This is a genomic window from Xanthomonas sp. NCPPB 2586 (genome assembly GCF_041475775.2).
GTDB lineage: Bacteria > Pseudomonadota > Gammaproteobacteria > Xanthomonadales > Xanthomonadaceae > Xanthomonas > Xanthomonas campestris.
Genome location: NZ_CM192981.1, coordinates 3906744 through 3962005 on the forward strand (window position 1 = coordinate 3906744; position 55262 = coordinate 3962005).

Here is a 55262-nt window from a genome sequence, read left to right on the forward strand (position 1 = left end):
GGGCTGGGCCGCGTTAGCAGGCGTCCATTCGAGGAAATCGATGGTCCAGCCGTCCTGCTGCACGGTGCGCGGCCGGCCGTGTTCGTCCAGGTCCACGCGCGCGGCGCTGGCGTCGGCGATGCGCAGGGCGCGCACCCAGTCGGGCATCTGATTGACCGGAATGGTCCAGCCGGTGGCCTCCAGCAACACCTGCTCCGCATCGGCGCCAGCGCGCGGCCCGCCGTCCAGGCCTTCCAGGCGACCTGCGCCCGTGGTGGTGTCGCCGGTCAGCACCCAGCTCTGCCGGGTCACCGGCGCACTCAATTGCACGTGGTAGCGCGGGCCATCCTGCTGCCAATCGAGACGGCCACTGCCGCCATCGCGGCCCTTGCTGATCGCCACCCGGCCCTGGAACGACCACGCCGGATGTGCCTGCAGCCACGCCTGGCGAGCGGTTTCAGCCTGCTGTGCGGATTCGCTTACCTGCCCGACCACCGCCGGCGCCGCACCGCCCTGCCCGCGCGGCACGCTGACGCACCCCGACAGGCCGGCCAGCGCCAGCCCGGTGAGGGCCAGCGTCCTGATCACCTGACTCATAGACCGAACTTCTCCACCGCACGCTGCAGCGCGCGGTTGTCCGGGTCGAGCCGGCGTGCTTCGTCGAAGTAGCGCCGCGCCTCGTCCTGCTTGCCGCTGACCCACAGCACTTCACCCACGTGCGCGGCGATTTCCGGATCCTTGACCAGGGCCCAGGCGCGACGCAGCTGCACCAGCGCTTCCTTGGTGCGGCCCATGCGGTAGAGCACCCAGCCGTAGCTGTCGACGATGGCCGGGTTGTCCGGCGCGGCCGTGCGCGCGCGATCGATCAGCGCCAGCGCTTCCTTGTAGCGGGTGGTGCGGTCGGCCAGGGTGTAGCCGAGCGCATTCAGGGCGGCGACGTTTTCCGGCTCGGCAACCAGGATCTTGCGCAGATCGGCCTCGGCACGCGGCACATCGTCACGGCGTTCCCAGGCCAGGCCACGCGCGTACAGCAACGCACCGTCGTCCGGATAGGCCGCCAGCCCGCGGGCAAAGGCGTCCAGTTCGCCCGGTGCATCGTCGGCGCGCTGGTGCAGCTCGGCCTCCAGCACGTAGGCGTCGCGACGGGCGTCGTCGTCGGCACTGGCATCGCTCTGCAAGGCACGGGCTTCCTTGAGCGCTTCGGGCTTGCGGCCAAGTTCGTACAAGGCGCTGGCCGCGCGCAGGCGCGCTTCGCTCAGCTGCGGGCCACCGGGAACGCCGCGGTACCACTCCACTGCCTCGTCGTAGCGCTTGAGGAATTCGGCGATCTTGCCCAGCAACAGGCGGCGGTCCGGATCGGGCTTGGTGGCGTTGCCCTTGAGCTCGTCGTACAGCGCGGCCAGCGCCGTGTTGTCCTTCTCTTTGGCCAGCATCGAGGCACGCAGCCCGTAGGTCTGGGTGTCTTGCGGGCCGGTGGACAGCACCCGTGCCGCCGCTTCGGTCTGGCCCATCGCGTCATAGGCGAACGCCAGCGCGCCGCGCAGCTCGGAGTCCTTCACCGCCTGCGGCTCGACATTCTTCAGCAGCGCCAGCGCGTCGTCGTTCTTGCCTTCCTGCTGCAACTGAGTGGCGTGCAGCAAGGCCACGCGCGGCTCTTCGGGGAAACGGCGCACCACTTCGTCGACGATGCGCTTGGCCAGCGCCGGGCGCTCCATCCGCAGCGCGAGCCGGCCGAACTCCTGCCAGGCCTCGATCTGATTGGGAATGGCGCCAGCCTTGACCAGGTCCTCGAGCACATCGGCCGAAGCGTCAGGCTCGCGTCCGCCGTTGGCCAGGGCGATCAGCGCGAAGCGCCAGCCGCGCGGGTCGGTTTCCTTGAGCAAGCCAAGCAAGTCGCGGCGTGCGGTGCGCAGATCGTTGCGGCGCAAGGCCAGCGAGGCTTCAGTGCTGCGCATTGCCAGCGACGACGGCGCACGGGCACGCCACAGGGCCAGGGCCTCGATGGCGCGTGCGTCATCGTTGGCCAGCATGGCGATGCGGGCGGCCCGCTCGGCCAGCCCGGCGTCGCCCGCTTCGGCCTTGGCGCCATCCAGGTAAGCGCGCGCTGCTTCGTCCAACTGCCCGGCCTGCAAGGCGAATTCGCCTGCCAGGACCGGCTCCAGCGAGGCGCTGCCGGCAGTGGCTGCCGGGGGGGCGGGCGGTGCTTTTTTCGGTGCTGCGATGGCGCTGGTCGACACTGTGGCCAGCAAAAGAACACTCAGGATGCGAATCGGTACAGGCATCGGGGGCAACCGGGCCGTAAAATGGGGCCCTGAATGGCCAGCAGCTTATCGCAAGCAACTGAACAATGACGTTGTGGGTGCTCGGACTGAATCACCAGACCGCACCCGTGGACCTGCGCGAACGCGCGGCGTTCGCGGGTGACGCGTTGCCGCGCGCGCTCGATTCGTTGCGCACCCTGCCTCAGGTGCGCGAGGCCGCGCTGCTGTCCACCTGCAACCGCACCGAGCTGTATGCGATGGCCGACGACCCGCAGACGCTGGTGGCCTGGCTGGACACGCACGCGCCCGGGCTGAGCGGCTATCTGTACCGGCACCACGACGCCGAGGCGGTGCGCCACCTGTTCCGCGTGGCCACCGGGCTGGACTCGATGGTGCTCGGCGAGCCGCAGATCCTGGGCCAGGTGAAGGACGCCTGGGCGGTGGCACGCGCGCACGGCGCGCTGGGCAGTGGCCTGGACCGGCTGTTCCAGCAGACTTTTTCGGTGGCCAAGCGCGCGCGCACCGACACCCGTGTGGGTGCCAACCCGGTGTCGGTGGCATCCACCGCGGTGCGGCTGGCGCAGGAATCGTTCGCACGCCTGAATGAATCGACGGTGCTGCTGGTGGGCGCCGGCGAGACCATCGAACTGGCGGCCAAGCATCTGAGCGAAGGCCGCGTGCGGCGGCTGCTGATCGCCAATCGCACCCTGGCCCACGCGCAGACGCTGGCGACCCAGCATGGCGGCGTGGCGCTGCCGCTGACCGAGCTGGATCGCCACCTGGCCGAGGCCGACGTGGTGTTTTCCGCCACCGCCGCGCGCGAGCCGGTGGTGACCCGGGTGCAGGTGGAACAGGCGCTGCGCACGCGCAAGCGCAAGCCGATGCTGCTGTTCGACCTGGCGGTGCCGCGCGACATCGAGGCCTCGGTGGCCGAGCTGAGCGACGCCTACCTGTACACGGTGGACGACCTGGAACGCGCGGTGGAAGACAACCGCCGCAGCCGCCGCGAGGCGGCCGACCAGGCCGAAGCCATCATCGACCTGCAGGTCGCGCGCTATGTGGAAACGCTGCAGGCCAATGAGCGCCAGGCGCCGCTGAAGCGGCTGCGTGCCTTCGGCGACAGTACCCGCGACGAACTGCTGGCCAAGGCGCGGCAGCAATTGAACAACGGCAAGCCGGCCGATGAAGTGCTGGAACAGTTGGCGCATGCGCTGACCAACCGCCTGCTGCATCCGCCAACCGCCGCACTGCGCGATGCCGCGCTCAACAACGACCTCGACCTGACCAGCGCGGCCGACCGGCTGTTTCCCGAGAAACCCGGTTACCGCCATCCCCCTGTAGCTACCCCGATCGTGAGGACTGATGACGCCGACCCTGCGCCGTAAGCTCGAAGCGCTGGCCGAGCGCCGCGAAGAACTGCAACACCTGCTCTCCGATCCGGAGGTGGTCAGCAACAACGACAAGTTCCGCAGCCTGTCGCGCGAACTGTCGCAGCTGGAACCGGTGGCGCTGGCCATGCAGGAAGAGGCGCGCGCCAAAGCCGATCTGAGCGCGGCAGAGGCGATGCGCAACGATCCGGAAATGCGCGAGTTGGCTGAGGAAGAAATCCTCGCCGCACAGGCACGCCTGGACGAACTGGACGCGCAACTGGCGCTGTTGCTGGTGCCGCGCGACCCGCGCGATGAAGGCAACCTGTTCCTGGAAGTGCGTGCCGGCACCGGCGGCGACGAAGCGGCGATCTTCGCCGGCGATCTGTTCCGCATGTACGCGCGCTACGCCGAGCGCCAGGGCTGGAAGGTGGAGATCGAATCCGACAGCCCCGGCGAGCACGGCGGCTACAAGGAAGTGGTGGCGCGGGTGGTCGGGCGCGGCGCGTATTCGCGGCTGAAATTCGAGTCTGGCACCCACCGCGTGCAACGCGTGCCGGCCACCGAATCGCAGGGCCGCATCCACACCTCGGCCGCGACCGTGGCGATCATCCCCGAAGCCGATGACGTGGAAGAGATCGTGATCAATCCGGCCGACCTGAAAGTGGATACGTTCCGCTCGTCCGGCGCCGGCGGGCAGCATGTCAACAAGACCGAATCGGCGATCCGCATCACCCACGTGCCCAGCGGCGTGGTGGTGGAATGCCAGACCGAACGCAGCCAGCACGCCAACCGCGACAAGGCCATGAAGCGCCTGAAGGCGCAATTGGTGGAAGCAGAACGCAGCAAGGCCGCCGCCGCCGAGGCGCAGACGCGCAAGTTGCAGGTAGGCAGCGGCGACCGCAGCCAACGCATCCGCACCTACAGCTTTCCGCAGGGCCGCATTACCGACCACCGCGTCGAAGGGCTGACCTTGTACGACCTGCCCAACATCATCGAAGGCGATCTGGATGCCTTGATCGCCCGCTTGCTGCACGAGCATCAGGCCGACGAACTGGCGCGACTGAGCGAGGGCACGTGACCGCCGACGGCCCGCGCGAGCTGTTGCAGCTGCGCGCGGCCGTGCGCCATCGCCCGCAGGACTTCGTGGCCTGGCTGATGCTGGCCGACGCGGAGCTGGGCATGGGCGACACAACTGCCGGCGAGATGGCGGTACAGCGCGGCCTCGCGCTGCACCCTGGCCATCCGGAGGCGGTGGCGCGGCTGGGCCGCGTACGCTGGACGCAACAGCGCCATGCCGAGGCCGCCGTCCTGCTGCAGCAAGCCTCCGATGCTGCTCCAGAACACCCCGGTATCGCGTTGTGGCTTGGGCATGCGCTGGAAGATGCCGGCCAGGCCGAAGCCGCTGCCGCCGCTTACACGCGTGCGCATCAGTTGTTGCCGGAGGAGCCGTACATCACCGCGCAACTGCTCAACTGGCGGCGCCGGCTGTGTGACTGGCGCGCGCTGGATGTGCTGTCCGCGCAGGTGCGCGCCGCCGTGGCGCAGGGCGTTGGCGCGGTGGAGCCGTTCGCGTTCCTCAGCGAAGATGCCAGCGCCGCCGAGCAACTGGCCTGTGCGCGCACGCGTGCGCAGGCGATCGCCGCCAGCGTGCGGCCGCTTGCGCCCACGCGCGTACGCAGCAAGGGCCCGCTGCGAGTGGGCTTCGTCTCCAATGGCTTTGGCGCGCATCCCACCGGCTTGCTGACCGTAGCCTTGTTCGAAGCGCTGCAGCGGCGCCAGCCGGACCTGCAGATGCATCTGTTTGCGACAAGCGGTGACGATGGCAGCACGCTGCGGACGCGGCTGGCGCAGGCCAGTACCTTGCACGACGTCACCGCACTCGGGCATCTGGCCACCGCGCAGCACATCCGCCACCACGGCATCGATCTGTTGTTCGACCTGCGTGGCTGGGGCGGCGGCGGGCGCCCGGAAGTGTTCGCGTTGCGCCCGGCACCGGTGCAGGTCAACTGGCTGGCGTATCCGGGCACCTCCGGCGCGCCGTGGATGGATTACGTGCTGGGCGATGCGTTCGCGCTGCCGCCGTCGCTGGAGCCGTTCTACAGCGAGCACGTGTTGCGCTTGCAAGGTGCATTTCAGCCGTCGGACACCTCGCGCGTAGTTGCCGAACCGCCTTCGCGTACGCAGTGCGGCTTGCCCGCGCAGGGCGTGGTGCTGTGCTGCTTCAACAACAGCTACAAACTCAACCCGCGCAGCATGGCGCGCATGCTGGCCGTGCTGCGCGCAGTGCCTGATAGCGTGCTGTGGCTGCTGTCCGGGCCGGGCGAGGCCGATGCGCGTCTGCGTGCATTCGCACACGCGCAAGGCGTTGACGCGCAGCGCCTGGTGTTCATGCCGAAGTTGCCGCATCCACAGTACCTGGCGCGCTACCGGCATGCGGATCTGTTCTTGGATACGCATCCGTACAACGCGCATACCACTGCATCGGACGCGCTATGGGTGGGTTGCCCGGTATTGACGACGCCTGGGGAGACGTTTGCCGCGCGGGTCGCTGGCAGCTTGAATCATCATCTTGGGTTGGATGAGATGAATGTGGTGGACGACGCCGCGTTTGTTGCCAAGGCGGTGGCGTTGGCGAGTGATCCGGCGGCGTTGATGGCGTTGCGTGCGCGGGTGGATATACTGCGCCGTGCGTCCGGGGTGTTTCATATGGACGGGTTTGCGGATGATTTTGGTGCGTTTTCGCAGGCACTCGCGCGACGTCATGGTTGGCTGGGAATCTAGCGCTGACTTTTTGCTTTCAGAATAGATGGCTGTCTTCCGCCGTACCCTCACCCCACCCCCGCTCCACACCCCGGCCCGCGCTTGCGGCGCGGGCGCTCCAAGCCACGCGCGCGCATGGCGCGCAAGCTGTGCCTCCTCGCCCCAACGGGAGAGGGGCTCCAGACAACTTCCTCACTATCGCGTTCAAACTCCTCGAAGTCACCGTAATGAAGTGCCGAGGCGGCAGCGTGGCCGGGGATTGGCGTAGAGCGGCACAGGGATGTGCCGCGGCGGCGAGTCAGACAGGATGTCTGACCGAGCCGAGGAGCCGATCCCCGGCCGCGCTGCCGCCCCCTCACCGAAGCTAGTACGGACAGGCATCTTGCTTCGCCGTACCCTCACCCCAGTCCCTCTTCCGGAGGGAGAGGGGCGTCCAACCTTGCGGCGAGGGCGCTCGGCGGCACGCACACCAGTGGCGCGCAAGCTGTGCCTTCTCCCCCCAAGGGAGAGCGGCTTATCGATTTGCCACGAGCTGTCAGTTGCTAATTGCCAGTATCAGCGGACCCTCGACTGCGACTGACGTTGTGCGGCTTCACGCCGTGGTGCTGTACCCGGCCGTCCAGGCTCGCTAGGCTGGCGTCATGCCTTCCAATCTCGACTTCATTCCCTTGCACCTGTGCGTACTGACGGTGTCCGACAGCCGCACCCTGGCCGATGACCGCTCCGGCGATTATCTGGTCGACGCGCTCACCCACGAGGGCCACGTGCTGCATGCGCGTGCGTTGTGCCCGGACGATCGCTATTGCATGCGTGCAATTGTCTCCGCCTGGATCGCCGATGCGCAGGTGGACGGCATCCTGGTGACCGGTGGCACCGGCTTCACCGGGCGCGATTCCACGCCCGAGGCGATCACCCCGCTGCTGGACAAGCTGATGCCGGGCTTTGGCGAGATGTTCCGCGCCATCAGCGTTGCGGAAATCGGCACCTCGTCGCTGCAGTCACGCGCGTTTGCCGGCCTGGCCAACCACAGCTTCGTGTTCTGCCTGCCCGGTTCCACTTCGGCCTGCCGCACCGCGTGGGAACAGATCGTGCGTGCGCAGCTGGATGCGCGCACCAAGCCCTGCAACCTGGCGACACTGCGTCCACGGCTGAGCGAATAGCCTGCGCGCTCCATCGCTGGCGGAACGCGCATGTCGCACCTCAAACGCAAGGCCTACAAGAAACTGCTGGAACCGCTGCAGCTGGAGCTGGTCGGCATGGCACGCTGGCTGCAGCACACCAACCAGCGCGCGCTGGTGCTGGTGGAAGGCCGCGACACCGCCGGCAAGGGTGGCGTGATTCAAACCATCGCCAGCCATCTCAATCCGCGCCAATGCCGCGTGGTGGCGTTGCCCAAGCCGAGCGATCGCGAAAGCACGCAGTGGTATTTCCAGCGTTACGTAACGCATTTGCCGGCGGCCGGCGAGTTGGTGCTGATGGATCGCAGCTGGTACAACCGCGCCGGCGTGGAGCGCGTGATGGGCTATTGCACCGACGCGCAGTACCAGGCGTTTCTGGAGCAGGCACCGCGCTTCGAACAATTGCTGGTCGACGACGGCATCCTGCTGTTCAAGTACTGGCTATGCGTGGATCAGGCCGAGCAGGAGGAACGCTTTGCCGAGCGCCACGCAGATCCGCTCAAGGGCTGGAAGCTGTCGCCGGTGGACCTGCAATCACGCGCCAAGTACGACGACTACACCGCCGCGCGCGAACGCATGCTGCAGGCCACCCACACTGCGCAAGCGCCGTGGACGCTGGTGGATTTCAATGACCAGAAGCGCGGGCGGCTGAGCCTGATCCGTGATCTGCTGGACCGGCTGCCGGATACCTCGGTGCCGCAGGAGCTGCTGCCGCTGCCGCCACTGGACGGCAAGCTGCACAAGGAGCACTACGGCGTGCTGACCCCGATCGACGATTACGCCGGCCAGTCCTGAGAGACTTCGTCGCTGGCGGCGGTGGCGCGCGGCAGCGGATGCACGCCCGCCTGGCCTTCGACCTGCTCGGCCTGCACCACCAACTGGCTCAGGCGCTGGGCGAACAACTGCATGAAGCCGCGGTGCAACGGGCGCATGGCCTCGATGTAGTCGACATCGTCGGTCTGCGGCCCGAGCGGGCTGCAGGACGCCAACAGCACTTCGTCCAGGCGCAGCGCGGTGTCGGGCAGGCGCACCGTGGCCGCGCGGCGTAGCCAGTCGCGCATGCCCTGGCGGTATTCGGCGGCCAGGATGTAGGCCACTTCCACCTGGTCCAGGTCCACATCCGGGTTCCAGGCGAGCACCTGGATCACCTGCGAGCGCTCGTCCAGCACGCGGCTTTCGGCGATCAGGGCATGCAACTGCTGCAACAGCTGCCATTGCGCGAGCGCACCGTCGCGCTGCGGCGATGGCATGGCCTCGATGGCCAGCACCAGGCGGCGGGCGAACAGGGCCGGTACGTCGGCCAGCACCAGCGGGCCGGCGTCGGCGCCCAACAACAGACGTTCGGTCCGCAGCGCGGCGGTGTCGGGCAGATAGCCGTCCTGCAGCGGGCGCATCACGCCGTGATCGAGCAGCGACAGCACCACATCCAGCCAATAACGGCGTTCCTGCTGCTGCGCGCGGTTGGCGCTGGCGTTTTGCCAGGCGGGGCGCAGTTCGTCCAGGCGCGCGATGCAGGCCTGGCTGTCCAGCGCATCCCACGGCGCGCGGGTGGCGTTGTTCGGATCGAAGGCGTCGACGTTTAGCATGCCGCCGCCAAAGCGGTGCCAGGCGGCGCCACGCAGCGCGTTCGCCGGATCAGGCTTGGCCGGGGCGAGTGGTGCTGCCGTGGCTGGCCGCAACAGCGCGGCGTAGGCATCGGCCCAGGAATCGGGAAGACGTGCAGACAACGGATAGCTGGCCGACGGCTCGCCCAGCCCGCGCCGCGCCAGGCGCAGGCTCCACAGCACCGCACCCAGCACGATGCCGGCGAAGACCCACGCCAGCAGCCAGCTGGCGGCGGCCTGCTCGGGGCGCAACACCCGCGTGGCTGGGTGCAGGAACAACAGCCAGCCGCTGCCCAGCAGCGCGCCCAGATACAGCCACGGCGCCAGCTGCGCCGATGCACTGCGAGGTTCGGGCAGGTCGCGCCCACTGTTCTGGTCTTGAGATGGAGCTGCCATACATTTCCCCTGCACGCCTGATCGCGTGGACATCCAGGTTATCGGCGAGGAAACGCAAGTCTGTTGCCCTGCTCAGGCAACTTTTGGCTAGCCGGTTACAAATGCTTCAGTCGTCGGAATCGCGCACGGCGTGCGCGTGACAGACGCGACCTTGCTCGCTGGCGAGCCCTGCCAGAGCCAGTGTTCGAGTGCCTCCAATGCTGCAGCGGAACCGGCGGCGACAACTTCCACGCTGCCGTCCGCCTGGTTGCGCGCATGTCCGCGCAGTTGCAGCGCCAGCGCCCGCTCGCGCGTGGAGGCGCGGAAGAACACGCCCTGCACGACGCCGGTGACGATGAAGCGTGCCGCCTGCATCAGCCGGCCTTGCCGGTAATGCCCACTGCGGTCTCGATGTCGCGCGCGGTGACCGGGCCGAGGAACTGCTTGGCCACCTTGCCATCGGGGCCGATCAGGTAGGTCATCGGCAGCCCGCGCGGGGTGGCGAAGTCCTGCGGCGGCTGGTACGGGTCCAGGATGGCCACCGGATACGACACCGGGTGATCCTTGAGGAAGGACTGCATGTCGGCGGTGGTGATGTCCTCGTAGGCCAGGCCGACCACTTCGATGGAGTCGCGCATGGTGTGCAGCGCCGACAGCTCGGGCATTTCCTTCAGGCACGGCGCACACCAGGTGGCCCAGAAGTTCACCACCACCCACTTGCCGCGGTGCGCGGCCAGGTCGTAGGTCTCGCCGGACACGGTGGGCAGCGACAGAGTCGGCATCTCGGCAGTTTTCTGCACCACCGAACTAGTGGTGGACGCAGCGGCCGGGTCAGTGCCGGCCGGCGGGGTCGCCGGCGCCTGGTCGGCGGGCGTGGGCGCCGGTGACGCCGTGGTCGATGCGCCCTCGCCGGTGGGCTTGCAGGCGGTGAGCAGGACCAACGGCAACAGCAGCGCGCAGGCGCCGCGCATCAACGAACGCAGGGTCATGGAGGGTCTCCCGGAAGGTGGGTATAGAGGTCGCCGACCGGCTGCGCCAGCACACTGCGCAGCGGTTGACGCAATTGTTCCAGCGCGGCGGCGGCGGCCTGGCCATAGGGGTCGTCGCGGCACGGCAAAGGGCGGTCTTCGACCGGCACCCGCAGCTGGCAGCTTTCGTACAGCTCGGCCAGCGGCACCACGTCCAGGTCGCGCGCCAGCAGCCAGTTGCCGCGCTCGTCACGGCGCAGCAGGCGGATACGTTTGAGCTCGCACAGCAGCTCCTGCATCAAGGTGTCGGTGAGCATGGGCTCCAGCGCCAGGATGCGGTCTTCGTCCAGCCCGTTGCCGTGCAGGCGGGCCTGGCGGAAGCGCCCGAGCAGGCGCAGCAGGCCGTAGATCTCGAATCCCGGCGGCAGCCGCATGGCTTCGGGCTGGTAGCGGAACGCCGACATCGACGACGCCAGCGACGCGCCCAGCAACACCGACACCCAGCTCAGGTAGATCCACAGCAGCAGGATCGGCAGCGCCGACAATGCGCCATAGATGCGCTGATAGGTCTGGAAATTGCCCAGGTAAAAGCCGAAGCCCCACTTGACGATTTCCATCAGGATCACCGCCAGCAGCGCGCCCGGCAGGGCATGCCGCAGCCGCACCGCATGCTGCGGCACCACGCGGTAGATCAGCACGATGCAGACGAACTCCACCGCCATCGGTGCCAGCCGCCAGGCGAATTCGGCCAGCCATTGGCCTTCGGTGGTGCGGAACAGCGGCAGCGCGAACACATACGCAGCCATGGCCATCGACGCGGCCGCCAGCATCGTGCCCAGCGTCAGCACCGTCCAATAGATCAGAAAGCGCGTCACCTTGGGCCGGGCCGCGGCCACGCGCCAGATGCTGTTGAAGGTCTGCTCGATGCTGTGCAGGGTGATCAGCAACGAGGCTACCAGCGCCACCATGCCGGCCACGGTGAACTTGCCCAGATCCTCGAGCGACCGGTTGAGGTAGTTCTGCACCGAGCGCGCCGCGCCCGGCACGAAGTTATTGAAGATGAAGTCGGTGAGCGCGTCCTTCCACTCGTTGAATGCCGGAAACGCCGACAACACGCCAAACACCACGATCGCCAGCGGCACCAGCGCAAACACCGTGGTGTAGGCCAGCGACGCGGCCGCCTGGAACAGCCGGTCGTCCAGGAAACGGCGCCACAGAAAACGCCCGAAGCTGGCCGTGCGTGCACGGTCCCGCAGGCGTTCCTTCCACTGATGCATGGTGTTCACACGCGACATCGGGCAAGGGTAACCGAAGCGTCGTCATCGCGGCCTTGCCGCACCTGCGGCGTGCAGCCAGGCCACGCCATCGCCGATACTGCGGCCACCTCACACAGGCGGCAGATGCGCGATGACGGAAATTCTGGTGCTGTACTACAGCCGTGGCGGTTCGGTGGCGCGGCTGGCGCGGCAGATCGCGCGCGGCATTGGCGAAGTGCCCGGCATGAGCGCGCGGCTGCGCACGGTCCCGCCGGTGGCGGCGGTCACCCAGACCAGCGCCCCGCCGGTGCCCGACGAAGGCGCCCCGTATGTGGACGCTGCGGATCTGGCCGAATGCGCCGGCGTGCTGCTGGGCAGCCCGACGCGTTTCGGCAACATGGCCGCGCCGATGAAGCACTTCCTCGACAGCCTGGGCGCCGAATGGGCCAACGGCACCCTGGCCGGCAAACCGGCGGCCGTGTTCACCTCCACCGCCTCGATGCACGGCGGCCAGGAATCCACGCTGTTGTCGATGCACCTGCCGCTGCTGCACCACGGCTGCCTGATCGTCGGCATCCCGTTTACCGAAACAGCCCTCAGCCACACCACCAGCGGCGGCACGCCGTATGGCGCCAGCCATGTCTCCGGTGCGGGTGGCGACCCGCAGCCCAGCGACGAGGAAGCCGTGCTGGCACGCGCCCTGGGCCGGCGCGTGGCCGATATCGCCCGGCGGCTGGCAACCCCGTGAGCCGGCGCGCCGCGCACTGGCTGCTCACCGCCGCCTTGCTGGCCCTGTCGGCGTTGTTCGTGGTGTGGTTTCACGATGACCGCCATCGCGTCGCCGCGTTGCTGGTGTTCGCGCTGCCGCCGCTGCTGATGGCCATGGGCGCCGTGCGCAGCGCGCGTGCGCGCTTCTGGGCCGGCGTGTTTGCGCTGGGCTGGTTCAGCCACGGCATCATGGCCGCCTGGAGCGCGCCCGGCGTGCGTGGGCTGGCCTGGCTGGAATTGCTGCTGGCCCTGCTGGTGGTGGCGCTGGTCAGCGGCCATGGCGTAGCCGCGCGGTTCGGCAAGCGCCGCGCTCCGCGCTAACGCGGGTTGCGCAGGCGGCCAGTGGGGCGGACGAACTGCCCGCTCCACTGGCCGTGGACTCACACCGTCACGGCGAGGTCATTGCCGTGGGCAGCGCACTCAATTGCCTGCCACCTTCACCGCAGCGCCCGCCTGCCTGCCTGTTACTGCCCCACCAGCGTGGCGATGCTCTGCGGGTCGATATACAGCGAGGTCTTGCCGCCGCTCACCGTGTACGCACCGGCATAGCCGGCGTTGAGGCTGGATGAGGTGGTGTATTTGACGAACTGCGTGGCAGCGCCGGCCGGCACGGTCAGATCCAGTCGCTGGTGGGCGGTGCCGGTGTTGACCGCCACCACCACGATCTTGTTGTCCGGCGTGCGGTACGCCGTGGTGGACACGTCCGCATACGGGTGCTCGGTGGCACCGATCCGGATCGAGCCTGGCCGCACAAACCGCGCGAACTGCGACATCACATACCCGCGCTTGCTGACCGAACCACCTTCGCTGATCAACCCGTAACTGCGGCGGATGTACCACCAGATGTAGGCGTTGTAGTTGGCGACCATGCTCTGATGCAGCTCGCTCGCAACGCCCAACGCCGACGGCCACGCATTGCCATCGCTGGTGTCGGTGTAGTGCTCGGTCATCCAGACCTGCTTGCCCTTGCTGCGCGCCAGTGCGTAATCCTTTGGCTGCGCGCCGTACAGATGCCCGGCGACGATGGACGTGGCCTGGCTGGCCTTGGCGTTGTTGAGCACCGGGTCGGTGATGGAAAAGGTGAAGCCAACCGATTCGCCCACGATCACCTTCAATGCGCCGAACTTCCCACCTTCCGCGTTGAGATAGTTGACGAAGTCGCTGCCATTCCAGTCTGCGGATTCATAGTCTGGATGCCAATCCGGCTCGTTCTGCAGCGAGATCGCGTACAGCGGCGCATTGCGCGCCGAGAGGTGGTTGGCGAAATCCAGCAGATGCGTGGTGTAGGCGGCGTACGAGGTGGACAACAACTGCCGCCCTTGACCAGGCTTTTGTTGGACTTCATGTACGCCGGCGGCGACCACGGCGTGGCGAACAATATGCCACCCAGCGCGCGCACGCGCGCGGCGGTGGGAACCTGCAGGCTCCAGCCACTGCTGGAGGGGTCGATGCGCATGCGCAGGATCGACAGGCCGATCTGTCCGTTGCCGCTGCCATAGGCAAGGTCCACCTGCGCGGGGGTCAGATCGTTGATCCATCCCGCACCATTCATCCCGCCGAATCCGCGCACCGTCTGGTACGCCTGGTTCGGGTTGACCGTGACAGTTTGCGCAGCGGCAGTGGCGGTAAGGCACAACCCTATCAACGGCACTACGGCACGCAGCAACACGGAAGGCTTCATGCGTCATCTCCCAAATTGAACGAAGGCGCCAACCCAACGCATCGACGACCGTGCGCGCACAGGCAGCCGTTGCACAGCGCGTTGGCATTGCTGCCTCGCACGGCCGCGCAACAAAGCGATCGCGACCAGTGAAACGGCGTGTGGAGTGTGCGCGTGGCCGATGACACTTGAATGGGCATGGCATCCCAGAACGCGGCGCTGTCATGCAGCGAACGGATGGCGCAGGAAGGAGTGCGTGCGGTGACGCACGCGCCCGCGTCACCGCTGCGGCAGTGCACCACACCTCACCCTGCGGCGTCATACATCGGAATGCGCCCTGCCCGGCCATCGCCTGCACCGCTGGCGCCAGCGCCGTATCATGGCGGCCCTCGCGCGGCCTTGCACCGCGCCGGCCCTACAGGACCTGCAGCAATGGAAGACCTCCTGATCGTCACCACCGGTGGCACGATCGACAAGATCTACTTCGACGACAAATCGGACTACCAGATCGGCGACCCGCAGATCGGCCAGATCCTCAAGGAACTGGGCGTGACCTTCCGCTTCACGGTCATCCCGATCATCCGCAAGGATTCGTTGCACATCACCCAGGAAGACCGCGAGCTGATCCGCGCCACCATCCAGGCGCAGCCCGCCCGGCAGGTGCTGATCACCCACGGCACCGATTCGATGGTGGAAACCGGCAAGGTGCTGCAGTCGATCGCCGACAAGACCATCGTGATGACCGGCGCACTCAATCCGGCGCGCTTTCGCGGCTCCGATGCCGAGTTCAACATCGGCTGCGCGGTCGGGGCCGTCCAGACGCTGCCGGCCGGCGTCTACATCGCCATGAACGGACGGATCTGGAACCCGGAAACGGTGCGCAAGAACGTGGCGGCCAACCGGTTCGAACCGGTCTAAACGATGAGCAAGGCCACCCGCGCAACCCGTGCACTGGATGCGGCCGGCGTGGCCTATGTGCTGCATCCTTATCCGTACCAGGCCGATGCCGATGCAAAGGGCCTGCAAGCCGCACAGGCGCTGCAACTGCCGCCGCACCAGGTGCTCAAGACCCTGATGACCTGGGTGGACGAGCACGCGATCTGCGTGGTGATCCCGTGCGACCGCCGGTTGTCGTTGAAGATCCTTGCCAGCGCCTGCGGTGGCAAGTCCGCGCGCATGATGGAGGTGGCCGATGCCGAACGCCGCACCGGCTACAAGGTGGGTGGCATCAGCCCGCTCGGGCAGCAGCGGCCAGCGCCGGTGCTGATCGAATCCAGCGTGCTCGACGCACCTGCGCTGTGGATCAACGCCGGCCAGCGCGGCTTGCTGTTGGAACTGGCCGGCGCCGAGATTGTGCACGTCCTCGGCGCGCGCGCTTACCCGCTCTGCGAGTGAGCCCGCCACGCCCGCAATAATGCAGGCAAGCCAGCCTTGCGTCCGCCATACATAGAAACGCGCTGGCACCTTGCCTGAGGCGCCAGCGCGTCACTGCCTAGCACGGCCAGGCGGCTGCCCTGCTGTCAGTAAGTCGCCACCAGGTTGACAGCGGAGAACGCCAGCGTGGCTTTCAGTCGCACGTAATACGTGCCTGCTGCAGGTGCGGTCAGTGTGCAGGTTTCGGTGTTGCCGACCAGCATGCTGCGGCAGCCAAAGGCGGCGTCGGTGGGCAGTGCATTGGCGCGCAGTGACAGGTCGGCATTGCCGCTGCCGCCGCTGAGCGTGACCTTGAGCGAGCGCGTGCCAGCCGGCACCTTGACCTGGTAATACAGCGAATCGCCGATCGCCGCGCTCAGGCCAGTGCGTGCTGCATTACTAGTCAGCAGCGTGGCATTGATCACCGCCGCCACCGCGCCATCGGCATTGACCAGGCCCGCACCGCAGCCGGGAGCGCACGCCACCGGCAACGGGCGTGCACTGCTCTTCAGCAGCGCCTCCACCGTTGCCGGCGTCAGCGGGTTGAGTGCCACCGACTGCATCAACGCCACCACGCCGGCCACATGCGGCGCTGCCATCGAGGTGCCGCTATACACCGCGTAGGCCGGATTGGCTGGAATCGTGGTGCCGCTATTGAGCGTGGAAATGATCGCCTGGCCGGGCGCGGCGATGTCCACGCCCTTGCCGAAGTTGGAGAAGCTGGCCTTGGCGCCGGCCGAGGTGGTTGCCGCCACCGCAATCACGTTCGCGCAATTGGCCGGCATGCTGGTGGCCACATCCATATTGCTGTTGCCGGCCGCCACTACCACGGCGGTGCCGCGCGTGACCGCGCCGGTGATGGCATTGCCGATGATCGTCGAGCAGCTGCCGTAGCCGCCGAGCGACAGGTTGATCACTGTGGCGGGATTCGGATTGGCCGGTACCCCGGTCACCTTGCCGCCAGACGCCCACACGATGGCATCGGCAATATCGGACATGTAGCCACCGCATTTGCCGAGCACGCGCAACGGCAACAGCTTGGCATTGAAGGCAGTGCCGACCACCCCGGCCGCGTTGTTGCCAACTGCGGCAACGATGCCGGCGACATGGGTGCCATGCCAGCTGGAATTGGACGCCGACGCGCCCGCACCGCAAGCGTTGGCCGCGGACCAATCGCCCTGATCGGCGGCATTGTTGTCACGCCCGTTGCCGTCGCCTGCGACGGTGGGGTCGGTGATGAAGTCGTAGCCGGGCAACACGTTGGCGGCCAGGTCCGGATGCGCGGTGATGCCGGTATCGATCACCGCCACAACGATGCCCTTGCCGGTGGTGCGGTCCCAGGCCGGGCGGACATTGAGGCTGGCGGTGGTGGTTCCCATCGCCCACTGCTGTGGCAGGCCGGGGTCGTTGGGCGCCAGCAGCGGCCGCATCAGCACGTCCACTTCCACCCGCTTGACGGTCGGGTCGGCGGCAAGCCGGCGCATCAGGCTTTCCGAGTCGACCCGGTCCAGGCGCCGATCGGCCACCAGCAGCATCGGGCCGGCACTGAGCCGACGCATGGCCGACAAGCCCAGCGCGCGCCCTTGCCGCCTGGGGACGGCGCGGGCGATCTCGCCCCACGGAGCCGACAGCCCGGTCGCGCGGGTGCTGCCCACGCGGTCCTTGTAGCTGACGATGAAACGCTGGTGGCTCGAGCCCGATGCCAGGCCCTGCAGGTTGACCTCGCCGGCCGATACCTGAAACACACATGCCATCGCACACACACACGCCGCGTAGCGCACTGCGCCAACCGTTGACTGCCTCATGAATCGCCCTCCCCAGGACATCGGTACTCGGATGACGCGCAGCGCAGGGACTGCAATGCCGCGTCGGATGCGCGGGCATTGCATGACGCCGTTCCCACGTGACGAGGCTATCGGCGAACCCGAATGCCGCTGAAGCCAGGCAGCATCAGTCCACTCGTGTTCGTTCAGCTACCCCTGGCGCACGTCCCGGCCCATGCAGCGCGCGCACAAAAAAGCCCCGCCTGGGCGGGGCACAAGAGAGAGAGACAGGCACCGACAGCCGCGTCGGGAGCGCTCTGACAGACGCCGGCACTGTGGCCGGCGTCCGCTGGGGAAATACGCGTTACGGCGTCGCGTTACGGCGTCTGGCTGACCGCGCCGGCTGCGTTGACGATGCCGGCACCGCAACCGCCCGAACAGGCGCCCGGCAACGGCCGTGCAGTGTTCTTCAACAGCGTTTCCACCGCCGCCGGGGTCAACGGACGCGATGCTGCCGACTGCACCAGCGCGACCACGCCGGCCACGTGCGGCGCCGCCATCGAGGTGCCATTGTAGGACGCATAGCTGGCGCTCCCCGGGGTGGTGGTGCCGCTGTTGAGCGTGGACAGGATCGCCGAGCCCGGGCCGGAGATATCGATGGTGGTGCCGAAGTTGGAGAAGTTCGAACGCGCGCCGGCCGAGGTGATCGAGGCCACCGAGATCACGTTGGCGCAGCTGGCCGGGGTGAAATTGGCCACGTTGGCATTGCTGTTACCTGCCGCCACCACCACCGTGGTGCCGCGCGACACCGCGCCGTTGATGGCGTTCTGGTAGGTATTCGAGCAGGCGCCGTTGCCGCCGAGCGACATATTGATCACTTCGGCCGGGTTGGCATTGGCCGGCACGCCGCTGACGGTGCCCCCGGAAGCCCACACAATCGCATCGGCGATGTCCGAGGAGGAGCCGCCGCACAGGCCCAACGCGCGGATCGGCACGATGCGCGCATTGAACGCGGTGCCGGCCACGCCGGTGCTGTTGTTGGTGACCGCGGCAATCGTGCCGGCCACGTGCGTGCCATGCCAGCTGGAATTGGCCGCTGCCACGCCGGTACCGCACTGGTTGGCCGTGCGCCAGTCGCCCTGGTCGGCCGCGTTGCTGTCACGGCCGTTGTTGTCGCGCGCACGCGCCGCATCGCTGATGAAGTCGTAGCCGGGCAGCACGTTGGCGTTGAGGTCCGGATGGCTGGTGATGCCGGTGTCGATCACCGCGACCACCACGCCGGTGCCGGTGGCGGTGTCCCAGGCCGGGCGCACGTTGATGCCCGATGCGGTGGTGCCGAAGCCCCACTGCTCGGACAGACGCGTGTCGTTCGGGGTCAGCGTCGGGTACATGATCTGGTCGATTTCCACATATTCCACGCTCGGGTCGGCGGCGATGCGGCGCATCAGCGTCTCGGCTTCGGCGCGGTCCAGACTGCGGTCGGTCTTGAGCACTTCGGAGCCCAGCGCGGTGCGACGCACGTGGTTCAGGCCCAGCGCGCGGCCGGCGCGTGCCGGCACCGCAGTGGCCACCGAATTGAGCGAGGCGCGCATCGAGGTCGGGCTCACCGACGCACTGCTGCCGTCGCGGTATTTGACGATGAAGCGATCCAGCGTCGGCTGCGAATCCAGCCCGGACAGATTCACCTGCCCGGCGAAGGCCGGCACCGCCAGCAGCGAGGTCAGCGCGGACACACCCAGGACTACCAGCGCGCGCGTAGGCGCACGACGTTGCGACACATTGGACATCGATCGTTCCTTTCAGTGATGAGGTGCCGCAGATGCGGCGTGATGGCCGGACCCCATCGCGCGCTGCGATGGCAGGTCTGGAAGTGCACAGGCAGGTGCCTGTCGAAACGACTGACCGGTGTCCGTCCCGGCCACGCGGCAACACATTCCCAGCGCCTGCCGAATCGGCAGGCGTGGAGTGGATTGCAGATGAGGAGCGCGCCCTGGCGCAGTGCCGGGGCGCGCGTGACGCGCGGTTAGTAGCTGGCGCGCAGGGTGACGCCGGAGAACGTGCTGTAGGCCTTCAGACGCACGTAATACGTTCCGGACGGTGCGGTGATGGTGCAGGTCTCGGCATTGCCGCTGCGGTATGGGCGGCAGGTGTAAGCCGAGTCGGTCGGTGCACTGCCGGCGCGCACATACAGGTCGGCATCGCCGCTGCCGCCGCTGGTGGTCACCGTCAAGGTGCCGCTGCCGGCCGGCACGGTGATGGTGTAGTTCAATTCCGCGCCAGTCGCCGCGCCCAGGCCGGTCACCGGAGTGCCGTTGGTCAAGGTGTTTCCACCACCGCCACCGCCGCCGCTCCCGCCATTGATGGCCGCAGTGACCGCGGCATCGGCGTTGACGATGCCGGCACCGCAGCCGCCCGAGCAGGCGCCCGGTAAAGCAAGCGCGGTGTTCTTCAACAAGGTTTCCACCGCTGCTGGCGTCAGCGCGGTCGGGGCGACCGACTGCACCAGCGCGACCACGCCGGCCACATGCGGCGACGCCATCGAGGTGCCGTTGTAGGAGGCATAGCTGGCGCTACCCGGCGTGGTGGTGCCGCTGTTGAGCGTGGACAGGATCGACGAGCCGGGCGCCGACACATCGATACCGGTGCCGAAGTTGGAATAGCTGGCCTTCGCGCCCGCCGAGGTGGTGGCGGCCACCGCAATCACGTTCGCGCAGTTGGCCGGCAGCGAACCGGACACATTGGACGCATCGTTGCCGGCCGCGACCACCACCGTGGTGCCGCGCGACACCGCACCGTTGATGGCGTTCTGCATGGTGGTCGAGCAGCTACCGCCGCCGCCGAGCGACATGTTGATCACCTCGGCCGGGTTAGCATTGGCCGGGATGCCGCTGACGGTGCCGCCGGAGGCCCAGACGATGGCGTCGGCGATATCCGACAGCGACCCACCGCACTTGCCGAGCACGCGCACCGGTACGACCTTGGCGCCGTAGGCGGTGCCGGCTACGCCGGTGGTGTTGTTGGTCACTGCCGCGACCGTGCCGGCCACATGGGTGCCGTGCCAGCTGGAGCTGGCGGCGGGAATGCCGGCGCCGCATTCGTTGGCGGCGTACCAGTCGCCTTCGTCGGCGGCGTTGCTGTCACGGCCGTTGCCATCGCGTGCGGTGGTCGCATCGCTGATGAAGTCGTAGCCCGCGAGGATGTTGGCGTTGAGGTCGGCATGACTGGTGATGCCGGTATCAATCACCGCCACGACCGTGCCGCTGCCGGTGGCCTTGTCCCAGGCCGGGCGGATGTTCAGGCCGGCGTTGGTGGTGCCGAACGCCCACTGCTCGGACAACCGGGTGTCGTTGGGGGTGAGCGTGGCATGCAGGATCTGGTCGACTTCAACGCTCTGCACGTTGGGATCAGCGGCCAATTGCCGCATCAGGGTTTCGGCCTCGGCGCGGTCCAGGGCGCGGTCTGCCCTTACCAGTTCCGGCCCCAACGCCAGGCGGCGCACCGAGTTCAGGCCCAGCGCCTTGCCGGCTTTGGCCGGCACCGCGCGCGCAGCAGTGCGCAGCGAGGTGGTCAACGCGGACGGGCTGGCCAGCGCGGTGCTGCCGTCCTTGTAGGTCACGATGAATTTCTGATGGGTCTGTGCGGTGGCCAGGCCATCCAGGTAGACCTCGCCGGCAAAGGCCGGCATCGCGAGCAGCAGCGAGGTCAGGGCGGACGCGCCCAGGATGGTGAGCGAGCCAGTACGCTTGCGGAGAGACGCAGTCGACATCGAATTCCCTTCCATATCAAGAGAACCGCCGGAGCGGTGTTATCCGGCGCCGCCTTCCGTAGGTCAGCGCCGAGGTCCCCGGATCGCCCCTGTTATCGATCCGTTCAGCGAACCTACCGCAATCAAACCGAACTGGACAATAAGAACTTCGCACTTTCAAAAAATTAAATATCAGATTTGTGACACCGTACGGCACCGTTCAGTCTCGCGATGACATGCGGCGACACCAAATGACACGCACTTGCTGCACTGCGCGCAAAAAAAAGCCCCTGCGCTGACGCGCAGGGGCCCTGATTTGGCTTGACGTGTTGGCTTAGGACAGACGCAGCAGCCAACCGTGGCGGTCCGGCACGCGCCCGTACTGGATGTCGGTCAGCTCCTGGCGCAGCGACATCGTCACCTCGCCCGCCGGTGCAGACAGGTCGCCGACCGCAAAGCCATCGCCCTTCAGCTCGCCGATCGGGGTAACCACAGCCGCCGTGCCGCAGGCGAACACCTCGCTGATCTCGCCGGAGGCCACGCCGTCCTTCCACTCGTCGATGGACACCTTGCGCTCCACCACCTGCATGCCGCGGTCACGGGCCAGCTGCAGGATGCTGTCGCGGGTGATGCCTTCCAGGATGCTGCCGGACAGCTCTGGGGTCACCAGCGTGCCGTCCTTGTAGACCAGGAACACGTTCATGCCGCCCAGTTCTTCAATGTATTTGCCTTCCACCGGGTCCAGGAACAGCACCTGCGAGCAGCCCTGCGCGTAGGCTTTCTGCTGCGGCAGCAGCGAAGCGGCGTAGTTGCCGCCGCACTTGGCCGCGCCGGTGCCGCCCTTGGCTGCACGTGCGTACTCGGTGGACAACCAGATCGACACCGGCGCCACGCCCTTGGCGAAATACGGACCGGCCGGGCTGGCGATCACGTAGTACGAGGCCTTGTGCGCCGCGCGCACGCCCAGGAACGCCTCGTCGGCGATCATGAACGGGCGGAAATACAGGCTGGTTTCCGGCGCCGACGGCACCCAGCCGGCATCCACGGCCACCAACTGGCGCAGCGACTCCACGAACAGGTCCACCGGCAGTTCCGGCAGCGCCAGGCGGCGCGCGGAGCGCTGCAGGCGCTCGCCATTGGCCTGCGGGCGGAAGGTCCAGATCGAGCCGTCCGCATGCCGGTAGGCCTTGATACCTTCGAAGATCTCCTGGCCGTAATGCAGCACCGAGGCGGCCGGATCCAGCTGCAGCGGGCCGTAGGCACGCACCTGCGCATCGTGCCAACCGAGCTCGTTGGTCCAGGAGATGGCGACCATGTGGTCGGTGAAATGCAGGCCGAACCCAGGCGCAGCCAGGATCACGGACAGTTCGTCGGCGCTGCGCGGCGACGGGGAGCGGGTGGAAGCGAAGGACACGGACACCGAGAGATTCCTGTAGAGCGGAAGGAAAGACGCGGCGCCACGTGCAAGACATGGCGCCTGATGGTCAGAGCATGCCGGTCTCGAGACGGGCCGCTTCGGACATCATATGCCGGCCCCAAGGCGGGTCGAAGACCAGCTCGACGTCGGCCTCGGCAATGGTCGGGATCATTTCCACCTTGCTGCGCACGTCGTCGACCAGGATCTCGCCCATGCCGCAACCGGGCGCGGTGAGGGTCATCTTGACGTCCACCCGGCGCTGGTTGTCTTCCTCACGATGGCTGACCACTGCCTCGTAGACCAGGCCCAGATCCACGATGTTGAACGGAATCTCCGGGTCGAAGCAGGTGCGCAGCTGCTGCCACACCAGCGCTTCCACTTCCTCGTCGCTGGCGTTCTCCGGCAGTTCCAGCCCCGGTGGGGCCTCCTTGCCGATCGCATCGCCGTCCTTGCCGGCAATACGGAACAGGTTGCCTTCGACGAAGACGGTATAGCTGCCACCCAACGCCTGGGTGATATAGCCGTAACTGCCTGCGGGCAGGGTCACCGAATCGCCCTGCGGCACCATGACGGCATCGCAATCGCGTTCGAACTGGACGGGTTCGCTGCTACGGGAATACATGGGCTGGATATGGGGCCGCGTCGGGAGCGCGCAAGTCGGCCATTCTAGCCGACCACGGCGGGCAGGCTGCCGATTGCGGCGTGCAGCACGGACGACGCTGCATTCCATCCGCCAGCGCTGCACACCGCAACGGCAGCACGCGCTCTATCATGTGCGCACTGTCAGGAGTTCCAATGCCGCCCACCTCTGCGCCCGCCAGAACCGCTCACTGGCTCTGGCCCCCGCTCCTGCTGCTGGGATGCGTCACCGCCCTCATCGCCTGGATCCTCGTCGCGCTGACCCTGGGCCATCAATCCGGCTGGATGGCGGTGCTGGTCGCGCTGGAAGTGGCGTGGATGCTGCGCCTGGGAACCTTGCCGGCTGGTCCGCTGCGCGTGGGCATCACCCTGGTGTCGACCGTGGCGCTCATCGTGGCGGCCAACTGGGGCATCGCGTCGGCACAGCTGGGCGGCGCACTTGGCCTGGATCCGTGGACCTCGTCGCTGAAGATGGGCGCCGGGCTTGCCTGGACCCTGCTGCAGCTGGCCAATACCGGGCTCGACCTGGCCTGCTATGTGGCCGCGCTGGGACTGGGCTGGTGGGCTAGCCGCTAGCTGCGGTTCCCCGTGCCCGCGTGCGGTGTGCTGGCAGTGTGAGCTGTGATACTCCGACCGGACCCGCCGGCGTTAGTGCCTACCGCTTGAACGGAGCGGTGGTCGTCTCTTCGGCTTGTTTGCGAAGCAGACAGATCAGGCCCCAGTTCGGCCAATTGTCTCCACCCTCGCCGCTGCTTGTTTCGGCGCGCCTAGCCCCGCCGCTGTGACACGCATAACAGGCCTCGGGCGCTTCGCGGCAGGCCTCCCGGCCCGCCGCGATTTTTGCCGACTTCCCGTGCCCCGCCTTGTTCGTGTCATCGCGTGTCAACCCGATGGCTGCCCGTGCGTTGACGGCATATCGTCTTCGCGGAAGCTACGCTGTGCTGGTGGGAACCCCTTTCGATCCGCAACCTGCTGCACCGGCAACGGCGGCGCCTGTCTCGCTGGACGCGTTCCTGTCCGGGATCGGGCCGCGCGCGTTCCGTTTTGCCGAGGCCGGCCTGCGCCATCGCGAGGACGCGCTGGACGCGGTGCAGGACGCCATGGTGCGGCTGCTCGGTTATCGCGATCGTCCTGCCGAAGAATGGACCCCGCTGTTCTGGAGCATCCTGCGTAGTCGCATCATCGATCTGCAGCGGCGGCGCAGCTTCCGGCTGAAGTTCTGGGCCCCGAACGAGCGTGCCGACGACGAAGGCAGCATCGACTGGCTCGATCCGGGCATCGGCCCGGCCGGCGAACAGCAGCAGCAAGAGGCGTATCAACGCCTGGTCGAAGCGCTACGCACATTGCCGGCACGCCAGCGCGAAGCCTTCACGCTGCGCGTGCTCGAAGACCTGGACGTGGCCACCACCGCCAAAGCGATGGGCTGCTCGGAAGGCTCGGTCAAAACCCATTTGTCGCGTGCGCGCGACGCATTGCAAAAACAGTTCGAGGATTTCCTGTGAACCGCTCCCACGACCCGGCCCAGTTCGATGCGCAGATGCGCCGGCTGCATGCCACCGCACTCACCACCTTGCCGCCGGACACACTGGCCCAGCTGCGCCAGGCACGCCATGCGGCCACCGCCCAGCGTTCGCGGCGCCTGCACTGGCTGCTGGCCACCGCGTGCTCGGCGCTGCTGGCGGTAGGCATCGGTGTGCAGTTGCGTCCCACCGAGCAAGCACCGGCAACCACGACCACGCAGGTGGCGACCACTACACCGGCCGCCACGAGCACCGACACCGATGACCTGCTGACCCAGAACCCGGACCTGTTCGTCTGGCTCGGCTCCGATACCGCCCTGGCCATGGAATGAGCATGATGACCCGCACCACGCGCCTGCTGTTGACCCTGTTGCTGTGCGTCTCGCCTTGCGCGGCGCTGTGGGCCCAGGACCGCCCACCCGGCCCGCCGCCGGGGCCGCCACCGCACGATGGGCCCGGCCCGCGCGGCGCCGAGACGCCCATGCCCGAATGGGACACGTTGAGCGCGCAACAACGCCAGGTCTTGATCGACGCCTTGCGCGAGCGCTGGAACGACGCGCCGGACGAGCGCCCACGCATGTTCCGGCACGCACGCCGCTGGCTGGACATGACCCCGGAACAACGCAAGCAGGCCAAGGCCGGGATGGACCGCTTCCGCAACATGAGCCCCGAGCAGCGCCGCGAGGCCAAAGCCCTGTTCGAGCGCATGCGCACGCTCAGCCCGCAACAGCGCAACGAACTGCAGCAGCGCTGGCAGAAAATGAGCCCGGCCGAGCGCAGCGCCTGGCTCCGCGCGCATCCGCCGGTCGATGATTGAGCGCATGCGCCGCGTTGGCGCGTGCGCGTAAGTATTCGCTGGGCTGGCGGTATCGGAACCCGGAGACGCTGCACCTGCACCGTCCATCGCGAAGGCGTCCGGCCCGTCCTGCTGCAGCGTCATCGCAGTGCCAGGCAGAGCAACCGCACCTAAAACACGCGCTGTGGATGCTCGATCCAAGGACGCGCATCGAGAGAATCGTCGTTGCCGACGCATGTGCATCCCCTCCTTCCGCGTACGTTGGCAACGCGTGCTGCACTAAACATACGCAGAACACGCTTCGCGCAATGCCTGCACGAGCACTCGGCCAACCCGATCGGCATCCTGGCGAGCGAGTAGTCGCCACCTGCAATGCGGTATCGCACTTAGCGTGTGCCGGCGGCCTATTGCATTAAGAGCAGCTATCAAAACGACTGCGCAGCCGCCAGACGGGCGCGGCCGGTGCTCGGAATCGGCATGTACCCGCATACACTCCGGTTCCTCCGCGCCGTCCGCACCCACCTGACGGCTGCTCGATACGTTTTGTTGGCCGCTCTAAATCAAGTTGATCCCCGCGTTGGTCGCCTGGCGATCGCTGCGACGTCGGCTGTCGTCAAACGACGCAACGAGCGCGATCCCTGCGTCAAACATTGCATCCGGCGCACGCAGTCTCCCACTCCGGTACTGGCTCGCGACACACCACTCTCGCTAGCTGCTGGTGGTGACTCACTGCGACTGCCTATTTTTGCTGCTTGATGTTTGCTGATCGCTGTGTCTGATTGCTACCAGCTGCCTGCTACTTTTTGCCTGCTGTCCGCTGATCACCGCCTGCGCTCCCAGCCGCTAATTGACGATTGCCGCCAACTACCAGCACAGCTCCAAGGCGACCCCGATTGCTGCGTACGTCATTACGCCAGGCTCGCCGCCATGAAGAACAGCCAGCCTGCAATCAGGGCGCCAGCAGCGCCGGGATCAGCGGCGCGAAGATCAGCTCTGGCGGGAATAGCGGCACCGACTGCGCAGGGTGGTCGATCGCCAACGCGGCATACCCATGCGCCGCGCTCCAGGCCAGCAAGGTGCGCTGCTGCAGCAGCTCGGCCGGCGGGGGGCTGCCGTGCTGCGCACTCCAGGCGGTCGACAAGGCATTGCGCAGGCAAGCGCGCGCCGCCTCGCTGGCCTGGGCCAGGCGCGGCAACGGATGTGCGCGCAGATCCAGACTGAGCATCAACCGGAAATGCTGTGGAAATTCGATCGCAAAGCGGATGTAGCCCAGCCCGCAGCCCATCACCGGGTCGCTCACGTCCTGCTGGGTGGCCGCGATGCGCGCGACCATGCGCTCGTAGCCGTCGGCCACCATTTCCGCCACCAGGCCATTGAGCGAGCCGAAGTGGTGCGCCGGCGCGGCATGCGACACGCCGGCCCGGCGGGCGCAAGCGCGCAAGGTCAGCGCGCGGGCGCCCGACTCGGCCACGATCTCCCACGCGGCCCGACGCAATGCAGCGGGTAAATCGCCGTGGTGATACGTGCCGGGCGCATCTGACGGCGTGGCGGTAGCACTCACGGTGCGGTCCTCATGGGGCAATTCTCGTCTGGCGCGCGCATGTGGCATGCGTTTCTCTCGTGGCTCTCATCATGAGACCAGGGCAGTGAACCACCCAATCTTGACGGTGACAAGATGGGGCAGGCAGACTCGGCCATACCGACTCCTCGGCACCGCCTGGCTGGATGCCCTCCCTTCCGGACTTCTTACATGCGCCCGTCCCGCCCTCCCCTGCGCCTTCGCCTGCTCCGCACCGCCCTGGCCACCGCCAGCCGGCTCGCACCCGGCCCCACCGGCCGCTATCTGGCCAAGCGCTTCGTGACGCCGTTGCCCGCAACGCGCCGTCAGGCCGCTGCGGCGCTCGCCAGCCTGCCGGACACGGCCCGCCACACCCTGCGCATCGCCGACACGGACGTGACTGTCTACTTCTGGGGCGACCCGGCTGAGCGTCCGTACGTGCTGCTCTCGCATGGCTGGTCGAGTTTCGGGCTGCGCTTTGCCGCCTGGGTGCCGCGCCTGCAGGCGCTGGGGTATGCCGTGGTGGCCTTCGATCAGGCCGGCCACGGCGCCAGCAGCGGCCGTCTCAGCAATTTCCCGCACTTTGTCGAGGTGCTGCGCCACATCGGCCGCCATTTCGGCCAACCAGCGGCCTTCATCGGCCATTCGATGGGCGCCTCGTCGGTGGTGTTCGCCGATGAAGCCAGCTGGCGACCGGCGCGCTATGTGCTGATCGCGCCACTGCTCACCCCGGCCAAAAGCGCGGAACGCCAGTTTGCCGCCGCCGGCATCGCCGCACGCACGTTCGCACCGTTCGAACAGTGGCTGTCCGAGCTCACCGGCAAGCGCTTCGCCGACTTCGATGCCAGCGAACGTCTGCCGCACTTCGATCGCCCCGCGCTGATCATCCACGACCGCCGCGACCGCGAAACGCCGTGGGAAGAAGGCGCACGCTTCGCCGCACTGTGGCCGGACGCGCAGCTGGTCAGTACCGAGGGCCTGGGCCACAACCGCATGGTCGATCACGCATCGGTGATCGATCAGGCACTGCACTTTGTCGGCCCGGCGTCTCGCTGAGGCTGGCGAGGGTCGCCGCGCATGCCGCACGGTCATGGCGACCGTGCGGCACGCGCGTAGAGCAGCGAACACAACGTGGCGAGTAATGGTCAGGCGGGTGCGGACAGCGCGGAAGAGCCACAGTGTCCGCGGGCACATGAGGATGCCGAGTACGGGCGGCACGCACTTGGAGGCGACGCAGCCGTTCTGAGAGCGGCGCTTAGAGCGGGTAACACAACGGAGCAAGCAGTCGCCAGGTGGGTGCGAACGGCGCGGAGGAGCCGGAGTGTCCGCCAGTACCTGAGGATTCCGAGCATCGGCCGCGCCCGCCTGGCGGCTGCGCAGTCGTTTTGATCGCTGCTCTTAGTGCACGGTGCCGTTGTTGAGCGGGTCCAGGCGATCGATCACGCCCTGCATCGCGCTGTCGAACGCGCCGTCGTTGATGTGCTCGCGCAGCCGCCCCAGCCGCACCATTACCGCCAATTCTTCCGGAGAAGCGACGCAGAAACGCACGCCACGCCGGTTGACGAACAGCAGCCGCGAGGAGATCGGGCTCACCCACGACAGCTTGCCCGCCTGCACCTTGCCGTCCTTGTCGACGAAATCCAGCCATGTGCCGATGTCCATCGCGCGGAACCGCTCCGCATCGGCGCTGTCGATACTCTGTGCCACGGCCTCGGCGCCCAGCACCACGCTGACGCTCTCGGCCGCCGGCGGTGGCAGGTTCACCTGCGGCAACTCCGGCAAGGCCTTTTCCAGCTCTGGCCGCGCCTCGGCAATGGCCTGCAAGGTGTCGTGCAGCGCGGTGATCGCCACCACCACGGCATCGCCATGCAATCCCACGCTGGCAAACACACGGTGCAGCGCCGGTTGCCAGGCCTGCAGCCACTGCTTGCCGATGATGTGGCGGCGCGCCTCGGCCAGTTCCTCCAGCACGCCGTCGGCCATTGCCAGCGCCTCGACGGTTCCCGGGCCTTCGTCGCCGTCGCGCAGGATCGCCATGGTCAGGTGATGCAGCCACGGCTGGCGCAGGAAATCTTCCACGGCCTTGGGCAATGGCGCGCCGGCCTGCACGCGCTGCTCCAGTTCCAACAGCGCGCGGGCGCGCGCCAGTTCGAGTTTTTCCTGGCCACGCTGGGTTTCAGTAGCGCGGCGTTCGGCAATTTCCACCCGGCGCCGGTGCTGCGACAGGAAGTCGCGAAATTCTTCTTCCAGGGTGAGAAAGATCGCCAGATTCTCGTTGAATTCGGCCACCAGGCGGTCGACGATTTCTTCGACCTTGCCCATCAGCACGCGCTCGGCAGCGCTGTCGCCGTTGTTGCCTTCGCAGGCCTCGGCCAGCGAATTGAGCAGGCGCCGCGCCGGATGGGTCTTCTGGACGAACATCTTGCGGTCCAGCAGCGCCACTTTGACGAAGGGCACCACCAGCCGGCCGATCATCTCGCGCGAGCGGTTTTCCAGGTCGCGCTCGTCCAGCATCACGTCGAACAGCATGCCGACCAGGTCGATCGCATCCTCGTCCATCGGATCCAGCTTCGCGGTGGCCGGGTCCACGCCCAGACGCGTGGCGCTGTTGAGCACTTCGTTTTTCAGACGCTGCGCAAGCGATTCGTCGTCGTCGCCGATCGCCGCCTGCAGCGTGGCACTCGGCGTGGCCTGCAGCAGCGACAGCACCGACATCATCTCGCGCTGGCTCAGCGGGCGTTGCTGCCCCACCGCTACGGATGCGGCGGATGCGGCGTTTTCGCGCACGTTGCGGGTCTGCTGGAGCAGCTCGTGCAGGGCATCGAGCAGCATGCCCTGGCTGCCGCCCGGGTGATCGGCGTCGCCGTCTCCGCCCGCATGGCCATCCGCACTGCCGCGCTGCGCGGCCGCCTGCATGCGCCCGCGGCTATGCGCCCAGCGATCCAGAAACCGGTTGGCCCAGGCCGGCGCGTACTGCTCGTTGGGGTCTTCGCCAGCGGCCTCGCCATCGAACCCCTGGCCGTCGGCGGCGCTGCGTTCGCCCTGCGCCTGATCGCGCGGCTGCATGCGCGGCGGCGCACGCTTGGGCTGGGAAATCTCGGGCATCACCCTGGCCTTGGCCAGGGTCTCGTCCAGTCGGGCGTATAGCTTGCCGATCGGCTCGGCCAGGTCGCGCTCGCACAGTTTGATCAGCACCAGGCGCACTTCCGGCGCCAGGTCGCAGGTGGCAAAGGCTTCGTGGATGGCTACGCCCAGATGCTCGGGGCCCACCGGGTTGGTATCGGCCACCAGCTCCAGGCCGCCGGCGATCCAGCCCAGGCGACGATCGATGCGCGCCAGCACCTGCTTGAAATCCCGCAGCAGCACGGTGGCCAGGTTGCGCACCGCCAACCGCGATTCCAGCACGTGCTCGGGCACCAGGCTCAGCGGGCCGGTGCCCATGTCGCCGGCCAGCACCACCTCCGCCGACAGCGGCGTGCCTTGCAGCAAGGCCTGCCAACCGGCCTCGAGCTGCTGGCGGAATTGTGAAGAGACCTCGTCGCGCTTGCGGCGCAGTTCGCGCATGCCATCGAGAAACAGCAACTGTGACGCGCCCGCGGATTCGGCGCGGTCGAACAGGACATCATCGAAATGTGCCACTGCAGCTGCAAATACCTGCGCGATCGGCGGCACGAAGACAGCGTGCGCCTGATCGAGCAAGCGTTGGTCACGGCCCGGGTGTCCCGACGGACTGGGCTGGAAGGTCATGCGCAAAGGCTCCCCGCCTTTGCAGGCGTGAAAATTCTCGAACGAGGAAAAACAGACGCGGCCCCAAATTCCGCCCTCGCATGGTAGGCGGATGGTATGCGCGATAAATGTGACGAAGTTCTCACTTTACTCGTGACCGCCCAGGGTTTGCATGGCAGTCGGACATCGTAGCCCCTGCATTGCAGTGGAGCTTGCCAGAATCGGCCGGGCGGCGGCCAAGGTTAAGCATGCGCGGCGCCGGAACCATCCAGGCGGTCCACCACCCCTTGCATGGCGCTGTAGAAGGCATCGTCCTCGCGGTGCAAGCGCAGCCGGTCCAGCCAGACCATCATGGCCAGTTCTTCGGGCGAGGACACGCACAAGCGCCCGCCACGGCGGTTGACGAACATCAGCCGCCCGGAGATCGGGCTGATCCAGGACAGCTTGCCCGGCTGTACACGCCCGGCGCGGTCGATGAAGTCCAGGCAGGTTCCCAGCGGCAACCTGCGGAAGTAATCGGCGGTGACGCGGTCAAATTCCACCTCGGCAGAGGCGTCCAGCATCGGGGTCAGCGGTTCGGCCACCGCATCGGCGGGGCTGGCGCCAACCCGCAAGGTCGCCAGGATCGGCGCGGCCGCGCCCTGCCCGGCCACCAGCGCGTGCTGCAGTTCCTGCAGCGCCTGCTCGGCTTCGCGCTGGGCCAGCCCGGCCTGGGCAAACGCCTGCAGCAGTGCCGCGCGGTACGGCTCCAGCGCTTCGCCGCCGCCGGCCTGGCTCAGCTGCGCCAGCACCGCGTCGCCGAGCGCCAGCGCCTCTTCGAGCAGCGGGCCGGCGCCATCGTCGCGCAACGCCGCCCGCTGCACCGCCGGGTGCCAGACGCGGCTGAAAAAATGCTCCACCACCGGCGGCAGCGCGCCACGCGCCAGCCGCTCGGCCAAGACCTGTGCGGCGACGCCGCGCGCACGCTCGCGGCGTTCTTCGGCGCGCTGCAGTTCGTTGGCACGGCGCTCGGCGATTTCCACCCGGCGCCGGTATTGCTCGTAGCTGGCGCCGAACTCGGCCTCCAGCGACAGAAACACCGCCGGGTGCTCGTCGAAATCGCGCACCACCTCGTCCACTGCGGCCTGCACCTGCGCCAGCAACGCCTGCTCGGCCGAGGTTTCGCCACCGTTGCCGTCGCAGGCCTCCACCAACAGGTTGAGCAGGCGCCGTGCAGGATGACCATCGCGCACGAACAGGCGGCCGTCGAGCATGGCCATCTTGGCCATCGGCACCAGCAGATGGCCCAGCAAGGCGCGCTGCCAGTCGGACAGATGGCTCTGCACCAGGATCGCTTCGAACAACAGCGCCACCAGATCCAGCGCGTCTTCGTCGTCAGGATTGAGGCGGGCGGTGGCCGGGTCCACGCCCAGCGAGGCCGCCGCACGCATCACCTGCTGGCGCAGCCCGCGCGCCAGGCCCAGCTGCAGCCCGTCGATGGCCTCAAAGCCGGCCTTGGGCATGGTCTGCAGCAATGACAGGGCCGAGACCACTTCGCGCGGCGACAGCAACCGTTGCTCGGTGGAGACAGTTGCCTGGCCCGGCTCGCGTTGCCGGCGGGCATGCTGCAGCAACTGATGCAGCCCGGCCGGCAGCACGTCTCGGCCGGTGCGCAGATGCACGTCGATGACCTCCACTCCGACCAGCGCACTCTGGCCGCCGGACCAGTCGGCGAAGAAGCGTGCGATCCAGTCGGGCGCATCGCCGCTGTCTTCGCCCACTGCCTCGCCCTGGCGCGGAATCCCGCGCCGGCGGCTGCGTGCCTTTGGCAGGTCGCGCAGGCGCGCCACCTGTGCCAGCGCCTGTTCGAGTTCGCTGTAGCGTGTGCCGACGCGGTCCATCAACTGCTGCTCGCACAGTTTGATCACCGCCAGATGCACCTTCGGCGCCAGGCTCACGCCCTGGAAGGCTTCGTACAGCGCCACGCCCAGGTGCTCGGGGCCAAACGGATTGCTGTCGCCGTCAATGCGCAGGCCGCCGGCAATGAAGCCCAGGTAGCGGTTGAGCCGCATCAGCTCCGGGCGCCACTGGTGTTGCAGGGCGCCCGCCAGGTTGCGCACCGCCAGGCGCACCTCCAGGTCGTGTTCGGGCAGCAGGCTCAGGCCCGCGCCGCCGCGCGCCAGGGTGCGGTCGGCCGACAGCGGGCGCCCGGATTCCAGGCCTTGCCAGGCCTGCGCCAGATGCCCACGGAAGCGCGCGGTGATCGGCTCACGTTGCTGGCGCAACGCCTTGATCGCTTCCATGAAATCGTTCTGCGCCGGGCCGGCATCGGCCGCCAGCCGGAACAGCGACTCGGCCAGCACGTCCTGCACGTCCAGGAAGGCGTCGGCCAGCGGCACGAGCACCACCTCGCGCACCTGATCCAACAGTTGCGGGTTGCGGCTGGGAAGCGCATCGGTGGGCAGGAACTGGGTCATCGGACGACGCGAAGGGCACGCATGAAGAAGGATCTGCCATGGCAGGCGGACAGCGCCCGGCCGGCCATGGTGCAACGGGCGTTGGGAAGGGCCCGTCTATAATCGAGCACCCCCGCCGTGATCCGGAATTATGCACGCACCGTATTCGCTCCAGGCGCTGGACGCCCGCCGCTCGGTTCCCTCCAAACAACTCGGCGAGCCCGGCCCGGACGAGGCCACCTTGTTACGCATGCTTACCTCGGCGGTGCGCGTGCCCGACCACGGCAAGCTGGTGCCGTTCCGCTTCCTGCGCATTGCCGGCGATGCACGGCAGGCGCTGGGCGAGTTCCTGGCCGAACGCACCCTGGCAGGCGATCCGTTGACGCCGCCAGCGGCCGTGCAAAAGGACCGCGAACGCTTCAGCCAGGCGCCACTGGTAATTACGGTTATCGCCACGCTGCAGCCGGAGCACAAGGTGCCCGAGCAGGAACAGTTGATGACCGCAGGCTGCGTCTGCTTTGCGCTGCTGCAGGCTGCGCAGGCGCATGGCTTCGGTGCGCAATGGCTGACCGCCTGGATGGCCTACGACCCGGCGGTGGCCGGGTATCTGGGGCTGGGCGAACACGAGCGCGTGGTCGGCTTCATCCACATCGGCACACCGCGCATGCAGGTGCCCGAGCGCGAGCGCCCCGACCCACGCGCACTGCTGCGCGACTGGACGCCGTGACCACGCCCGCGCCCCCGCTTGCCACCGCGCCGCTTGCCGCGGCGCTGCGGACGCCGCGCCCGGTGCCGCTGTATCTGGTTGATGCCAGCCTGTACGTGTTCCGCGCCTGGCATTCGATCCCGGACGAGTTCCAGGACGCGCAGGGCTGGCCCACCAATGCGGTGCATGGCTTTGCCCGCTTCCTGCTGGATCTGCTCGAACGCGAGCGCCCGCAGCACATCACCATCGCGTTCGACGAAGCGCTGGACAGTTGTTTCCGGCATGCGATCTACCCTGCTTACAAGGGCAACCGCGAGCCCGCGCCGGACGCACTGCGCCGCCAGTTCGCGCATTGCAAGGCACTGTGCGCGGCATTGGGGCTGAGCGTGCTGGCCCATCGCGAATACGAAGCCGACGACCTGATTGGCAGCGCGCTGCACAGCGCGCGTGCGCGGGGCCTGCGCGGCATCATCGTCTCGGCCGACAAGGACTTGTCGCAGCTGTTGTTCGAACACGACGAACAGTGGGACTACGCGCGCAATGTGCGCTGGGGCATGGACGGGGTGAAGGCACGTCATGGCGTGCACGCGCACCAGATGGCCGACTACCTGGCGCTGTGCGGCGATGCGATCGACAACATCCCCGGCATCACCGGCATCGGCGCCAAGTCCGCAGCGGTGCTGCTGGCGCACTTCGGCAGCCTGGATGCCCTGCTCGAACGGCTGGACGAGCTGCCGTTCCTGCGCTTGCGCGGCGCTGCGCAAATGGCGCTGCGGTTGCGCGAACAGCGCGAGCACGCCTTGCTGTGGCGTCAGCTCACCACCATCGCGCTCGATGCGCCGCTGGAACTCACCGAGTCCGGCTTCACGCGCGCCCCCGCCGATACCGACATGCTGACCGGCCTGTGCGACAGCCTGCGCTTTGGCCCGCTCACGCGCCGGCGCCTGCTGGCCGCCAGTGGCGGCGCCGTGTTGCCGCCACCTCCCGCTTCCCTGTCCCAAGGTCCCTTTCCATGAATCGACACGACACTCCGCCCACCGTGGTCTACGAAGGCAAGTACCAGCGCATGGTGGTTCGCGGCACCTGGGAATATTCCGAGCGCGTACATGCCGGCGGGCTGGCCGCGATCATCGTGGCGGTGACGCCGGACGATGCAATGCTGTTCGTCGAACAATTCCGCGTGCCGTTGCAGGCGCGCACCATCGAAATGCCCGCCGGGCTGGTGGGCGATATCCATGCCGATGAATCCATCGAGCTATCGGCGATCCGCGAACTGGAAGAAGAAACCGGCTGGACCGCCGACCATGCCGAAGTGCTGATGATCGGCCCCACCTCGGCCGGCGCCAGCAGCGAGAAGATCGCCTTCGTGCGCGCCACCGGCTTGCGCAAGGTCGGCGCAGGCGGCGGCGATGCAAGCGAAGACATCACCGTGCATGAAATCCCGCGCGCACAGGTGGGCGCGTGGCTGGTGCAGAAGATGGCCGAGGGCTACCAGATGGACCCCAAGTTGTGGGCCGGCCTGTACCTGGTCGACCACGCACTGGATGGCACGCCGCGTGGTTGAGGTGGCCGCCCCGCTGCTCGGCCCGGATGACCCCGCGCCGTTCACGGTGCGCAACGCGCAAGGCGCATCGCCGTGGTTGTTGATCGCCGATCACGCCGGGCAACGCGTGCCGGCGCGCTTGCACAACCTCGGCCTGCCGCAGCACGAACTCGACCGGCATATCGGCTGGGACATCGGCATTGCCGAGGTCACGCGCCGGTTGGCCGAGCAGCTGGACGCGTTTTCGATCAGCCAGACCTATTCGCGGCTGGTGATCGACTGCAACCGCCCGCACGCTGCCGCCAGCCTGATGCCGGAGGTCAGCGACAGCACGCCGATTCCAGGCAACGCCGGGCTGACCGCCAGCGCGCGCCAGCAACGTATCGACGCCATCTTTGCGCCGTACCACGCGCGCATTGCCGCCGAACTGGACGCACGCGCGGCACGCACCCAGCCCACGCTGCTGGTCTCGATGCACAGCTTCACCCCGGTGATGGCCGGGATCGCACGGCCCTGGCATGCGGGCGTGCTGTACAACCGCGACACGCGCCTGGCGCATCGGCTGCTGCAGGCTTTGCGCGCGGAACCTGATCTGGTGGTGGGCGACAACCAGCCGTATGCGGTGAGCGATGCCACCGACTACGCGATTCCGGTGTACGGCGAAGGCCGCGGCCTGCCGCATGTGGAGCTGGAAATCCGCCAGGACCTGATCAGCGACGCCGCCGGCCAGGCCGCCTGGGCACAGCGGCTGGCGCGGCTGTTGCCGCCTCTGGCGGAGGGTTTGCCGGGCTAAGTACCGCGCTGGTTTGTTGAGCTAAACGCCGCGATGGTTTGCCGGGCTGCAAGCGACGTAGGAGCGCGCTTGCGCGCGATGGGGCGTTATCGGTAAATCCCCATCGCGCGCAAGCGCGCTCCTACGTAGTGGTCGTTGCCTTAGCGCATTGCATCGCATTGCATTGGCGCGTTGCATTCGGCAACGCATCTACTGCGGCAGCTTGGTCAGCGGCCGGACATGCCGGCCGCTCACCGCGCGCCTTCTCAGGCGAAGCTGTCGGTCGCACGCACCAGCGCGTCGACAGTCTCCGGCTCGAAGGCCGAGTGACCGGCCGCCGGGCTGATCTTCAACTCGGCCTTCGGCCAGGCCTTGTGCAGCTCCCACGCGCTCTGCATCGGGCACACCACGTCGTAGCGCCCCTGCACGATCACACCGGGAATCTCGGCGATGCGGTGCGCGTCGCGCAGCAGCTTGTCTTCGGCATCGAAGAAGCCGCCGTTGACGAAGTAGTGGTTCTCGATACGTGCAAAGGCCAGCGCGAAATGCGCGTCCTCATGACCGGTGACGAAATCCTCGTCCACATGCAGGAAGCTGGTGGCGCCTTCCCACACGCTCCAGGCCTTGGCGGCGGCCAGGCGGGTGGCTTCATCGGTGCTGGTGAGGCGGCGATGGAAAGCGGAGATCAGGTCGTGCCGTTCCTCTGCGGGAATCGCGGCGATGTAATGCTCCCACGCATCCGGGAACAGCCGGCTCGCGCCTTCCTGGTAGAACCACTCCAGCTCCCAGCGGCGCAGCAGGAAGATGCCGCGCAACACCAGCTCGGTGACCTGCTGCGGATGGGTCTGCGCGTACGTCAGCGCCAGGGTCGAGCCCCAGCTGCCGCCAAACACCTGCCAGCGGTCGATCCCCAGATGCGCACGCAGCCGTTCGATGTCGGCGACCAGATCCCAGGTGGTGTTGTCTGTGAGATCGGCATGCGGCGTGGAGCGGCCGGCGCCACGCTGGTCGAACAGCACGATGCGGTACTTGGCCGGGTCATGGAACCGCCGCATCTTGGTATTGCAGCCGCCGCCCGGGCCACCATGCAGCATCACCACCGGCTTGCCCTGCGGGTTACCGCATTGCTCGAAGTAGAGGGTGTGGCGGTCGTCGACCTGGAGGGTGCCCTGGTCGAAGGGCGTGATCTCGGGATAGAGCGTGCGCATGCGTCGGTCCTGCGGGAAAGGCCGCATTGTATCGGCTGCCGCCAGAGGCACGCCGCGCGGCGATGCGCAGGGACATGGCGTTGCGCGCAGGCACACAGCTTGGTGTGGAATCCGTCCTTCAGGCGGGTTGCTTGCTCGACAGTCCAGACCGAACCGCTGCCGCATGCGCCGGGATCACCCCGCAGCGTGCGGCCACTGCCCCAGCGTGACGCGGTCGCGCTGCTCCAGGTCCTGGTGGGTCGCCACCGCTGCAAACCCACGCGCGATCAACAGCGCGGCCACCGCCTCGCCCTGGTCCCAGCCGTGCTCGAGCAGCAGCCAGCCGCCTGCCAGCAGATGGGCGGGGGTATCAGCCACGATCAAACGGATGTCATCCAGGCCGTCGCTGCCGGAGGCCAGCGCGCTCGCCGGCTCATAGCGCAGATCGCCCTGCTGCAGATGCGGGTCCGCAGCGGCGATGTAGGGCGGATTGCTGGCGATCAGATCGAACCGCTCGCCGGCCAGCGGTTGCAGCCAGTGGCCTAGGCGGCACTCCACGTTGTGCAGCCCATGCGCGTGCGCGTTGTGCCGGGCAATGGCCAGGGCATCGGCACTGGCATCGGTGGCGATCAGTTGCGCCTGCGGCCGCTCGCTGGCAATTGCCAGCGCGATCGCGCCGCTGCCGGTACCCAGATCGACCACCCGGACGCCGGCGGTCAGCTCCAGGCGTTCCAGCGCCAGCTCCACCAGCGTTTCGGTATCGGCGCGCGGGATCAGCGTGGCGGTGGAGACCGCCAGGTCCAGGGTCCAGAACCCGCGCGAGCCGGTCAGGTAGGCCACCGGCTCTCCCTGGTGACGCCGCTCCACCAGCGCGCCGAAGCGCTGCGCCTGCTCAGCCGGCACCGGATCGCGCCCATGCGCGAACAACCAGGCGCGGTCGCGCCCCAGCGCATGCAGCAGCAAGGGCTCCGCGTCGCTGCGCGCAATGCGGATGACCGCCTCGCGCAGCAGCTGTTCGGCGGACATGACGGCGGGAGCCTCAGACATGCGGCAACTTCACTTGTGCGAAACATCGGCCGACCATTATCGGGGATGGCAGCAGGTGCGCACGCCAGAGCCAGTCTGACGTTTTGATAGCCGCAGCCTATCTATGCAATTCCATCAATCGATTTGAGATATCTATTGATCCTACCTACCATGGCGCCTGTTCCGTCCCCCAACCCCCTTCACCGCAAGAGGAAACTCAATGTCTCTCATCAACACCCAGGTCCAGCCCTTCAAGGCGAACGCGTACCACAACGGCAACTTCATTGAGGTCACCGAAGCAAGCCTGAAGGGCAAGTGGTCGGTGCTGATCTTCATGCCGGCCGCCTTCACCTTCAACTGCCCGACCGAAGTGGAAGACGCCGCTGACAACTACGCCGCGTTCCAGAAGGCCGGCGCCGAGGTGTACATCGTTACCACCGACACGCACTTCTCGCACAAGGTGTGGCACGAAACCTCCCCGGCCGTGGGCAAGGCGCAGTTCCCGCTGATCGGCGACCCGGCCCACAAGCTGACCCGCGCGTTCGGCGTGCACATTGAAGAAGAAGGCCTGGCCCTGCGCGGCACCTTCATCATCAACCCGGAAGGCGTGATCAAGACCCTGGAAATCCACGACAACTCCATCGCCCGCGACGTCACCGAGACGCTGCGCAAGCTGACCGCGGCACAGTTCGTGGCCAACAATCCTGGCCAGGTCTGCCCGGCCAAGTGGAAGGAAGGCGCCAAGACCTTGGCTCCGTCGCTGGACCTGGTCGGCAAGATCTAAGCCGCCTCGCATCCCTGGTCCGGTTTCCGGGCCGGGGGTGAACCGGAGCCGGTGCCGGGCTGCCCGCCAGCCATCGCCAGCACGCACCCCGCCTTCGCGCCGGCTGCGGTTCATCCCCTTCCTCCCCAGGCGACCTGCGCATGCGCAGCGACGCCATGCCCTCCCCTTGCCCATTCCCAGGAGTTTTCCATGTTGGATGCCAATCTCAAGACCCAGCTGACCGCCTACCTGGAACGGGTCACGCGGCCGATCCAGATCCATGCTTCGATCGACGACATCCCCAAGGCGCGCGAAATGCTCGAGCTGCTCGAGGATCTGGTGCTGCTCTCGGACAAGATCAGCCTGGACGTGCACCGCGACGACAACCAGCGCAAGCCCTCGTTCGCGCTGACCACGCCGGGCCAGGACATTTCGGTGCGCTTTGCCGGCCTGCCGATGGGGCACGAATTCACCTCGCTGGTGCTGGCGCTGCTGCAGGTTGGCGGCCACCCTTCCAAGGCCACTGCCGAGCTGATCGAGCAGGTGCAGCACCTGGATGGCGACTATCAGTTCGAAACCTATTTCTCGCTGTCGTGCCAGAACTGCCCGGACGTGGTGCAGGCGCTGAACTTGGCCGCGGTGCTGAACCCGCGCATCAAGCACGTGGCCATCGATGGCGCGCTGTTCCAGGACGAGGTGGAAACCCGCCAGATCATGTCGGTGCCCACCGTGTACTTGAACGGTGAACTGTTCGACCAGGGCCGCATGACGCTGGAACAGATCGTCGCCAAGCTCGACACCAATGCCGCCAAGCGCGATGCCGCCAAGATCGCCGCCAAGGACGCCTTCGACTTGTTGGTGGTTGGCGGTGGCCCGGCCGGCTCGGCAGCAGCGGTGTATGCCGCACGCAAGGGCATCCGCACCGGCGTGGCTGCAGAGCGTTTCGGTGGTCAGGTGCTGGACACCATGTCGATCGAAAACTTCATCTCGGTGCCGGAAACTGAAGGCCCGAAGATGGCTGCCGCGCTTGAGCAGCACGTGCGCCAGTACGACGTGGACATCATGAATCTGCAGCGTGCCGAGCAGTTGATCCCGGCCGGTGCCGATGGCCTGGTCGAAATCAAGCTGGCCAATGGCGCATCGCTCAAGAGCAAGACGGTGATCCTGTCCACCGGCGCGCGCTGGAGGCAGATGAATGTGCCCGGCGAAGACCAGTACAGGAACAAGGGCGTGGCCTACTGCCCGCATTGCGATGGCCCGCTGTTCAAGGGCAAGCGCGTGGCGGTGATCGGCGGCGGCAATTCGGGCGTGGAAGCGGCGATCGATCTGGCCGGCATCGTGGCGCATGTCACGCTGGTGGAATTCGACGACAAGCTGCGCGCCGACGAAGTGCTGCAGCGCAAGCTGCGCAGCCTGCACAACGTGCGCATCATCACCAGCGCGCAGACCACCGAAGTGCTGGGCGATGGTCAGAAGGTCACTGGGCTGGTCTACAAGGACCGCACCGGTGGCGACACGCAGCACATCGACCTGGAAGGTGTGTTCGTGCAGATCGGCCTGCTGCCCAACACCGAGTTCCTGCGTGGCACGGTGGAGTTGTCCCCGCGCGGCGAGATCATCGTCGACGACCGCGGCCAGACCAATGTGCCGGGCGTGTTCGCGGCCGGCGACGCGACCACGGTGCCGTACAAGCAGATCGTGATCGCGATGGGCGAAGGTTCCAAGGCTGCTTTGAGCGCGTTCGATTACCTGATCCGCTCCAGCGCACCGGTCAGCGCCGACGTAGCCCAGGCTGCGTAAGCGTGAGCTCAGCCAGCGCCCGGCCCGCCCGGGCGCTAAGCTGCGGTTGGTCCAGTCCGTTCCACGTCACAGCCACGAGGGCTGCTGCACATGAATCTGCGTGACCTGAAATACCTGGTAGCCCTGGCCGACCACAAGCATTTTGGCCGTGCCGCCACTGCCTGTTTCGTGAGCCAGCCCACCTTGTCCACCCAGATCAAGAAACTGGAAGACGAGCTCGGTGTGCCGCTGGTCGAACGTGCGCCTCGCAAGGTGATGCTCACCCCGGCTGGCCGCGAAGCCGCCATGCGCGCGCGCAGCATCGTGGCCGAAGTGGAACAGATGAAGGAAGCCGCCCGCCGCAGCCAGGACCCGGAAGCGGGCACCGTGCGCCTGGGCATCTTCCCCACCCTGGCACCGTATCTGCTGCCGCATGTGGTGCCACGCATCCGCGAGCGTTTTCCGCGCCTGGAGCTGCTGCTGATCGAAGAAAAAAGCGACCAGCTCATCCACCAGTTGCGCGAAGGCCGCATGGACGCCGCACTGCTCGCCCTGCCCCTGCAGGACGAGCAGTTGCATGCCGAATTCCTGTTCGAAGAACCCTTCGTGCTGGCAGTGCCGGAAGGTCATCCGCTGTCGCGGCATGACAGCATGACGCTGGACGATCTCTCCGAGCAGCGCCTGTTGCTGCTGGAAGACGGCCATTGCCTGCGCGAACAGGCGCTGGACGTGTGCCATCTTGCCGGCGCACTGGAAAAGTCCGAATTCCAGGCGACCAGCCTGGAAACCCTGCGCCAGATGGTGGCGGCCAATGTCGGTGTCACCCTGCTGCCGATGCTGGCAGTCAAGCCGCCGGTGGCACGTTCGGAAAACATCCGCCTGATCCGCTTCCGCGAAGACAAGCAGCCCAACCGGCGCATCGCCATGGCGTGGCGGCGCAGCTCGGCAATGACGGCGTTCCTGGAGCAGCTCTCGCAGATCTTCAAGGAATTGCCTGACAGCCTGTTCACGCTGGACCAGCCGGCAAGCGGCCCGAAAGCTGTCGCCGCCTGAAGGCCGCGCACTGCCGCGGTCGCTTCACAACGCAATCTTGTCGACAATGGACGAAGGCGGCACGCAGGTGTCGCCTTTTGCTTGTCCACTCTTTACCGCTGATGCCGGCGCCTACTGGCAACGCGTGACCGGTGCGATGTGCCCGCCTGCATTGTGGTCACGCCGCGCCGCCCTCACCTGTTGTTGGAGGGCGCACCGTGCGTCCGCTGCCCTTGTCAGGAGATTGCCATGACCTCGCAACACCACAGCGGCTTGCCGCCATCCATCCTGGTGTCCAGCCACGACCTTGCCCGCCTTGAAGCGATGCTCGAGTCTTCCGCGTTGAACAACCATCCGGCCGCCGCTGCGCTGGCCGACGAACTGGGCCGCGCACGCGTCGTGCCGCCCGACCAGATTCCCGGCGATGTCGTCACCATGCACTCACGCATCGAATGCGAAGACGAGCTGCATGGCGAACGTCACACGCTCACCCTCGTGTACCCGCACGAAGCCGATGTCCAACACAGCCGCATCTCGGTGCTGGCGCCGGTGGGCACCGCCTTGCTCGGCCTGTCGGTCGGCCAGTCCATCGATTGGCGCGCACCCGGCGGACGCGACCTGCGCTTGCGCGTGACCGCTGTGCACGACCAGCCCGAAGCGGCGGGCGACTTCCGTCGCTGAGCGCGCTAACGTAACGCGCTGCGTCCTATCCCCGACCCGTTCCACGATTCGAGAGAACCCGCATGACTGCATCCCCCTCCAAGCTTGCCCAACTGCGTGACCTGTCCGTTGTCGTTGCCGATACGGGCGACTACGACGCGATCAAGCGGCTCAAGCCGGTCGATTGCACCACCAACCCCACTCTGGTCAAGAAAGCGCTGGATCTGCCGGTGTATGCCGACCTGATCGAGCGCGAGCTGGCCTGGGGCCGCGCGCACGGTGGCGAAGACCGCAACAGCACCATCAACGAAGTGGCCGATCGCCTGACCGTCGGCGTGGGCACGATGTTGTCGGAACTGGTACCCGGCCGCGTGTCCACCGAAGTGGACGCGGACCTGGCGCACGACACCCAGGCCACCATCGCCAAGGCACGCAAGTTCATCGCGATGTATGCCGAGCGTGGCGTGTCCAAGGACAAGATCCTGATCAAGATCGCCGCCACCTGGGAAGGCATCGAAGCCGCGCGCCAGCTGCAGCAGGAAGGCATCGACTGCAACCTGACGCTGATCTTCAACCGCTCGCAGGCGCTGGCCTGTGCCGAGGCCGGTGTGTTCCTGATCTCGCCGTTTGTCGGCCGCATCCTGGATTTCTTTGTCGCCAAGGGCCAGACCCCGGCCAGCATCGACGAAGACCCGGGCGTGGTGTTCGTGCGCGGTGTCTACGACGAGTTCAAGCGCCGCGGTTCCTCCACTGTGGTCATGGGCGCCTCGTTCCGCTCCACTGCGCAGATCGAGGCGCTGGCCGGCTGCGACCGCCTGACCATCTCGCCGGACCTGCTGGAGAAGCTCGACGCCGACCACGGCGACCTGCCGCGCAAGCTGTCGCCGTTGACTGCGGACAACGCGGCCATCACGCCGATCAACAGCGACAGCTTCGCCACCGACTTGGCCGCTGACGACATGGCCACCGAGAAGCTGGCCAGCGGCATCGACACCTTCGCCAAGGACCTGGAGGCGCTGCGCAAGACCATCGCCGACAAGCTTGCTGGCTGATCGTTCCCGTTGTTGCGTCACTTCGAACGCCTGCGGCATCGCCCGCAGGCGTTTTTGTTTGTGGCATTAGCGATTGATTCGCAGCGCGCACAGACCGCCACCGATCGATGACCTGCAGCCCAGCGCGATCTGCCACTGCCGCGTAAGCCTCCAGGCGCGTGCCGCCCCGGCGGCGCAGAACCCCAGCAACCGGCGCGTTGCTGTTTCGACAACACGCTCACAACATCTGACGGGCCGCTGCCTAGAATCCGGATTCCTCAACGGACGAAACGGACAATGGCAAACATCGCAGTGGTGATGGTCGACGGTGTCGCCGACTGGGAAATCGGCGTGGTCCTGCCTGCGGCGCGCGAGTGGTTCGGCGACCAGGTCGCCATCGCCAGCATCGACGGACAGCCGGTGCACTCGATCGGCGGCTTGCGCATCACGCCGGAATTTGCGCTCTCGGATCTGGCACCGCTGGACGCCGATCTGTGGATCCTGCCAGGCAGCGAACGCTGGCAAGCCGGCGAGATTCCCGGGCTGAGCGGCGTACTGTGCGAACGCGTGCAACAGCAGCGCCCGATTGCGGCCATCTGCGGAGCCACCATCGCACTGGCGTATGCGGGTCTGCTCGACGAGCGGCCGCACACCAGCAATTCGCTGGCGTTCTTGCAGGAGCACGTGGTGCCGTATGCCGGCGCTGCGCATTACCGGCACGAGAAAGTGGTCAGCGCCGACGGCGTGATCACCGCACCCGGCACCAGCCCGGTGGGGTTTGCGGTGACCTGCATGCGCACCCTGCATCCGGAGCGCACCGAGCTGTTGGCACAACTGCGCGGCATGTTCTCGGGCGAATTCGTCTAGACGTAGTGGCTATTGGCGTAACAAGACACGCCCTTCTGCGATATGCCGGCACCGAGTTTGTGGGGGCAGCTCGCTAATCAGCGAGAATGCGCCTTCCACGGCTGGGGAGGTTCGTGCCACGCATGTGCGAGAAGTGCGCATCGAGTGGTGGCATGCCAGAAAACTGTGGAAACGCAGATGCTGCTCGTGTGCTGAGACTTGCCAGCACGTCGCACTCAAGCCGCCGCGACTACCACTCAATGGCGTTACCGACCTCTGCGTCCACGCGCCCGACGCCGGTGCGTGACGCATGCGCCTGCAGGCGGCGTCGCGCACCAGCACGCAACCAGTCTTCCGCACCGGCGGTCGGCCACCGCTACTGACACACAAAAAGATGGCCACGCCGTCTCCGGCGCAGCCATTGCAAGTTGCCTGGCATGCACTCCCATGCGCTGCCTGATCGTGAAAACGCTGCCGGTCACTATGGCCATCGGCACGCCACGATCACATGGCAGCGCTTGGATCCGGCCTCGCCTTTCCGCTCAGGCATCCAGCCCGATCGGGCAGCTCACTCCCGTTCCGCCAAGCCCGCAATAGCCATTGGGATGCTTGGCGAGATACTGCTGGTGATCGTCTTCGGCGTAATAGAACGTGGGCGCCGGGTAACGGATCTCCGTGGTGATGTCGCCATAACCGGCTGCGGTCAATCGCTGCTGGTAGGCATCGCGGCTGGCAATGGCCGCGTCGTATTGCGCTTGCGTGCTGCAGTAGATCGCCGAGCGGTATTGCGTACCGACATCGTTGCCCTGCTGCATGCCCTGGGTTGGATCGTGGCTTTCCCAGAACGTGCGCAGCAATTGTTCGAACGACACCGCCTGCGCGTCGTACACCACCAGCACCGCCTCGGTGTGGCCGGTCTGCCCTGAGCAGACTTCCGAATACGTCGCGTTCGGTGTTTCGCCGCCGGCGTAACCCACCGCCGTGGTGTAGACCCCAGGCACGTTCCAGAACTTTCGTTCCGCGCCCCAGAAGCAGCCGAGCCCGAATTGCACCTGGGCCAGGCCGGTGAACTCACCACGCAACGGGTGGCCGTTGATCAGGTGCGTGTTGTGCAGGGGCAACGCCTGGGTACGTCCCGGTAGTGCTTCGCCGGGCCGTGGCATGCGTTGTTTGAAGGCGCCGATTCCCAACATGGTGCAACTCCCGCGTGTTTGAGGGTTGCCTGCTGGATGGCGCCGGTGGGAGCGGCTTTCAAGCCGCTCCCGGCGATTGCACCTCACTTCGCCTTGGTGACCGCAGCGGTTGCGGCGGCGGTATCCACTTCCGGCATGGCCGAGCTGTGGTGGTTGATGATCAGCCACTTGCCGTCGCGCTTTTCGTACACGAAGGTGTAGCGGGCCTGCACATCGCTCTTCTTGCCGCTCTTGTCGGTGAGCGTGAAGGTGTACACACCCGCGTCCACCGCGCTGTCGTCATCGAGCAGGCGCACGGTGCGGTAGTTGATGACGCCCTTGGGCTTCTTGGTCAGGAACATCTCGAAGTAGTTTTCGATCTGCTCGCGTGAGGCGCGTACTTCGTTGGAGACCGTCGGCAATAGCACGCCGTCCGGGGCGTACAGGTCGGCCACCTTGTGCGGGTTGCCGGTGGCCAGGGCCGCGTTCCAGGTGTCGAACAGCGCAGCCACTTCGCGCGCTTCGCCATCGGCGGGCAGCGCGGCCTTGTCGGTGTAGTGCATCACGCCGCCAGCCAGCGCCGGGGTGGCAGCCAGAGCCAGAACCAGAGAGAACAGGGTGCGACGCATGGGGTATCTCCGTTGAGTGATGGGGGGTTGCCTCAGTGGGCGAGCCAAGTATCGAAATCCAGCGAGCCCAACAATTCTGCCGAGTGGCATATACTCAAATATGCTGATCGGCCTAGAGCTCGGATATGGAAACCCCAACCAATGCAGGCGATTGGCGCCTGGCGCTACGCCGCGACGCCTCCGACAGCGCACGCTGGCAGGCGCTGCAGGAGGCCAGCGCGGCGCTGCGCAGCGCCAGTACGCCCGAACAGGCTTGCGATGCAGTGCTGGGCCGCGTGCTGTTGCTGCTGGGGCTGGAAGATGGCGCGGTGCTGGCGCAGCGCGGGCCACGCGCGCAGGTGTTTGCCAGCAGGGGCCGCGCCCTGCCGCCCGGCGCCAGCGCCCCCGGTGACAGCCATGAGGCCACCTGGCTGATGCCGCCCCGCCCGGCCGAAATGCGTGATGCGAGGCTGCCGATCCAGCTGCTCGGCACCACCCTGGGCATGGTGTGCGTGGCCTGGAACGACGGCCGCCTGGCGCCGGGCAGCGACGACCTGCAGGCATTGCAGGCCTTTGCGCTGCTGTTGCCGGCGATGGTCGCCGAGCCAGCCAAGCCGGTCGCCACGCGGCGGCGCAAAGCGGTGCAGGACGACCGCCTGAGTGCACTGAGCAAGCGCGAAAAACAGGTGCTCTCGCTGCTGCCGCGCGGGCTCACCAACGCGACGCTGGCAGCTGAACTGGGGATTTCTCCCGGCACGGTCAAAGTGCACGTCGAGCGAATCCTGCAGAAACTTGAGGTAAAAGATCGCACCCAGGCCGCGGTGTACGCGGTCCACGCAGGACTTGCGCAATGAATGCTCTGGCGGTGCGATGGAACGATTGGCCGATCACCCGCAAGAGCCTGGCGGTGGTCACCCTGCCGCTGCTGCTGCTGGCCGTGGCCTTGATGGCGATCTACAGCGTGGAGCGGCAGAACATCGCCGCCGAAAACGATGTGCGGCAAACCTTGGAAGTGCTCAGCGATCTGTACGAAGCGCACGCGCTGCTGGCCGAAACCGCCGCCGGTGTGCGCGGGTATCGGCTGGTGCGCCGCGATGAATTCCTCACCCCGTACCGCGACGCGGAGCCGCGCCTGCAACGCGTGGCCGAGCGGCTGTCGCAACGCATCACCGACCCGGTGCAGGCGCAGCGTTTCGCGCGCATCAAGCCGTTGTTCGCCGAAAAGATGCAGGGCTGGCGCCGTCTGCTCGCACCGGATCTGAGCCGCGAGGAAGAGATCCGCCAATTGTGGGATGGCAAGTACAAGCTCGACATCCTGCGCGCTGAATTACGCGAACTGCGCAATTACGAAACCGCGCAACTGCAGGTGCGCACCGCCAAGGCGCAGGGGCTGCGCCAGCGCAATCTCATCATCACCCTGAGCGCTGCGATGCTCGGCGGCCTGGGCGCGGTGTTCGCGGTGGCGTGGTTCGCCTCGGCCTTGTCCGGGCGCCTGCGCACGCTGGCGGCCAATGCCGACCGGCTCGGCGAAGGGCTGCCGCTGGCCGCACAGCCGCGTGCCGGCGATGAACTCGGGCAGGTCGGCCAACGCCTGGCACAGGCCAGCGAACTGCTGGCCGCACGCGCCAACGAAGCACAACTGGCCCGCCGCGAGGCCGAGACCGCCAACCGCGCGAAGACCGAATTCCTCTCGCGCAGCAGCCATGAACTGCGCACCCCGCTCAACGCGATCCTGGGCTATGCGCAGGTGCTGGAGATGGATTTGCCCGAGCCGGGCCACCGCCGCCACCTGCAGCACATCCTGGGCGCCGGCCGGCACCTGCTCGGCCTGATCACCGAGCTGCTGGACATCGCCCGCATCGAAGCCGATCAACTGGATCTCAGCCCCGAACCAATCGCGGTGCGCGCCGCCGTGCACGAGGCGCTGGGCCTGATCGCGCCGGACGCCGACAAGCACGGCATCAGCCTGCAGCCGCCGACCATCGATGGCCCCTGGACGGTGCGCGCGGACGCCCAGCGCCTGCGCCAGGTGCTGCTCAACCTGTTGTCGAATGCGGTCAAGTTCAATCGCACCGGCGGCCAGGTACAGGTGAGCGCGCAGCCGGATGGCGATCAGGTACGCATCGTGGTTGCCGACCAGGGCGCCGGGCTCACGGCGGCGCAGATCGAACGGCTATTCACCCCGTTCGAGCGGCTGGGCGCGGAACGCTCGGCCGTGGAAGGCACCGGACTGGGGCTGGCGCTGAGCAAGCGCCTGATCGAGGCCATGGGCGGGCAGATCGGCGTGGACAGCAGCCGTGACGGCGCGCGTTTCTGGATTTCCCTGCCGCGAGGCGAGCCGCAGAGCGCCGAACCTGCACGCACACTGCTGCCGCCCAGCAACGCCGGCAGCGGTGTCTGCCGCCTGCTGAGCATCGAAGACAACCCCTCCAACCAGGCGCTGATCCGCACGCTCACCGAGCGGCGGCCGCAGTGGCAGCTGCTGGAAGCGGCCAGCCTGGCGCAGGCGCGTGCGCTGCTGCAACACGGGGTGCCGGACCTGATCCTGCTCGACCTGCACCTGAGCGATGGCAGTGGCGAAGAACTGCTGCGCGACCTGCAGGCGCAGCCGGCCACTGCCGCGGTGCCGGTGGTGGTGATCAGCGCCGACGCGACCTCTGCCACGCTGGCGCGCGTGGGCAACCAGGGCGTGCGCGCCTATCTGACCAAACCACTCGATGTGGCGGAATTCTTCACCGTGATCGACAGGCTACTGGCATGACACGCGACGACATCCTCGCCTCCCGCATCCTCATCGTCGACGACGAGCCGGCCAATGTGCGGCTGCTCGAAGACCTGCTGCAACGCGAAGGCTTCCAGCAGGTGATCGCCACCACCGACCCGCAACGGGTCATGGGCCTGGTGTCGGCATTCGCGCCGGACCTGATCCTGCTGGATCTGAAGATGCCGGAACTGGACGGCTATGCGTTGCTGGAGCAGCTGGCGCGCCTGTCCGACCCGGGGCAGTTCCTGCCGGTGATCGTGCTCACCGCCGACCCCAGCCGCAGCGCCCGCCATCGCGCGCTCGGGTTGGGCGCCAAGGACTTCCTGACCAAGCCGCTGGACACCTTCGAGGTGGCGTTGCGGGTCTGGAACGTGGCCGAAACCACGGTGTTGTTCAAACGCCTGCGGGCACTGGCCTCGCCCGATGCCGCGCCGCCGGGCTGGCGTCAGCCGGAGTAATCGTGCCGCCGATCTGCGCGCGCGACCGTCGTCGGAGCGCACCTGGGCGCGACCGGCGTTGCCTGGGAAACCTCATCGCGCCCGGGTGCACGTCTACGCGCAGCACAGGACAAACGCATGGGCCGCGCACCGCTACAGCGCGCGCGTGACCTCGCCGCACAGGCCGATCTCGGCCAGCACCGCCTGCGCCTGGCTCAGATGCATGTCCGCCACGCAGACCTGCAACACGCCGAAGGCCGGCAGTTCGCCTGCACCGCCCAGCAGTGATTCGCCGAACACGAAGGCAGTGATGCCGGCATCTTCCAGCGCGTGCTTGGCCAGATGGGCGTCGATGATGTGGCTGGCTCGATAGGCGATCTGCATGCTCAGCCGCGCCCCAGCCGTTCGCGTTCGGCATCCAGCTTCCACTCGCGCAGTGCCGGCAGGCTGTCGAGCGCCGCCAGATAGTCGCCGGCGGCTTCGAACAGCGGCACACCGTAGCTGGCAAAGCGCAGTGCCACCGGCGCGAACATCGCATCGACGATGCCGAAGTCGCCGCACAGGAACGCACCACCCTGCCCGTGTTCGGCACGCAGGCTGGCCCATAGCGCCTGGATGCGCGCGATGTCGCGCTCGGCGGCGGCATCCCAGTGGGCGGGCCCGGGCACACGCGCCAGATCCATCGGCAGCTGGCTGCGCAGCGCGGCAAAGCCACCGTGCATTTCGGCGGCGGCGGCGCGGGCCTGCGCGCGCACTGCCGGGTCGGCTGGCCAGCCGCGGCCATCGAGCCAGCGCTCGTTGACGTATTCGCAGATCGCCAGCGAATCCCACACATGCAGCGTGCCATCCCACAGCACCGGCACCAGCCGGGTCGGCGAATAGCCGGCGATACGGGCCTGGAATTCGGGCGTGTTCAACGGCAAGGCGACTTCTTCGAACGGCACCTGGAAATGCCGTAGCAACAGCCACGGCCGCAACGACCAGGAGGACAGGGTCTTGTCGCCGATCACCAGTCGGGGCAGTGACATTGCGCAGCTCGCTCGAAGGAGTGCGCGCAGCGTACGCGTCGGGCGCGATGCCGGCCAGCGGCCGATGGCAGGCCCCATGAACCGGTTGCGCGCCGGCCCTGGCCGCCACAGGTTCCAGTGCGCTCTGGCACTGCCCCGCACTTGCCACCAGGCCGCCACGTGCGCCGCGCCTACCCCTAAACCGGTGCCACCGCCTAAACTTGCGGTTTATCCGATACCGATGCCCCGCATGTCCGAGATTCCAGCCACCGACGCCACCGCCCCGGCGGAGAAGAAAGACTTCATCCGCCAGATCGTTCGCGAGGACCTGGCCAGCGGCAAGCACACGGCCATCCGCACCCGCTTCCCGCCCGAGCCCAACGGCTACTTGCATATCGGCCATGCCAAGGCGATCTGCCTGGACTTCGGCCTGGCGGCCGAGTTTGGCGGGCTGTGCAACCTGCGCCTGGACGATACCAACCCGGCCAAGGAAGACCCCGAGTTCGTGGTCGCCATCCAGGACGACGTGCGCTGGCTGGGCTTTGAGTGGGCGCAGCTGCGGCACGCCTCCGATTACTTCGAGGTGTACTACCTGGCGGCGGAAAAGCTGATCCGCGACGGCCATGCGTTCGTCTGCGACCTCTCGGCCGAGCAGGTGCGCGAATACCGCGGCACGCTGACCGAGCCGGGCCGCAACTCGCCGTTCCGCGAGCGCAGCGTCGACGAAAACCTGGACCTGTTCCGGCGCATGCGGGCCGGCGAATTCCCCGATGGCGCGCGCACACTGCGCGCCAAGATCGACATGGCCAGCGGCAACATCAACCTGCGCGACCCGGCGCTGTACCGCATCAAGCACGTCGAACACCAGAACACCGGCAACGCCTGGCCGATCTACCCGATGTACGACTTCGCGCATTCGCTGGGCGATGCGGTGGAAGGCATCACCCATTCGCTGTGCACGCTGGAATTCGAAGATCACCGCCCGTTGTACGACTGGTGCGTGGACAAGGTGGACCTGAGCGGCCATCCCGAGCTGCTGGCGCCGCTGCTGGGCAAGGGCTACCCGAAGGAAGCCGCCAAGCCGCGCCAGATCGAGTTCTCGCGCCTGAACATCAACTACACGGTGATGAGCAAGCGCAAGCTCACCGCGCTGGTGGAAGAACGGTTGGTGGACGGCTGGGACGACCCGCGCATGTACACGCTGCAGGGCCTGCGCCGGCGCGGCTATACGCCGGCAGCGATGCGCCTGTTTGTGGACCGCGTGGGAATCAGCAAGCAGAACTCGGTGATCGATTTCTCGGTGCTGGAAGGCTGCCTGCGCGAAGACCTGGACGCGGCCGCCGCGCGGCGCATGGCGGTGATCGACCCGCTCAAGCTGGTGCTGACCAACCTGCCCGAGGGCCACACCGAGACGCTGCAGTTTTCCAATCACCCCAAGGACGAAAGTTTCGGCACGCGTGAGGTGCCGTTTGCGCGCGAGCTGTGGATCGAGCGCGAGGATTTTGCCGAAGTGCCGCCCAAGGGCTGGAAGCGGCTGGTGCCGGGCGGCGAGATCCGTCTGCGCGGCGCGGGCATTGCGCGCGTGGATGAAGTGATCAAGGACGCCGCCGGCGAGATCGTGGAGCTGCGCGGCTGGCTGGATCCGGAATCGCGCCCGGGCATGATCGGTTCCAACCGCAAGGTCAAGGGCACCATCCATTGGGTCAGCGCCGTCCATGCGGTGGAGGCGGAAATCCGCCTGTACGACCGTCTGTTCTCGGTGGAAAAGCCCGACGACGAATCCGAAGGCAAAACCTACCGCGACTACCTCAATCCCGAGTCCAAGCGCAGCGTGCGCGGCTACGTGGAGCCGTCGGCGGCGCAGGCCGCGCCCGAGCAGGCGTTCCAGTTCGAGCGCACCGGCTATTTCGTGGCCGACCGCCGCGACCACAGTGCCGCCACGCCGGTCTTCAACCGCAGCGTGACCCTGCGCGACACCTGGGCCAAGTGAGGCTCCGCCGCGCCGCTGCTCGCAACGGCGCGGCCCTGCTGCAATGACCGATGGCGCCCTGCACCTGCGCCGGTACGGGCGTGACGGGTATCGCCACCGCCACGCCCATGTGCAGGTAGTACTGCCGATTCGCGGCACGTTGGAGATCGAGGTCGGTGGACGCGGCGGACGCGTCGATCACCGGCAGGCGGTGGTCATCGCACCGCACACCGCTCACGATCAGGCCGCGCACGACGACAACCGTTTTCTGATCCTGGAATGCAGCGTCGCTGACGTGGGCGCCCATCGCGTGGAGCAGCTGCAACAGCGGCCATTTGTGGCCACCACGCCGCGCCTGCTGGCCATTGCCAACTTCATCGACCAGCACTGCCGCACGCGCGATGCCGTACCTGCCCTGCTGCGTGGCCATTGTCTGCCGCCGCTGCTGCACGCCTTGCGCGCCGACCCAGCACCACTGCAGCGCCTGCAGCAGCTGTGCGACACGATCACCGCAACACACGCCGAGCCCTGGCCGGTGCAGCGCATGGCCGCGTACCTGGGCGTGGGCGCAGGCTGCGTACACGCGCTGTTTCGCGACACCTTCGAACAAACGCCGCAGCAATGGCTGGGCGCGCTGCGCCTGCAGCGCGTCTGCCTGCAGCTTGCGCATACCGATGTGCCGATCGCGCAGCTGGCACTGGCGCATGGCTGGTCGGACCAAACCGCACTGACGCGTGCGATGCGCCGCACCCTGAGCATGACGCCGGCGGCGTATCGACGCCAGCCCCATGCCGGCACGCGCTGAGCCGCATGCCGTGGGCGCTGTGATCCCCGCACACAGCGGCGGCCAGACTGAACGCCGCACAAGAGTCCGGGTCAAGCCGCCCCTGCACACACGCGGCATGCTGTGCGCCTGGAAGGAGGCGTGCGATGCGTGAGCGGCTGATGGCAGGCGTGGCCAGTGGCATGGGCGCCGGCGCGTTGTGGGGGTTGGTGTTTTTGGCACCACAGTTGCTGGCGGCGTTTTCGCCGTTGCAACTGGCGTTGTCGCGCTACCTGGCCTATGGCGCAGTGGCCGCGTTGGTGCTAGCGCCGCGCGCGCGGCGCACCGCCGCCCGGCTGGGCCGCGCCGAATGGTGGGCGCTGGTGCGCCTGAGCCTGCTGGGCAACCTGATCTACTACGTGCTGCTCGGCAGTGCCGTGCAATGGGCCGGTGGCGCGGCCACCGCGCTGATCATCGGCCTGCTGCCGGTGGTGGTCACGGTGATCGGCACGCGCGCCGCCGGTGCGGTGGGATTACGGCGCCTGGCCGCGCCGTGCGTGCTGTGCGTGGCAGGCGTGGCGCTGGTGGCGGTGGACACCTTGCAGCGCAACGGCGGCGCGCAGGCGTCGGATCTGGGCACCCGCGTGGCCGGGCTGTTGTGCGCGGTGGGCGCACTGATCAGCTGGTCGGTGTATTCCATCGGCAATGCCCGCTGGCTGCGACGCCGCGCCGACCTGTCCAGCCAGGACTGGTCGCTGCTGACCGGCGTGGTCACCGGAGCACTGGCGCTGCTATTGGCCCCGCTCACATTGCTCGACACCACCGTGCATGCGCCGCTTGACTGGGCCCGCTTCTGGGCCATTGCACTGGTGCTGGCGGTGCTCGCCTCGGTGATCGGCAATGGCCTGTGGAACCGCGCCAGCCGGCTGCTGCCGCTGACCCTGGTCGGCCAGATGATCGTGTTCGAAACGGTGTTCGCGCTGCTGTACGGCTTTGCCTGGGAAGCGCGCCTGCCCACCGGGCTGGAGCTGGCCGCCATCGCCTGCCTGCTGGTGGGCGTGCTGTGGTGCGCAGCGCTGCATGGCGAAACGAACTGACTCACCGCCGGCACCACACCAGGTGCCTACCCTGCGGCATTGACCCCACGCAATGCCCATGCATATTTCCCCATCCCTACGCTGCGCGTTGGCTTGCCTGATGCTTGGCCTGGGCGCCTGCACAACCCAGCCCGCTGGCCCACAGGCGAGCACGCCGCCCAGCGGCCCCTGCGATGTGGTCGCAGTGCCGCCAAACTACGACATCCCGCCAGCGCGGCTGGACGAAACCATGCAGCAGCTGGCCCACGCCACCCGCTGCGCGATTCAGTTTTCCCCGCCCACCGACCGCTCCTTCGATGCAGTGCCGGTCAATGCGGTGCACGGCCAGGTGAGCATCCGACAGGCAGTGCGCCAGGCCATCGCCGGCACCGGGATCGTGGTCCAGCAAGAAACCGCCGATTCGATCACGCTGAGCCGCTGACCGGCCACAGCGGCGTGCGGCGTGGGCAGGAGGGCTACCATGGCAGTCCTCCGCCCCTTGCAGGACGCCCGCATGCCCCGCCCCCATTCCTGGCTCCTGAGCACCGTGCTGCTGATCGCACAGGCCTTGCTGATTGGCTGTGTTGCTCCCCCGCCCACTGAAGCGGCCACACCGCCCGCATCGGCCTCACCCATCAAGCGCATCCAGGTCAACACCACCTGCCGCACCGATGCCGATTGCACGGTGAAAGACGTGGGCAACTGTTGCGGCGCGTTTCCCGCATGCGTCAAGGTCAACAGCGCCACCGACCCCAAGGGCGTGCTGGCGCAATGTCAGGCCAGCGGCACGATGAGTGTGTGCGGCTTCCGCGAGATCAGTGCCTGCCAGTGCGTTTCCGGCCAATGTGCCGCAAGCGATGCACAGACCGATACACTGCGCCGCCCTGATTCCTCTCCTGCACCGGTCCAGTGATGCTCTACGCGCAAGTT

53 protein-coding genes, 3 other RNA genes and 1 pseudogene (2 of these 57 cut by a window edge) are annotated in these 55262 nt (G+C 67.3%); 34 read left to right on the forward strand and 23 right to left on the reverse strand.

Going from position 1 to position 55262, the window contains the following annotated elements; all coding sequences use genetic code 11:
- Both lolB and ACCQ09_RS17065 read right to left on the reverse strand, forming a co-directional pair.
- Positions 1–576 carry the 5' portion of a lipoprotein insertase outer membrane protein LolB gene (lolB, locus tag ACCQ09_RS17060; RefSeq protein WP_014506807.1) on the reverse strand. The gene continues 81 nt to the left of window position 1, outside the view, so only the first 576 of its 657 coding nucleotides appear in the window; its start codon is at positions 574–576; its stop codon lies off the left edge, out of view.
- Positions 573–2261, reverse strand: coding sequence for a tetratricopeptide repeat protein (locus tag ACCQ09_RS17065; RefSeq protein ID WP_228427873.1), 1689 nt, complete (start codon positions 2259–2261; stop codon positions 573–575). The genes lolB and ACCQ09_RS17065 overlap by 4 nt, the downstream gene beginning before the upstream one ends.
- A 65-nt stretch (positions 2262–2326) precedes the next feature.
- Between ACCQ09_RS17065 and hemA the strand changes: the two genes are divergently transcribed.
- The 5 genes from hemA (at position 2327) to ppk2 (ending at position 8343) form a co-directional block, all read left to right on the forward strand.
- Positions 2327–3625, forward strand: coding sequence for a glutamyl-tRNA reductase (hemA, locus tag ACCQ09_RS17070; RefSeq protein ID WP_014506804.1), 1299 nt, complete (start codon positions 2327–2329; stop codon positions 3623–3625).
- A complete protein-coding gene (prfA, locus tag ACCQ09_RS17075; protein WP_011036103.1) occupies positions 3603–4688 on the forward strand; it encodes a peptide chain release factor 1 in 1086 nt (361 codons plus the stop codon). The genes hemA and prfA overlap by 23 nt, the downstream gene beginning before the upstream one ends.
- Complete coding sequence (locus tag ACCQ09_RS17080; protein ID WP_228427872.1) at positions 4685–6391, forward strand: O-linked N-acetylglucosamine transferase, SPINDLY family protein; 1707 nt, start codon at positions 4685–4687, stop codon at positions 6389–6391. Before prfA ends, ACCQ09_RS17080 begins: the two co-directional genes overlap by 4 nt.
- Positions 6392–7011: 620 nt before the next feature.
- Positions 7012–7530, forward strand: coding sequence for a molybdenum cofactor biosynthesis protein B (gene moaB, locus ACCQ09_RS17085; protein ID WP_228427871.1), 519 nt, complete (start codon positions 7012–7014; stop codon positions 7528–7530).
- 30 nt (positions 7531–7560) lie between these two features.
- A complete protein-coding gene (gene ppk2 / locus ACCQ09_RS17090; RefSeq protein WP_011036100.1) occupies positions 7561–8343 on the forward strand; it encodes a polyphosphate kinase 2 in 783 nt (260 codons plus the stop codon).
- On the opposite strand, the gene ACCQ09_RS17095 is transcribed toward ppk2, so the two are convergent.
- The 4 genes from ACCQ09_RS17095 to ACCQ09_RS17110 all read right to left on the reverse strand — a co-directional run bounded on the left by ACCQ09_RS17095 (position 8325) and on the right by ACCQ09_RS17110 (position 11790).
- On the reverse strand, positions 8325–9548 hold the full coding sequence (locus ACCQ09_RS17095; RefSeq protein WP_228427870.1) for a hypothetical protein: 1224 nt from the start codon (positions 9546–9548) through the stop codon (positions 8325–8327). The genes ppk2 and ACCQ09_RS17095 overlap by 19 nt on opposite strands.
- An 87-nt stretch (positions 9549–9635) precedes the next feature.
- Positions 9636–9902, reverse strand: a complete 267-nt coding sequence (locus ACCQ09_RS17100; protein WP_012439131.1) for an acylphosphatase — start codon at positions 9900–9902, stop codon at positions 9636–9638.
- A complete protein-coding gene (locus ACCQ09_RS17105) occupies positions 9902–10516 on the reverse strand; it encodes a TlpA family protein disulfide reductase (protein WP_014506799.1) in 615 nt (204 codons plus the stop codon). The genes ACCQ09_RS17100 and ACCQ09_RS17105 overlap by 1 nt, the downstream gene beginning before the upstream one ends.
- Complete coding sequence (locus ACCQ09_RS17110) at positions 10513–11790, reverse strand: YihY family inner membrane protein (RefSeq protein ID WP_011036096.1); 1278 nt, start codon at positions 11788–11790, stop codon at positions 10513–10515. The genes ACCQ09_RS17105 and ACCQ09_RS17110 overlap by 4 nt, the downstream gene beginning before the upstream one ends.
- Positions 11791–11902: 112 nt before the next feature.
- On the opposite strand from ACCQ09_RS17110, the gene wrbA reads away from it, so the two are divergent.
- Positions 11903–12499, forward strand: a complete 597-nt coding sequence (gene wrbA, locus ACCQ09_RS17115; RefSeq protein WP_014506797.1) for an NAD(P)H:quinone oxidoreductase — start codon at positions 11903–11905, stop codon at positions 12497–12499.
- The gene (locus tag ACCQ09_RS17120) at positions 12496–12840 is read left to right on the forward strand and encodes a DUF2069 domain-containing protein (protein ID WP_042596313.1); all 345 of its coding nucleotides are present in this window, start codon (positions 12496–12498) and stop codon (positions 12838–12840) included. Before wrbA ends, ACCQ09_RS17120 begins: the two co-directional genes overlap by 4 nt.
- Positions 12841–12983: 143 nt before the next feature.
- Here the strand turns inward: ACCQ09_RS17120 and ACCQ09_RS17125 are convergent.
- A pseudogene (locus ACCQ09_RS17125) lies at positions 12984–14200 on the reverse strand (glycoside hydrolase family 30 beta sandwich domain-containing protein).
- Positions 14201–14611: 411 nt separating this feature from the next.
- On the opposite strand from ACCQ09_RS17125, the gene ACCQ09_RS17130 reads away from it, so the two are divergent.
- Both ACCQ09_RS17130 and ybaK read left to right on the forward strand, forming a co-directional pair.
- A complete protein-coding gene (locus ACCQ09_RS17130; protein WP_011036092.1) occupies positions 14612–15097 on the forward strand; it encodes an asparaginase domain-containing protein in 486 nt (161 codons plus the stop codon).
- A 3-nt stretch (positions 15098–15100) separates the two neighbouring features.
- A complete protein-coding gene (ybaK, locus tag ACCQ09_RS17135) occupies positions 15101–15574 on the forward strand; it encodes a Cys-tRNA(Pro) deacylase (RefSeq protein WP_228427869.1) in 474 nt (157 codons plus the stop codon).
- A 125-nt stretch (positions 15575–15699) separates the two neighbouring features.
- On the opposite strand, the gene ACCQ09_RS17140 is transcribed toward ybaK, so the two are convergent.
- The 5 genes from ACCQ09_RS17140 to sufT all read right to left on the reverse strand — a co-directional run bounded on the left by ACCQ09_RS17140 (position 15700) and on the right by sufT (position 23139).
- Positions 15700–17397: a S8 family peptidase gene (locus ACCQ09_RS17140; RefSeq protein ID WP_228427868.1), complete on the reverse strand. Its 1698-nt coding sequence runs from the start codon at positions 17395–17397 to the stop codon at positions 15700–15702.
- Between the two features lie 335 nt (positions 17398–17732).
- The gene (locus ACCQ09_RS17145; protein ID WP_228427867.1) at positions 17733–19142 is read right to left on the reverse strand and encodes a S8 family peptidase; all 1410 of its coding nucleotides are present in this window, start codon (positions 19140–19142) and stop codon (positions 17733–17735) included.
- Positions 19143–19378: 236 nt separating this feature from the next.
- Positions 19379–21121: a S8 family peptidase gene (locus ACCQ09_RS17150; protein ID WP_228422064.1), complete on the reverse strand. Its 1743-nt coding sequence runs from the start codon at positions 21119–21121 to the stop codon at positions 19379–19381.
- A gap of 313 nt (positions 21122–21434) precedes the next feature.
- Positions 21435–22520, reverse strand: a complete 1086-nt coding sequence (locus tag ACCQ09_RS17155) for a branched-chain amino acid aminotransferase (RefSeq protein WP_228422063.1) — start codon at positions 22518–22520, stop codon at positions 21435–21437.
- A 64-nt stretch (positions 22521–22584) separates the two neighbouring features.
- The gene (gene sufT / locus ACCQ09_RS17160; RefSeq protein ID WP_011036085.1) at positions 22585–23139 is read right to left on the reverse strand and encodes a putative Fe-S cluster assembly protein SufT; all 555 of its coding nucleotides are present in this window, start codon (positions 23137–23139) and stop codon (positions 22585–22587) included.
- A 173-nt stretch (positions 23140–23312) separates the two neighbouring features.
- Between sufT and ACCQ09_RS17165 the strand changes: the two genes are divergently transcribed.
- The 5 genes from ACCQ09_RS17165 (at position 23313) to ACCQ09_RS17185 (ending at position 26024) form a co-directional block, all read left to right on the forward strand.
- On the forward strand, positions 23313–23732 hold the full coding sequence (locus tag ACCQ09_RS17165) for a hypothetical protein (protein WP_040941723.1): 420 nt from the start codon (positions 23313–23315) through the stop codon (positions 23730–23732).
- Between the two features lie 362 nt (positions 23733–24094).
- Entirely contained in the window at positions 24095–24658 is a 564-nt protein-coding gene (locus ACCQ09_RS17170; protein WP_014506786.1) for an RNA polymerase sigma factor, read from the forward strand.
- A complete protein-coding gene (locus ACCQ09_RS17175) occupies positions 24655–25008 on the forward strand; it encodes a hypothetical protein (protein ID WP_040941724.1) in 354 nt (117 codons plus the stop codon). Before ACCQ09_RS17170 ends, ACCQ09_RS17175 begins: the two co-directional genes overlap by 4 nt.
- 5 nt (positions 25009–25013) lie before the next feature.
- Positions 25014–25493, forward strand: a complete 480-nt coding sequence (locus ACCQ09_RS17180) for a DUF3106 domain-containing protein (protein WP_040942382.1) — start codon at positions 25014–25016, stop codon at positions 25491–25493.
- A gap of 456 nt (positions 25494–25949) precedes the next feature.
- Positions 25950–26024: non-coding RNA, sX9 sRNA (locus tag ACCQ09_RS17185), on the forward strand.
- A 397-nt stretch (positions 26025–26421) separates the two neighbouring features.
- Here ACCQ09_RS17185 and ACCQ09_RS17190 read toward each other — a convergent pair.
- Positions 26422–27081 (reverse strand): TetR/AcrR family transcriptional regulator, encoded by a 660-nt coding sequence (locus ACCQ09_RS17190; protein WP_011036080.1) that lies wholly within the window; start codon positions 27079–27081, stop codon positions 26422–26424.
- Positions 27082–27222: 141 nt separating this feature from the next.
- Here ACCQ09_RS17190 and ACCQ09_RS17195 point away from each other — a divergent pair, with 141 nt between their 5' ends.
- Positions 27223–28086: an alpha/beta hydrolase gene (locus tag ACCQ09_RS17195; protein ID WP_016944041.1), complete on the forward strand. Its 864-nt coding sequence runs from the start codon at positions 27223–27225 to the stop codon at positions 28084–28086.
- A 63-nt stretch (positions 28087–28149) separates the two neighbouring features.
- Here the strand turns inward: ACCQ09_RS17195 and ACCQ09_RS17200 are convergent.
- The 4 genes from ACCQ09_RS17200 to ACCQ09_RS17215 all read right to left on the reverse strand — a co-directional run bounded on the left by ACCQ09_RS17200 (position 28150) and on the right by ACCQ09_RS17215 (position 33212).
- Positions 28150–28224: non-coding RNA, sX9 sRNA (locus ACCQ09_RS17200), on the reverse strand.
- Positions 28225–28292: 68 nt separating this feature from the next.
- A non-coding RNA gene (locus tag ACCQ09_RS17205) (sX9 sRNA) lies at positions 28293–28367 on the reverse strand.
- A 61-nt stretch (positions 28368–28428) separates the two neighbouring features.
- A complete protein-coding gene (pacR, locus tag ACCQ09_RS17210) occupies positions 28429–30777 on the reverse strand; it encodes a PacR family protein (protein ID WP_228427866.1) in 2349 nt (782 codons plus the stop codon).
- A 221-nt stretch (positions 30778–30998) separates the two neighbouring features.
- The gene (locus tag ACCQ09_RS17215; protein WP_011036077.1) at positions 30999–33212 is read right to left on the reverse strand and encodes a DUF1631 domain-containing protein; all 2214 of its coding nucleotides are present in this window, start codon (positions 33210–33212) and stop codon (positions 30999–31001) included.
- Between the two features lie 130 nt (positions 33213–33342).
- Between ACCQ09_RS17215 and ACCQ09_RS17220 the strand changes: the two genes are divergently transcribed.
- The 4 genes from ACCQ09_RS17220 to ACCQ09_RS17235 are packed head-to-tail and all read left to right on the forward strand — an operon-like array spanning position 33343 to position 36233.
- The gene (locus ACCQ09_RS17220) at positions 33343–33918 is read left to right on the forward strand and encodes a nitroreductase family protein (RefSeq protein WP_011036076.1); all 576 of its coding nucleotides are present in this window, start codon (positions 33343–33345) and stop codon (positions 33916–33918) included.
- Complete coding sequence (locus tag ACCQ09_RS17225; RefSeq protein ID WP_011036075.1) at positions 33915–34913, forward strand: 5'-3' exonuclease; 999 nt, start codon at positions 33915–33917, stop codon at positions 34911–34913. The genes ACCQ09_RS17220 and ACCQ09_RS17225 overlap by 4 nt, the downstream gene beginning before the upstream one ends.
- Entirely contained in the window at positions 34910–35461 is a 552-nt protein-coding gene (locus ACCQ09_RS17230) for an NUDIX hydrolase (protein WP_012439149.1), read from the forward strand. Before ACCQ09_RS17225 ends, ACCQ09_RS17230 begins: the two co-directional genes overlap by 4 nt.
- Complete coding sequence (locus ACCQ09_RS17235; protein WP_011036073.1) at positions 35442–36233, forward strand: N-formylglutamate amidohydrolase; 792 nt, start codon at positions 35442–35444, stop codon at positions 36231–36233. The genes ACCQ09_RS17230 and ACCQ09_RS17235 overlap by 20 nt, the downstream gene beginning before the upstream one ends.
- Before the next feature lie 245 nt (positions 36234–36478).
- Here ACCQ09_RS17235 and pip read toward each other — a convergent pair whose 3' ends face one another.
- Positions 36479–37420 carry a prolyl aminopeptidase gene (gene pip / locus ACCQ09_RS17240; protein ID WP_011036072.1) on the reverse strand — a complete coding sequence of 314 codons (942 nt, stop codon included), beginning with the start codon at positions 37418–37420 and terminating at the stop codon, positions 36479–36481.
- Between the two features lie 174 nt (positions 37421–37594).
- On the reverse strand, positions 37595–38446 hold the full coding sequence (prmC, locus tag ACCQ09_RS17245; RefSeq protein WP_011036071.1) for a peptide chain release factor N(5)-glutamine methyltransferase: 852 nt from the start codon (positions 38444–38446) through the stop codon (positions 37595–37597).
- Positions 38447–38645: 199 nt separating this feature from the next.
- Here prmC and ahpC point away from each other — a divergent pair, with 199 nt between their 5' ends.
- The 6 genes from ahpC to ACCQ09_RS17275 all read left to right on the forward strand — a co-directional run bounded on the left by ahpC (position 38646) and on the right by ACCQ09_RS17275 (position 44557).
- Positions 38646–39209, forward strand: coding sequence for an alkyl hydroperoxide reductase subunit C (gene ahpC, locus ACCQ09_RS17250; protein WP_011036070.1), 564 nt, complete (start codon positions 38646–38648; stop codon positions 39207–39209).
- A gap of 189 nt (positions 39210–39398) precedes the next feature.
- Positions 39399–40988, forward strand: a complete 1590-nt coding sequence (gene ahpF / locus ACCQ09_RS17255) for an alkyl hydroperoxide reductase subunit F (protein ID WP_184396509.1) — start codon at positions 39399–39401, stop codon at positions 40986–40988.
- A 90-nt stretch (positions 40989–41078) separates the two neighbouring features.
- Positions 41079–42020, forward strand: a complete 942-nt coding sequence (locus ACCQ09_RS17260) for a LysR substrate-binding domain-containing protein (RefSeq protein WP_011036068.1) — start codon at positions 41079–41081, stop codon at positions 42018–42020.
- Between the two features lie 228 nt (positions 42021–42248).
- Entirely contained in the window at positions 42249–42680 is a 432-nt protein-coding gene (rnk, locus tag ACCQ09_RS17265) for a nucleoside diphosphate kinase regulator (RefSeq protein WP_011036067.1), read from the forward strand.
- A gap of 62 nt (positions 42681–42742) precedes the next feature.
- Positions 42743–43711: a transaldolase gene (locus ACCQ09_RS17270; protein WP_184396512.1), complete on the forward strand. Its 969-nt coding sequence runs from the start codon at positions 42743–42745 to the stop codon at positions 43709–43711.
- Between the two features lie 276 nt (positions 43712–43987).
- Positions 43988–44557 carry a type 1 glutamine amidotransferase family protein gene (locus ACCQ09_RS17275; protein WP_011036065.1) on the forward strand — a complete coding sequence of 190 codons (570 nt, stop codon included), beginning with the start codon at positions 43988–43990 and terminating at the stop codon, positions 44555–44557.
- A 521-nt stretch (positions 44558–45078) separates the two neighbouring features.
- Here the strand turns inward: ACCQ09_RS17275 and msrA are convergent.
- Together msrA and ACCQ09_RS17285 are read right to left on the reverse strand one after the other, a co-directional pair.
- On the reverse strand, positions 45079–45729 hold the full coding sequence (gene msrA, locus ACCQ09_RS17280; RefSeq protein ID WP_228427865.1) for a peptide-methionine (S)-S-oxide reductase MsrA: 651 nt from the start codon (positions 45727–45729) through the stop codon (positions 45079–45081).
- 83 nt (positions 45730–45812) lie between these two features.
- The gene (locus ACCQ09_RS17285) at positions 45813–46337 is read right to left on the reverse strand and encodes an SgcJ/EcaC family oxidoreductase (RefSeq protein ID WP_228427864.1); all 525 of its coding nucleotides are present in this window, start codon (positions 46335–46337) and stop codon (positions 45813–45815) included.
- A 125-nt stretch (positions 46338–46462) separates the two neighbouring features.
- Here ACCQ09_RS17285 and ACCQ09_RS17290 point away from each other — a divergent pair, with 125 nt between their 5' ends.
- Genes ACCQ09_RS17290 through ACCQ09_RS17300 form a run of 3 tightly spaced genes read left to right on the forward strand, consistent with a single transcriptional unit; the run spans position 46463 to position 49538 of the window.
- Complete coding sequence (locus tag ACCQ09_RS17290) at positions 46463–47170, forward strand: helix-turn-helix transcriptional regulator (protein WP_115000458.1); 708 nt, start codon at positions 46463–46465, stop codon at positions 47168–47170.
- Positions 47167–49077 carry an ATP-binding protein gene (locus ACCQ09_RS17295; RefSeq protein WP_228427863.1) on the forward strand — a complete coding sequence of 637 codons (1911 nt, stop codon included), beginning with the start codon at positions 47167–47169 and terminating at the stop codon, positions 49075–49077. Before ACCQ09_RS17290 ends, ACCQ09_RS17295 begins: the two co-directional genes overlap by 4 nt.
- Positions 49074–49538: a response regulator gene (locus ACCQ09_RS17300; RefSeq protein ID WP_103699477.1), complete on the forward strand. Its 465-nt coding sequence runs from the start codon at positions 49074–49076 to the stop codon at positions 49536–49538. The genes ACCQ09_RS17295 and ACCQ09_RS17300 overlap by 4 nt, the downstream gene beginning before the upstream one ends.
- Before the next feature lie 132 nt (positions 49539–49670).
- On the opposite strand, the gene ACCQ09_RS17305 is transcribed toward ACCQ09_RS17300, so the two are convergent.
- Positions 49671–49901 carry a putative signal transducing protein gene (locus tag ACCQ09_RS17305; RefSeq protein WP_012439155.1) on the reverse strand — a complete coding sequence of 77 codons (231 nt, stop codon included), beginning with the start codon at positions 49899–49901 and terminating at the stop codon, positions 49671–49673.
- A 2-nt stretch (positions 49902–49903) separates the two neighbouring features.
- Positions 49904–50545: a glutathione S-transferase family protein gene (locus ACCQ09_RS17310; protein WP_014506764.1), complete on the reverse strand. Its 642-nt coding sequence runs from the start codon at positions 50543–50545 to the stop codon at positions 49904–49906.
- Between the two features lie 229 nt (positions 50546–50774).
- Between ACCQ09_RS17310 and ACCQ09_RS17315 the strand changes: the two genes are divergently transcribed.
- From ACCQ09_RS17315 to ACCQ09_RS17340, 6 genes are all read left to right on the forward strand, one after another.
- Positions 50775–52514 (forward strand): glutamine--tRNA ligase/YqeY domain fusion protein, encoded by a 1740-nt coding sequence (locus ACCQ09_RS17315; RefSeq protein ID WP_040941728.1) that lies wholly within the window; start codon positions 50775–50777, stop codon positions 52512–52514.
- Positions 52515–52557: 43 nt separating this feature from the next.
- Positions 52558–53298 carry a helix-turn-helix transcriptional regulator gene (locus tag ACCQ09_RS17320; RefSeq protein ID WP_040941729.1) on the forward strand — a complete coding sequence of 247 codons (741 nt, stop codon included), beginning with the start codon at positions 52558–52560 and terminating at the stop codon, positions 53296–53298.
- A gap of 125 nt (positions 53299–53423) precedes the next feature.
- Complete coding sequence (locus tag ACCQ09_RS17325) at positions 53424–54353, forward strand: DMT family transporter (RefSeq protein WP_040941730.1); 930 nt, start codon at positions 53424–53426, stop codon at positions 54351–54353.
- Positions 54354–54411: 58 nt separating this feature from the next.
- Positions 54412–54774 (forward strand): STN domain-containing protein, encoded by a 363-nt coding sequence (locus ACCQ09_RS17330; protein ID WP_029217139.1) that lies wholly within the window; start codon positions 54412–54414, stop codon positions 54772–54774.
- A 72-nt stretch (positions 54775–54846) separates the two neighbouring features.
- Positions 54847–55245 carry a hypothetical protein gene (locus ACCQ09_RS17335; protein ID WP_040941732.1) on the forward strand — a complete coding sequence of 133 codons (399 nt, stop codon included), beginning with the start codon at positions 54847–54849 and terminating at the stop codon, positions 55243–55245.
- Positions 55245–55262: the beginning of a nucleoside deaminase gene (locus ACCQ09_RS17340; RefSeq protein ID WP_011036053.1), read on the forward strand. Its footprint extends 543 nt past the window's final position; the window shows 18 of its 561 coding nt (coding positions 1–18); the start codon lies at positions 55245–55247; the stop codon falls past the right edge of the window. The genes ACCQ09_RS17335 and ACCQ09_RS17340 overlap by 1 nt, the downstream gene beginning before the upstream one ends.

Excerpts from the sequence above, each read along its gene's own strand:
- ACCQ09_RS17330 (WP_029217139.1), top strand. The coding sequence starts at position 54,412 with ATGCATATTTCCCCATCCCTACGCTGCGCGTTGGCTTGCCTGATGCTT.
- moaB (WP_228427871.1), top strand. The coding sequence starts at position 7,012 with ATGCCTTCCAATCTCGACTTCATTCCCTTGCACCTGTGCGTACTGACG.
- ACCQ09_RS17260 (WP_011036068.1), top strand. The coding sequence starts at position 41,079 with ATGAATCTGCGTGACCTGAAATACCTGGTAGCCCTGGCCGACCACAAG.
- prmC (WP_011036071.1), bottom strand. The coding sequence starts at position 38,446 with ATGTCTGAGGCTCCCGCCGTCATGTCCGCCGAACAGCTGCTGCGCGAG.
- rnk (WP_011036067.1), top strand. The coding sequence starts at position 42,249 with ATGACCTCGCAACACCACAGCGGCTTGCCGCCATCCATCCTGGTGTCC.
- ACCQ09_RS17145 (WP_228427867.1), bottom strand. The coding sequence starts at position 19,142 with ATGTCCAATGTGTCGCAACGTCGTGCGCCTACGCGCGCGCTGGTAGTC.
- ACCQ09_RS17140 (WP_228427868.1), bottom strand. The coding sequence starts at position 17,397 with ATGAGGCAGTCAACGGTTGGCGCAGTGCGCTACGCGGCGTGTGTGTGT.
- ACCQ09_RS17150 (WP_228422064.1), bottom strand. The coding sequence starts at position 21,121 with ATGTCGACTGCGTCTCTCCGCAAGCGTACTGGCTCGCTCACCATCCTG.
- ACCQ09_RS17195 (WP_016944041.1), top strand. The coding sequence starts at position 27,223 with ATGCGCCCGTCCCGCCCTCCCCTGCGCCTTCGCCTGCTCCGCACCGCC.
- ACCQ09_RS17285 (WP_228427864.1), bottom strand. The coding sequence starts at position 46,337 with ATGCGTCGCACCCTGTTCTCTCTGGTTCTGGCTCTGGCTGCCACCCCG.
- ACCQ09_RS17110 (WP_011036096.1), bottom strand. The coding sequence starts at position 11,790 with ATGTCGCGTGTGAACACCATGCATCAGTGGAAGGAACGCCTGCGGGAC.
- ACCQ09_RS17295 (WP_228427863.1), top strand. The coding sequence starts at position 47,167 with ATGAATGCTCTGGCGGTGCGATGGAACGATTGGCCGATCACCCGCAAG.
- sufT (WP_011036085.1), bottom strand. The coding sequence starts at position 23,139 with ATGTATTCCCGTAGCAGCGAACCCGTCCAGTTCGAACGCGATTGCGAT.
- ACCQ09_RS17305 (WP_012439155.1), bottom strand. The coding sequence starts at position 49,901 with ATGCAGATCGCCTATCGAGCCAGCCACATCATCGACGCCCATCTGGCC.
- ahpF (WP_184396509.1), top strand. The coding sequence starts at position 39,399 with ATGTTGGATGCCAATCTCAAGACCCAGCTGACCGCCTACCTGGAACGG.
- prfA (WP_011036103.1), top strand. The coding sequence starts at position 3,603 with ATGACGCCGACCCTGCGCCGTAAGCTCGAAGCGCTGGCCGAGCGCCGC.
- ybaK (WP_228427869.1), top strand. The coding sequence starts at position 15,101 with ATGAGCAAGGCCACCCGCGCAACCCGTGCACTGGATGCGGCCGGCGTG.
- ACCQ09_RS17315 (WP_040941728.1), top strand. The coding sequence starts at position 50,775 with ATGTCCGAGATTCCAGCCACCGACGCCACCGCCCCGGCGGAGAAGAAA.
- ACCQ09_RS17230 (WP_012439149.1), top strand. The coding sequence starts at position 34,910 with ATGAATCGACACGACACTCCGCCCACCGTGGTCTACGAAGGCAAGTAC.
- ACCQ09_RS17065 (WP_228427873.1), bottom strand. The coding sequence starts at position 2,261 with ATGCCTGTACCGATTCGCATCCTGAGTGTTCTTTTGCTGGCCACAGTG.
- ACCQ09_RS17290 (WP_115000458.1), top strand. The coding sequence starts at position 46,463 with ATGGAAACCCCAACCAATGCAGGCGATTGGCGCCTGGCGCTACGCCGC.
- ACCQ09_RS17275 (WP_011036065.1), top strand. The coding sequence starts at position 43,988 with ATGGCAAACATCGCAGTGGTGATGGTCGACGGTGTCGCCGACTGGGAA.
- ACCQ09_RS17180 (WP_040942382.1), top strand. The coding sequence starts at position 25,014 with ATGACCCGCACCACGCGCCTGCTGTTGACCCTGTTGCTGTGCGTCTCG.
- ACCQ09_RS17310 (WP_014506764.1), bottom strand. The coding sequence starts at position 50,545 with ATGTCACTGCCCCGACTGGTGATCGGCGACAAGACCCTGTCCTCCTGG.
- pip (WP_011036072.1), bottom strand. The coding sequence starts at position 37,420 with ATGCGCACGCTCTATCCCGAGATCACGCCCTTCGACCAGGGCACCCTC.
- ACCQ09_RS17165 (WP_040941723.1), top strand. The coding sequence starts at position 23,313 with ATGCCGCCCACCTCTGCGCCCGCCAGAACCGCTCACTGGCTCTGGCCC.
- hemA (WP_014506804.1), top strand. The coding sequence starts at position 2,327 with ATGACGTTGTGGGTGCTCGGACTGAATCACCAGACCGCACCCGTGGAC.
- ACCQ09_RS17220 (WP_011036076.1), top strand. The coding sequence starts at position 33,343 with ATGCACGCACCGTATTCGCTCCAGGCGCTGGACGCCCGCCGCTCGGTT.
- pacR (WP_228427866.1), bottom strand. The coding sequence starts at position 30,777 with ATGACCTTCCAGCCCAGTCCGTCGGGACACCCGGGCCGTGACCAACGC.
- ACCQ09_RS17335 (WP_040941732.1), top strand. The coding sequence starts at position 54,847 with ATGCCCCGCCCCCATTCCTGGCTCCTGAGCACCGTGCTGCTGATCGCA.
- ppk2 (WP_011036100.1), top strand. The coding sequence starts at position 7,561 with ATGTCGCACCTCAAACGCAAGGCCTACAAGAAACTGCTGGAACCGCTG.
- ACCQ09_RS17130 (WP_011036092.1), top strand. The coding sequence starts at position 14,612 with ATGGAAGACCTCCTGATCGTCACCACCGGTGGCACGATCGACAAGATC.
- ahpC (WP_011036070.1), top strand. The coding sequence starts at position 38,646 with ATGTCTCTCATCAACACCCAGGTCCAGCCCTTCAAGGCGAACGCGTAC.
- ACCQ09_RS17105 (WP_014506799.1), bottom strand. The coding sequence starts at position 10,516 with ATGACCCTGCGTTCGTTGATGCGCGGCGCCTGCGCGCTGCTGTTGCCG.
- ACCQ09_RS17300 (WP_103699477.1), top strand. The coding sequence starts at position 49,074 with ATGACACGCGACGACATCCTCGCCTCCCGCATCCTCATCGTCGACGAC.
- ACCQ09_RS17270 (WP_184396512.1), top strand. The coding sequence starts at position 42,743 with ATGACTGCATCCCCCTCCAAGCTTGCCCAACTGCGTGACCTGTCCGTT.
- ACCQ09_RS17325 (WP_040941730.1), top strand. The coding sequence starts at position 53,424 with ATGCGTGAGCGGCTGATGGCAGGCGTGGCCAGTGGCATGGGCGCCGGC.
- ACCQ09_RS17190 (WP_011036080.1), bottom strand. The coding sequence starts at position 27,081 with ATGCCACATGCGCGCGCCAGACGAGAATTGCCCCATGAGGACCGCACC.
- msrA (WP_228427865.1), bottom strand. The coding sequence starts at position 45,729 with ATGTTGGGAATCGGCGCCTTCAAACAACGCATGCCACGGCCCGGCGAA.
- ACCQ09_RS17215 (WP_011036077.1), bottom strand. The coding sequence starts at position 33,212 with ATGACCCAGTTCCTGCCCACCGATGCGCTTCCCAGCCGCAACCCGCAA.
- ACCQ09_RS17095 (WP_228427870.1), bottom strand. The coding sequence starts at position 9,548 with ATGGCAGCTCCATCTCAAGACCAGAACAGTGGGCGCGACCTGCCCGAA.
- ACCQ09_RS17320 (WP_040941729.1), top strand. The coding sequence starts at position 52,558 with ATGACCGATGGCGCCCTGCACCTGCGCCGGTACGGGCGTGACGGGTAT.
- wrbA (WP_014506797.1), top strand. The coding sequence starts at position 11,903 with ATGACGGAAATTCTGGTGCTGTACTACAGCCGTGGCGGTTCGGTGGCG.
- ACCQ09_RS17235 (WP_011036073.1), top strand. The coding sequence starts at position 35,442 with ATGGCACGCCGCGTGGTTGAGGTGGCCGCCCCGCTGCTCGGCCCGGAT.
- ACCQ09_RS17100 (WP_012439131.1), bottom strand. The coding sequence starts at position 9,902 with ATGCAGGCGGCACGCTTCATCGTCACCGGCGTCGTGCAGGGCGTGTTC.